Origin of the sequence: Algoriphagus faecimaris, assembly GCF_900101705.1 — a bacterium.
GTDB lineage: Bacteria > Bacteroidota > Bacteroidia > Cytophagales > Cyclobacteriaceae > Algoriphagus > Algoriphagus faecimaris.
On the sequence record NZ_FNAC01000001.1, the window covers coordinates 173015 to 230161 of the forward strand.

General features: G+C 41.8%; 60 protein-coding genes and 1 tRNA gene (1 of these 61 running past the window's edge). 30 read left to right on the forward strand and 31 right to left on the reverse strand.

The annotated features are described in order from the left end of the window. The 5 genes in view from BLQ57_RS00795 to BLQ57_RS00815 are tightly spaced (at most 24 nt apart) and all read right to left on the reverse strand, a layout consistent with a single transcriptional unit that may run on beyond the window. A protein-coding gene (locus BLQ57_RS00795; protein ID WP_087937581.1) for a phosphoribosylanthranilate isomerase crosses the window boundary here: on the reverse strand, positions 1-624 show its 5' portion. 15 nt of this gene lie to the left of the window's left edge; 624 of the gene's 639 nt are visible here — the first part of the coding sequence; its start codon is at positions 622-624; its stop codon lies beyond the left edge, outside the window. After that, positions 624-1439: an indole-3-glycerol phosphate synthase TrpC gene (gene trpC / locus BLQ57_RS00800; protein ID WP_087937580.1), complete on the reverse strand. Its 816-nt coding sequence runs from the start codon at positions 1437-1439 to the stop codon at positions 624-626. The genes BLQ57_RS00795 and trpC overlap by 1 nt, the downstream gene beginning before the upstream one ends. A 9-nt stretch (positions 1440-1448) precedes the next feature. Continuing rightward, the gene (gene trpD / locus BLQ57_RS00805; RefSeq protein ID WP_087937579.1) at positions 1449-2459 is read right to left on the reverse strand and encodes an anthranilate phosphoribosyltransferase; all 1011 of its coding nucleotides are present in this window, start codon (positions 2457-2459) and stop codon (positions 1449-1451) included. A gap of 24 nt (positions 2460-2483) precedes the next feature. Continuing rightward, complete coding sequence (locus tag BLQ57_RS00810) at positions 2484-3050, reverse strand: anthranilate synthase component II (protein WP_087937578.1); 567 nt, start codon at positions 3048-3050, stop codon at positions 2484-2486. 12 nt (positions 3051-3062) lie between these two features. Continuing rightward, positions 3063-4475 carry an anthranilate synthase component I family protein gene (locus BLQ57_RS00815; protein WP_087937577.1) on the reverse strand — a complete coding sequence of 471 codons (1413 nt, stop codon included), beginning with the start codon at positions 4473-4475 and terminating at the stop codon, positions 3063-3065. A gap of 321 nt (positions 4476-4796) precedes the next feature. Between BLQ57_RS00815 and BLQ57_RS00820 the strand changes: the two genes are divergently transcribed. The 4 genes from BLQ57_RS00820 (at position 4797) to BLQ57_RS00835 (ending at position 6237) form a co-directional block, all read left to right on the forward strand. Then, complete coding sequence (locus BLQ57_RS00820) at positions 4797-5345, forward strand: hypothetical protein (RefSeq protein WP_087937576.1); 549 nt, start codon at positions 4797-4799, stop codon at positions 5343-5345. Positions 5346-5367: 22 nt separating this feature from the next. Beyond that, complete coding sequence (locus BLQ57_RS00825) at positions 5368-5595, forward strand: hypothetical protein (protein WP_087937575.1); 228 nt, start codon at positions 5368-5370, stop codon at positions 5593-5595. 104 nt (positions 5596-5699) lie between these two features. Further along, positions 5700-5906 carry a hypothetical protein gene (locus BLQ57_RS00830; RefSeq protein WP_087937574.1) on the forward strand — a complete coding sequence of 69 codons (207 nt, stop codon included), beginning with the start codon at positions 5700-5702 and terminating at the stop codon, positions 5904-5906. After that, positions 5896-6237 (forward strand): type II toxin-antitoxin system RelE family toxin, encoded by a 342-nt coding sequence (locus tag BLQ57_RS00835; protein ID WP_087937573.1) that lies wholly within the window; start codon positions 5896-5898, stop codon positions 6235-6237. Before BLQ57_RS00830 ends, BLQ57_RS00835 begins: the two co-directional genes overlap by 11 nt. Positions 6238-6294: 57 nt before the next feature. Here BLQ57_RS00835 and BLQ57_RS00840 read toward each other — a convergent pair whose 3' ends face one another. Beyond that, the gene (locus BLQ57_RS00840) at positions 6295-7929 is read right to left on the reverse strand and encodes a M28 family metallopeptidase (RefSeq protein ID WP_087937572.1); all 1635 of its coding nucleotides are present in this window, start codon (positions 7927-7929) and stop codon (positions 6295-6297) included. 188 nt (positions 7930-8117) lie between these two features. Here BLQ57_RS00840 and BLQ57_RS00845 point away from each other — a divergent pair, with 188 nt between their 5' ends. The 4 genes from BLQ57_RS00845 to BLQ57_RS00860 are packed head-to-tail and all read left to right on the forward strand — an operon-like array spanning position 8118 to position 11719. Then, positions 8118-9218 carry a DUF6544 family protein gene (locus BLQ57_RS00845; RefSeq protein WP_139162633.1) on the forward strand — a complete coding sequence of 367 codons (1101 nt, stop codon included), beginning with the start codon at positions 8118-8120 and terminating at the stop codon, positions 9216-9218. Positions 9219-9269: 51 nt separating this feature from the next. Next, the gene (locus tag BLQ57_RS00850) at positions 9270-10325 is read left to right on the forward strand and encodes a Gfo/Idh/MocA family protein (RefSeq protein ID WP_240507723.1); all 1056 of its coding nucleotides are present in this window, start codon (positions 9270-9272) and stop codon (positions 10323-10325) included. A gap of 36 nt (positions 10326-10361) precedes the next feature. Further along, entirely contained in the window at positions 10362-10733 is a 372-nt protein-coding gene (locus tag BLQ57_RS00855) for a VOC family protein (RefSeq protein WP_087937569.1), read from the forward strand. A 17-nt stretch (positions 10734-10750) separates the two neighbouring features. Further along, positions 10751-11719, forward strand: coding sequence for an NAD(P)-dependent alcohol dehydrogenase (locus BLQ57_RS00860; RefSeq protein ID WP_087937568.1), 969 nt, complete (start codon positions 10751-10753; stop codon positions 11717-11719). 2 nt (positions 11720-11721) lie between these two features. Here the strand turns inward: BLQ57_RS00860 and BLQ57_RS00865 are convergent, their stop codons facing one another. Both BLQ57_RS00865 and BLQ57_RS00870 read right to left on the reverse strand, forming a co-directional pair. Beyond that, a complete protein-coding gene (locus BLQ57_RS00865; RefSeq protein WP_087937567.1) occupies positions 11722-12828 on the reverse strand; it encodes a Gfo/Idh/MocA family protein in 1107 nt (368 codons plus the stop codon). A gap of 112 nt (positions 12829-12940) precedes the next feature. Then, positions 12941-14365, reverse strand: a complete 1425-nt coding sequence (locus BLQ57_RS00870; RefSeq protein ID WP_087937566.1) for an SLC13 family permease — start codon at positions 14363-14365, stop codon at positions 12941-12943. Between the two features lie 170 nt (positions 14366-14535). On the opposite strand from BLQ57_RS00870, the gene BLQ57_RS00875 reads away from it, so the two are divergent. Further along, positions 14536-14982 carry an Hsp20/alpha crystallin family protein gene (locus BLQ57_RS00875; RefSeq protein WP_087937565.1) on the forward strand — a complete coding sequence of 149 codons (447 nt, stop codon included), beginning with the start codon at positions 14536-14538 and terminating at the stop codon, positions 14980-14982. 163 nt (positions 14983-15145) lie between these two features. Beyond that, positions 15146-17569, forward strand: a complete 2424-nt coding sequence (locus BLQ57_RS00880) for a penicillin acylase family protein (RefSeq protein WP_087937564.1) — start codon at positions 15146-15148, stop codon at positions 17567-17569. Between the two features lie 78 nt (positions 17570-17647). Here BLQ57_RS00880 and BLQ57_RS00885 read toward each other — a convergent pair whose 3' ends face one another. The 5 genes from BLQ57_RS00885 to BLQ57_RS00905 are packed head-to-tail and all read right to left on the reverse strand — an operon-like array spanning position 17648 to position 21942. Then, positions 17648-18379, reverse strand: coding sequence for a hypothetical protein (locus tag BLQ57_RS00885; RefSeq protein WP_087937563.1), 732 nt, complete (start codon positions 18377-18379; stop codon positions 17648-17650). Beyond that, positions 18380-19108 carry a hypothetical protein gene (locus BLQ57_RS00890; RefSeq protein ID WP_139162634.1) on the reverse strand — a complete coding sequence of 243 codons (729 nt, stop codon included), beginning with the start codon at positions 19106-19108 and terminating at the stop codon, positions 18380-18382. It lies immediately after the preceding gene. A gap of 4 nt (positions 19109-19112) precedes the next feature. Then, positions 19113-20072 carry a hypothetical protein gene (locus tag BLQ57_RS00895; RefSeq protein WP_087937561.1) on the reverse strand — a complete coding sequence of 320 codons (960 nt, stop codon included), beginning with the start codon at positions 20070-20072 and terminating at the stop codon, positions 19113-19115. Next, a complete protein-coding gene (locus BLQ57_RS00900) occupies positions 20073-20801 on the reverse strand; it encodes a hypothetical protein (RefSeq protein WP_139162635.1) in 729 nt (242 codons plus the stop codon). 4 nt (positions 20802-20805) lie between these two features. Further along, positions 20806-21942 (reverse strand): hypothetical protein, encoded by a 1137-nt coding sequence (locus tag BLQ57_RS00905; RefSeq protein ID WP_140166760.1) that lies wholly within the window; start codon positions 21940-21942, stop codon positions 20806-20808. A gap of 503 nt (positions 21943-22445) precedes the next feature. On the opposite strand from BLQ57_RS00905, the gene BLQ57_RS00910 reads away from it, so the two are divergent. Further along, a complete protein-coding gene (locus BLQ57_RS00910; protein WP_087937558.1) occupies positions 22446-22628 on the forward strand; it encodes a type II toxin-antitoxin system HicA family toxin in 183 nt (60 codons plus the stop codon). Positions 22629-22656: 28 nt separating this feature from the next. Beyond that, entirely contained in the window at positions 22657-23043 is a 387-nt protein-coding gene (locus BLQ57_RS00915) for a helix-turn-helix domain-containing protein (protein WP_087937557.1), read from the forward strand. Between the two features lie 14 nt (positions 23044-23057). Here BLQ57_RS00915 and BLQ57_RS00920 read toward each other — a convergent pair whose 3' ends face one another. The 4 genes from BLQ57_RS00920 to BLQ57_RS00935 form a co-directional block, all read right to left on the reverse strand. After that, the gene (locus tag BLQ57_RS00920) at positions 23058-23252 is read right to left on the reverse strand and encodes a hypothetical protein (RefSeq protein ID WP_139162637.1); all 195 of its coding nucleotides are present in this window, start codon (positions 23250-23252) and stop codon (positions 23058-23060) included. 56 nt (positions 23253-23308) lie between these two features. Further along, on the reverse strand, positions 23309-24034 hold the full coding sequence (locus BLQ57_RS00925; protein WP_087937555.1) for a glycosyltransferase family 2 protein: 726 nt from the start codon (positions 24032-24034) through the stop codon (positions 23309-23311). After that, on the reverse strand, positions 24035-25396 hold the full coding sequence (locus BLQ57_RS00930; RefSeq protein WP_087937696.1) for a M28 family peptidase: 1362 nt from the start codon (positions 25394-25396) through the stop codon (positions 24035-24037). It lies immediately after the preceding gene. Between the two features lie 79 nt (positions 25397-25475). Beyond that, positions 25476-26582 carry an App1 family protein gene (locus BLQ57_RS00935; protein WP_087937554.1) on the reverse strand — a complete coding sequence of 369 codons (1107 nt, stop codon included), beginning with the start codon at positions 26580-26582 and terminating at the stop codon, positions 25476-25478. Positions 26583-26856: 274 nt separating this feature from the next. On the opposite strand from BLQ57_RS00935, the gene BLQ57_RS00940 reads away from it, so the two are divergent. Further along, entirely contained in the window at positions 26857-27441 is a 585-nt protein-coding gene (locus BLQ57_RS00940) for a YceI family protein (RefSeq protein WP_087937553.1), read from the forward strand. A 222-nt stretch (positions 27442-27663) separates the two neighbouring features. Here the strand turns inward: BLQ57_RS00940 and BLQ57_RS00945 are convergent, their stop codons facing one another. The 3 genes from BLQ57_RS00945 to BLQ57_RS00955 form a co-directional block, all read right to left on the reverse strand. Then, positions 27664-28530 carry a sugar phosphate isomerase/epimerase family protein gene (locus BLQ57_RS00945; protein ID WP_087937552.1) on the reverse strand — a complete coding sequence of 289 codons (867 nt, stop codon included), beginning with the start codon at positions 28528-28530 and terminating at the stop codon, positions 27664-27666. Between the two features lie 110 nt (positions 28531-28640). Beyond that, positions 28641-30344 carry a GMC oxidoreductase gene (locus tag BLQ57_RS00950; RefSeq protein WP_087937551.1) on the reverse strand — a complete coding sequence of 568 codons (1704 nt, stop codon included), beginning with the start codon at positions 30342-30344 and terminating at the stop codon, positions 28641-28643. Between the two features lie 675 nt (positions 30345-31019). Beyond that, positions 31020-32468, reverse strand: a complete 1449-nt coding sequence (locus tag BLQ57_RS00955) for an arylsulfatase (RefSeq protein WP_087937695.1) — start codon at positions 32466-32468, stop codon at positions 31020-31022. A gap of 356 nt (positions 32469-32824) precedes the next feature. On the opposite strand from BLQ57_RS00955, the gene BLQ57_RS00960 reads away from it, so the two are divergent. Genes BLQ57_RS00960 through BLQ57_RS00970 form a run of 3 tightly spaced genes read left to right on the forward strand, consistent with a single transcriptional unit; the run spans position 32825 to position 35495 of the window. Next, positions 32825-33577 carry a (Fe-S)-binding protein gene (locus tag BLQ57_RS00960; protein ID WP_087937550.1) on the forward strand — a complete coding sequence of 251 codons (753 nt, stop codon included), beginning with the start codon at positions 32825-32827 and terminating at the stop codon, positions 33575-33577. Beyond that, complete coding sequence (locus tag BLQ57_RS00965) at positions 33574-34929, forward strand: lactate utilization protein B (protein ID WP_087937549.1); 1356 nt, start codon at positions 33574-33576, stop codon at positions 34927-34929. The genes BLQ57_RS00960 and BLQ57_RS00965 overlap by 4 nt, the downstream gene beginning before the upstream one ends. Next, positions 34926-35495: a LutC/YkgG family protein gene (locus tag BLQ57_RS00970; RefSeq protein ID WP_240507722.1), complete on the forward strand. Its 570-nt coding sequence runs from the start codon at positions 34926-34928 to the stop codon at positions 35493-35495. The genes BLQ57_RS00965 and BLQ57_RS00970 overlap by 4 nt, the downstream gene beginning before the upstream one ends. Before the next feature lie 4 nt (positions 35496-35499). On the opposite strand, the gene BLQ57_RS00975 is transcribed toward BLQ57_RS00970, so the two are convergent. Together BLQ57_RS00975 and BLQ57_RS00980 are read right to left on the reverse strand one after the other, a co-directional pair. Then, the gene (locus tag BLQ57_RS00975; RefSeq protein ID WP_087937548.1) at positions 35500-36795 is read right to left on the reverse strand and encodes a sensor histidine kinase; all 1296 of its coding nucleotides are present in this window, start codon (positions 36793-36795) and stop codon (positions 35500-35502) included. A gap of 63 nt (positions 36796-36858) precedes the next feature. Next, positions 36859-37845, reverse strand: coding sequence for an NHL repeat-containing protein (locus BLQ57_RS00980; protein ID WP_240507721.1), 987 nt, complete (start codon positions 37843-37845; stop codon positions 36859-36861). A gap of 206 nt (positions 37846-38051) precedes the next feature. On the opposite strand from BLQ57_RS00980, the gene BLQ57_RS00985 reads away from it, so the two are divergent. Continuing rightward, positions 38052-38339 carry a hypothetical protein gene (locus tag BLQ57_RS00985; RefSeq protein WP_087937693.1) on the forward strand — a complete coding sequence of 96 codons (288 nt, stop codon included), beginning with the start codon at positions 38052-38054 and terminating at the stop codon, positions 38337-38339. Between the two features lie 176 nt (positions 38340-38515). Here the strand turns inward: BLQ57_RS00985 and BLQ57_RS00990 are convergent, their stop codons facing one another. From BLQ57_RS00990 to BLQ57_RS01010, 5 genes are all read right to left on the reverse strand, one after another. Further along, entirely contained in the window at positions 38516-39442 is a 927-nt protein-coding gene (locus BLQ57_RS00990; RefSeq protein WP_087937546.1) for an IS1595 family transposase, read from the reverse strand. A 124-nt stretch (positions 39443-39566) separates the two neighbouring features. Further along, positions 39567-42101, reverse strand: a complete 2535-nt coding sequence (locus tag BLQ57_RS00995; protein ID WP_087937545.1) for an ATP-dependent Clp protease ATP-binding subunit — start codon at positions 42099-42101, stop codon at positions 39567-39569. A gap of 80 nt (positions 42102-42181) precedes the next feature. Then, complete coding sequence (locus tag BLQ57_RS01000) at positions 42182-42805, reverse strand: WbqC family protein (protein ID WP_087937544.1); 624 nt, start codon at positions 42803-42805, stop codon at positions 42182-42184. Between the two features lie 177 nt (positions 42806-42982). Next, on the reverse strand, positions 42983-43612 hold the full coding sequence (locus tag BLQ57_RS01005; RefSeq protein WP_087937543.1) for an L-threonylcarbamoyladenylate synthase: 630 nt from the start codon (positions 43610-43612) through the stop codon (positions 42983-42985). 1 nt (position 43613) lies between these two features. Then, positions 43614-44141, reverse strand: coding sequence for a (deoxy)nucleoside triphosphate pyrophosphohydrolase (locus BLQ57_RS01010; protein WP_240507720.1), 528 nt, complete (start codon positions 44139-44141; stop codon positions 43614-43616). A gap of 69 nt (positions 44142-44210) precedes the next feature. Here BLQ57_RS01010 and mltG point away from each other — a divergent pair, with 69 nt between their 5' ends. The 11 genes from mltG to BLQ57_RS01065 all read left to right on the forward strand — a co-directional run bounded on the left by mltG (position 44211) and on the right by BLQ57_RS01065 (position 50582). Further along, complete coding sequence (mltG, locus tag BLQ57_RS01015) at positions 44211-45254, forward strand: endolytic transglycosylase MltG (protein ID WP_087937542.1); 1044 nt, start codon at positions 44211-44213, stop codon at positions 45252-45254. A gap of 2 nt (positions 45255-45256) precedes the next feature. After that, positions 45257-45661 carry an acyl-CoA thioesterase gene (locus BLQ57_RS01020; protein WP_087937541.1) on the forward strand — a complete coding sequence of 135 codons (405 nt, stop codon included), beginning with the start codon at positions 45257-45259 and terminating at the stop codon, positions 45659-45661. A 12-nt stretch (positions 45662-45673) separates the two neighbouring features. Further along, complete coding sequence (locus BLQ57_RS01025; protein ID WP_087937540.1) at positions 45674-46639, forward strand: YihY/virulence factor BrkB family protein; 966 nt, start codon at positions 45674-45676, stop codon at positions 46637-46639. Positions 46640-46854: 215 nt separating this feature from the next. Continuing rightward, positions 46855-46939 (forward strand) — tRNA-Ser (locus BLQ57_RS01030). 222 nt (positions 46940-47161) lie between these two features. Beyond that, positions 47162-47365: an Arm DNA-binding domain-containing protein gene (locus BLQ57_RS01035; RefSeq protein ID WP_169712688.1), complete on the forward strand. Its 204-nt coding sequence runs from the start codon at positions 47162-47164 to the stop codon at positions 47363-47365. Between the two features lie 249 nt (positions 47366-47614). Then, positions 47615-47827 carry a helix-turn-helix domain-containing protein gene (locus tag BLQ57_RS01040; protein WP_217639522.1) on the forward strand — a complete coding sequence of 71 codons (213 nt, stop codon included), beginning with the start codon at positions 47615-47617 and terminating at the stop codon, positions 47825-47827. Then, positions 47824-48144, forward strand: a complete 321-nt coding sequence (locus BLQ57_RS01045) for a HipA N-terminal domain-containing protein (RefSeq protein ID WP_087937538.1) — start codon at positions 47824-47826, stop codon at positions 48142-48144. The genes BLQ57_RS01040 and BLQ57_RS01045 overlap by 4 nt, the downstream gene beginning before the upstream one ends. Positions 48145-48147: 3 nt before the next feature. Next, positions 48148-49173, forward strand: a complete 1026-nt coding sequence (locus BLQ57_RS01050) for a type II toxin-antitoxin system HipA family toxin (protein ID WP_087937537.1) — start codon at positions 48148-48150, stop codon at positions 49171-49173. A gap of 284 nt (positions 49174-49457) precedes the next feature. After that, positions 49458-49760 (forward strand): DUF6922 domain-containing protein, encoded by a 303-nt coding sequence (locus BLQ57_RS01055; RefSeq protein ID WP_205635603.1) that lies wholly within the window; start codon positions 49458-49460, stop codon positions 49758-49760. Beyond that, complete coding sequence (locus tag BLQ57_RS20825) at positions 49757-49966, forward strand: nucleotidyl transferase AbiEii/AbiGii toxin family protein (RefSeq protein WP_205635602.1); 210 nt, start codon at positions 49757-49759, stop codon at positions 49964-49966. Before BLQ57_RS01055 ends, BLQ57_RS20825 begins: the two co-directional genes overlap by 4 nt. Before the next feature lie 349 nt (positions 49967-50315). Continuing rightward, entirely contained in the window at positions 50316-50582 is a 267-nt protein-coding gene (locus BLQ57_RS01065; RefSeq protein ID WP_087937690.1) for a hypothetical protein, read from the forward strand. A 164-nt stretch (positions 50583-50746) separates the two neighbouring features. On the opposite strand, the gene BLQ57_RS01070 is transcribed toward BLQ57_RS01065, so the two are convergent. From BLQ57_RS01070 to BLQ57_RS01080, 3 genes are all read right to left on the reverse strand, one after another. Continuing rightward, entirely contained in the window at positions 50747-51424 is a 678-nt protein-coding gene (locus tag BLQ57_RS01070) for a C40 family peptidase (protein ID WP_087937536.1), read from the reverse strand. Between the two features lie 160 nt (positions 51425-51584). Beyond that, entirely contained in the window at positions 51585-52697 is a 1113-nt protein-coding gene (locus BLQ57_RS01075) for a sensor histidine kinase (protein ID WP_240507719.1), read from the reverse strand. Between the two features lie 4 nt (positions 52698-52701). Beyond that, complete coding sequence (locus BLQ57_RS01080; RefSeq protein WP_087937535.1) at positions 52702-53502, reverse strand: alpha/beta fold hydrolase; 801 nt, start codon at positions 53500-53502, stop codon at positions 52702-52704. Between the two features lie 526 nt (positions 53503-54028). Here BLQ57_RS01080 and BLQ57_RS01085 point away from each other — a divergent pair. Beyond that, the gene (locus BLQ57_RS01085) at positions 54029-55243 is read left to right on the forward strand and encodes a 6-bladed beta-propeller (RefSeq protein WP_169712687.1); all 1215 of its coding nucleotides are present in this window, start codon (positions 54029-54031) and stop codon (positions 55241-55243) included. Positions 55244-55386: 143 nt separating this feature from the next. Further along, positions 55387-55866 (forward strand): thermonuclease family protein, encoded by a 480-nt coding sequence (locus BLQ57_RS01090; protein WP_087937533.1) that lies wholly within the window; start codon positions 55387-55389, stop codon positions 55864-55866. Between the two features lie 32 nt (positions 55867-55898). On the opposite strand, the gene BLQ57_RS01095 is transcribed toward BLQ57_RS01090, so the two are convergent. After that, positions 55899-56870, reverse strand: coding sequence for a PorP/SprF family type IX secretion system membrane protein (locus BLQ57_RS01095; RefSeq protein WP_087941511.1), 972 nt, complete (start codon positions 56868-56870; stop codon positions 55899-55901). Between the last annotated feature and the right edge of the window lie 277 nt (positions 56871-57147).

Genomic DNA, 57147 nt, shown 5'->3' on the forward strand with positions numbered 1-57147 from the left:
AGAAAGAAGCTTTTGTTTAAATTTTTTCAGTTTTTCAATATTTTTCAAACCCGGTGCATCTTCAAATCTCGAGTTCAAATCTACTCCCTCAAGCTTCGAGATTCGCTTGCGCAAAGCTGCAATTTCCTCTACACTCTCCTCATCCACCCCCCCACTTAAGAGAAAGCCTTTGTCGAAGGGATAAGTTTCCAAAACAGACCAATCAAATTTCTGCCCTGATCCTCCGTGCGCTTTAGTCGCAGTATCGAAAAGAAATTTACTCACAAAAGGCAGGTAAGCTTCCAGACTTTTCCAATCAATTTTCTCCGAAACAGAAACTACTTTCCAAAGCTCACAGGGTGTCCGTTCCGAAAGTTTTTTGACAAATTCTGCGGATTCATTTCCATGAAGCTGAATGGCCGAAAGCTGAAATAAACCTACTTTCCTGAGAATTTCCACCTCGGATTCATTGACAAAAACCCCGACTTTTTTCACTGCAATTCCTTTCAACTCTACCGCTCGATCTTCGGTGACAAAGCGCGGTGACTTGGGATAAAAGATCAATCCCATCCAATCCGGCTTGACCTCAGCGATCAAGCTTTGGATATTTCCCAATTCACGCATGCCACAGACTTTGATTTCCATCAGGCTTTGGAGAGTTCGCTAGCTGTCAATCGTTTGAATTCCTTGATAAAGTTGTAAGCGGCCTGCTCCGGACGACTGGATTTCATGAAATTCTCGCCGATCAAAAACCCGTCAAAACCCGCTTTTTTCAACTCAATCAGTGTCTTAGGATCAGAAATTCCGCTTTCAGAGATTTTTACAAAGGTATCTGGAATCGTAGTCACGAGCTCCAAAGAAGTATCAATGGATACCTCGAAAGTCTTCAAGTTTCGATTATTCACCCCCACCAAGTCCACGCCATCATTCAGGCTTTTTTCCAATTCTTCTCCATCGTGTACCTCGAGCAAAACCTCCATGCCTAGGTTTTTGGCAAAGTAGGCCAAGGACTTCAGTTTTTCTGGTTCCAAAGCTGCTGCGATCAACAGGACGCAGTCCGCACCAATGGATTTGGCTTCGATAATTTGATATTCGTCCACGACAAAGTCTTTTCGGAGAATCGGACAGAAATTGAATTTTCGAGCGATCTTCAAATCCTCATTATTTCCTCCGAAATACTCCTGATCGGTCAGAATTGACAGTGCCGAAGCGCCAGCCTGCATGTAACCAATACTGACCTGCTCCACGGAAGCGGCGCCATTGATCAATCCTTTGGAAGGGGATTTCCGCTTGAATTCTGCAATGATCCCAGACTTATCCGGATCGGTCACATATTTTTTCATGGAGACCACCTTACCGTCAAAAAAGGGACTTTTTTCCAGAAGTTTGACGGGAATCAAGCTTTTCCGCTCTTCGACTTCTTGGTACTTGTCTGCAATTATTTTTTCTAAAATATTCATAATCAATGGTTAAGCGAATGAAACAGAAGTTTTTGGATTGACCAGCCCGTTAAACACTTCGAGGGCCTTTCCACTCATCAATACTTCTCTTGCCTGAGCTACTGCTTCGGTAAATGATAATGTTGGATTTGCTGTGACCAAAGCCGCAGCGGAATTGGCCAAAACGACCTCATTTTGGGGATTAGTTCCTTTTCCTTTCAGAATGTTCTCAAAGATTTTGGCTGATTCTTGGACCGTTTCTCCTCCTTTGATTTCTGCTGCCTTTAGCTTTGAAAGACCGATTTGCTCCGGGCTAAAGAGCTTTTCACCGGTATTGGATATCATTTTAAAATCCCCTGTCAAGGAAATCTCATCATAGCCATCTAACGCATGAAGGATGGAAAACTGCGCATCACTTTCCTGATAGAGGTAGGCATACAATCGTGCCAGTTCCAAACTGAATACCCCGACCAATTGCTTCTTGGGAAAGCTCGGATTCACCATAGGACCGAGCATATTGAAGAAGGTTTTGACACCCAACTCCTTTCGGATAGGAGCCACATTTTTCATCGCAGGGTGAAAAAGCGGTGCATGCAGAAAGCAAATCCCTGCCTCGTCCAAGGAACGCCTGATTTCACTGATATCATTGGTAAACTCATAGCCAAAATAAGCTAGCAAATTAGATGAACCGCAAATCGAGGAAACTCCCGTGTTACCATGCTTGGCCACATTTTGCCCAGCTCCAGCCACGATAAAGGAAGAAAGGGTGGAAATATTGAAGGTGTCTTTTCCGTCGCCTCCTGTACCACATAGATCCATGGCGTCGTATTCAGAAATCTCCACAGGCACACAAAGCTCGAGCATGGCTTCTCTGAATCCGCGTAACTCCTCGACAGTGATTGAACGCATCAAATAAACCGTCATAAATGCCGCCACTTGAGAGGAATTGTAAGCTCCCGTAGCCAGATTTTTAAGCACTTCTCTCGCTTGGGCTTGACTCAGTGTTTTATGCTCGATCAGTTGATTTAAAATTTCTTTCATTTTAAGGTTGATTTTGGGCAGAAATCAGGATTCCAACCAGTTTTGAATGATTTTGACTCCATTTTCGGTGAGGATACTTTCCGGATGAAACTGAACTCCACGAACCGCAAACTGTTTGTGGCGAACGGCCATGATTTGACCATCGGGAGTTTTAGCGATCATTTCCAAGTCTGACGAAAGGGTGGATTCATCAATGACCCAAGAGTGATATCTTCCAATAGGAAAAGTATCGGGGATTCCTTCGAAAAGCAAATCTCTTTCCACTTTCACCTGAGAAGCCACCCCGTGCAAAACCTCGGAAAGATTGATCAGGCTACCGCCGAATGCCTCGCCAATCGCCTGATGTCCAAGACAAACTCCTAAAATGGATTTTTCGGCAGCATATCGCTTGAGCAATTCAGGCATGATCCCCGCTTCCGAGGGAATTCCCGGACCGGGAGAAAGCAGGATTTTATCGTATTGAGCGACATCTTCAAGCGAAATTTTATCATTTCGGAAGACGTCCATACGATCTCCATAGCCTAGCTGTCGGATGATGTACACCAGGTTGTAAGTAAAGGAGTCGTAATTATCAAGTACCAGTATTTTCATGGTTTAATAGGTTCAAATAGTTTCAGCAGCACGAAGGGCCACTCTTAGTGCTTCCAGTTTATTGGCTACTTCCTGCAGCTCGGAGGGGATGGAAGATTTAGCCACCACACCAGCACCCGCTTGGAATCGCAATTGGTTATTTTCGGACACAAAAGACCGGATCAAAATAGCATGATTAAAATCCCCATTGAAACCCAAGTACCCAATGGCCCCACCATAAAACTGTCGGCTGATATTTTCTAATTCATCGATGAGTTCCATCGCTCGATACTTGGGCGCGCCGGAGAGCGTTCCTGCCGGAAAAGTATCCGCTACCAGCTGAAGAGGATTGGTGCCTTCAGGCAATTCACCCGTCACTTTTGAAACCAAATGAATGACATGAGAATAATATTGGATTTCTTTAAATACATCCACATTTACTAAGTCCGAGGATCGGGAAAGATCATTTCGGGCCAAATCCACTAGCATCACATGCTCTGAATTTTCCTTGGGATCATCGAAGAGCTTTTTGGCTAATTCTGCATCGTCAACGTCATTTCCTGTTCGTCGGAAAGTCCCCGCAATGGGAAAAATTGTCGCTTTTCGGTTTTTGACCACAATCTGTGCCTCGGGAGAACTCCCAAAAACCTTGAACGAACCATAATCAAAATAGAACAAATAGGGAGAGGGATTAACGGAACGCAAGGCGCGGTAGACGTTGAATTCGTCCCCTTTGAATTCGGTGGTAAATCGTCTGGAGAGTACAATCTGAAATACATCCCCTCGGAAACAATGTTCCCGACCTTGATTGAGTATTTTCAGAAATTCTTCGTCCGTATAGTTCGAAACCTCCTCTCCTACTTTTTTGAAGGAATAGGCAGGTATATTTTTATTGTTGAGCAATTGCTCGATTTCGGGCATGTATTCTGGGTTTTCAGCCCCTGCCACCCGATGCTCAAATAGGTGCAATTCATTCTTATAATGATCCACCACGATGATGTTTTGATACATGGAGTAGTGCATCATCGGGATGTCATTGGCTTGAGTCTTACTTAGCTTGATGTCTTCAAACCAGCCCACCGTATCGTATTGAATGTAGCCAAAAAGTCCATTGGTACTAAACTTAAATTTGTCTGGAGTAGGATCAAATTTATTTCCAAAAGCTCTTAAATGATCCATCAGAGACTTTTCGGCAGTCACCTCATAATTCAACTCTTCACCATTGGGCAACTTTTCCGAGACCTTTCCTTCATTGAAAGAAAAGGTCGCAAGCGGATTAAAGCAGATATAGGAATAGCTGTTTTCCTGCCCGTGGTAATCGGAGCTTTCCAGTAGGATGGGATTGGCAAATCGATCCCTGATTTGAAGGTAAATACTCACAGGAGTGATCGTATCAGCTAATCGCTTCTTGTAGGTGGTTAGAATCGGAAATTTGACGTGGTTCATGGGTGGTTAATTTTTGACATAAAAAAAGGCTTACCGGGGGAAACCAGTAAGCCGTTTATATAGTTCTTGCATTCAAATTTAGGCAAGGGCTTTCTGTGCTTTCCCAGGGAAAGTTGAAGGATGCCACCACCAATATTTGTTTGTAGTTGTTTTCATAAGACTTTGGCAAATTTAGGAAGGGAACCGAAAAGAAAAAGTAAATTCAATATATTTTGATCATTTTTTTTCAATCCACATTCATGGATTGGAAATCCTCATTTCGGTACTGAAAACTTACTTATCTGCTCCTGCGTAAAAACTTTGAATTCAAACTCTTTAACTATGAAATCCAAAACCATCCTATCGACGGCTATCCTCCTCTTTTCTTTTTATTCGGTAAAAGCACAAAGTTCCTCTCCTTGGGAAATCCCAATGATTGAAGTTAATTATCAAGGTCCTAATGGTGACCAGGCTATTTTAAAAGTTGATCAGGGATTTCGCTATGCCGAATTGGAGTCAGAAGAAAGGAATTATCGTCTTTTCTTTCATCGAAATAGACCCTTCATAAAAGATATCCGCATGGTGGATCAAGATTCAGATTTGCAAATCGCAAGAGGACGAGGCAGTTTTTTCTTTGGAAATGCCCGAATTGAATTTGTAGACGGTTCCGAGATCAGATTGAAGCGAACAAAATCAGCTAATGGGTATGAAATAACAGGAACTTACGGACCGGTTTTCTTGGTCAAAAACCATGCTTTTACTCCTACAAAAACTTATGAGGAAAGTGATTTTTTGGCTCAGGCTATGTTTTTATTTCGAAGAATCCAAGAAACCCAAAAGCCCCCTACAGAAATCATTTATCAAAATAATGCGATCACATCCAACCGCTAAATTGTAGTTTTACAAGAAAATCATGGCAAAAACAATTTCACAGTATTTCAAACGAATTTTTGACGATTATCAGGTTTTGGTGATGGTAAACCCGGAGGATTTTTCCGGAACCGAACTCATAGTCCATCCGGATGGGAAGATCGAAAAAACTGAAATGGAATTTGATGAAGAGATTTTTGAAGATTTGGCGGAAGATGAATTTCAGCCGTGCAGTCCTTTAGAGTTTCAATTGCTCTTGGCGAAAAGTTGATTGGATGGATTGAATTTTAAATTAGATAAATAACTTAATTTCTTGCCTGATTTTGTTAAATTAAGCTTATCAAAAGGAAAAAGCCTAACCTACAAACTAATACGATGAAGTTATTATTAGAAATCGAAGACGAAAAAGCGGATTTCATTTTGGAACTTTTAAAAAATTTCAAATTTGTAAAAGCCAAAACCCTAAGCCCCTATAAGGCGGATATTTTCAGCAACCTGAAGCAATCTATTGAAGAATACAATCAAGTTAAGGAAGGTAAAACAAAATTAATTTCAGTCAAAGAACTATTGGATGAATTATGAAATAGTTGCTATTCCGAATTTTAGGAAGGAGTTAAAAAAGCTTTCAAAAAAATATGCTTCCTTAAAGGAAGATTTTTCAGATCTAATCCATAGTCTTCAAGAGACTCCAATCCAAGGGATTTCTCTAGGTAAAAATTGTTTTAAAATCCGAATGTCAATCAAATCCAAGGGGAAGGGAAAATCAGGTGGCGCTAGGGTTATTTCATTAGTAAAAATTAATAAAAATACCGTTTTCTTACTTTCAGTTTACGACAAAGCCGAGAAAGAAAATATTTCAAACACAGAGTTAAAAGCACTTATAGAGCTGATCGAAGGAGAGGAGCAAGAATAAAATACAAGGAATTAGGGTGACGCTTTTCTCAAAGCAAGCTCTTAATTCCTTTCCCAATCACTTCTTCATATACCCATCTCTAACTGCCTTAAACTCAGAACTAGCCTTCCAGTTAGGCCAATTGCTACTATTAGAAAGGTTTTGACCGATATTGAAGAGTAGCTGCACATCATCCACTGCACCGTCGAGATTCCATCGTCCCGCATCGTACTCATCGGAAGGCTTATGATAATATTCGGCAGTATAATTTGCCTGTAAATTTTTCCCATACTCTTTTCCTTTTTCCACATGATCGATGCCCGTATGGAAGTAAAGCGCAGGAACACCTACTTTTGCAAAGTTGAAATGGTCTGAGCGGAAATAGTAGCCTGCCACAGGATTAGGTTCAGGAGCCGAATATCTTCCCAGTTTTTCCAGTTCCACATCCAATAAATCTTCCATCTCAGACTGCCCCACACCGATAACCGATACATCCTTCATTTTTCCATAAGGATTAATCCCGTCCATATTGATGTTGGTGATGGTCTTTTCCAGTGGATAGATGGGATTTTGAGCATAATGAGCAGAACCCAAAAGCCCCTGTTCCTCTGCGGTAACTGCCAGAAAAACCACCGAACGTTTGGGTTGCGTACTTTTTTGGAAGGCTTTCGCGATAGCAAGAAGAGCAGCCGTTCCAGATGCATTATCCAGCGCACCATTGTAAATACTATCCCCTTTCTCATCAGGCTTTCCAATCCCCAAGTGATCCCAATGGGCGGTGTAGATGACATACTCATCCGGCTTCTCCGAACCTGTGATTTTGGCAACTACATTCTGAGAAGTATTGTAATTCGCCTGCACTTCCATCCTTGTACTCGCTTTCAAATTCATTGGGATCGCTTCAAAATCTACTTTTCTAGCTTTGGCCAAAAGCTCCCGCTCATTTAACCCAGCCACTTCAAATAGTTGATTCGCAACAGGCAAAGTCAACCATCCCTCAAAAGCCAATTTATAATCCGCCTTTCCCCGATCATCTAAATACAGCTTGGACGAATTCCAGGAATTCTGCACCACATTGAATCCATAACCTGCCGGAATGGTATTGTGTACAATCAGGCAGCCCAGAGCTCCCTGACGGATGGCCTCTTCATATTTATAGGTCCATCGACCATAGTAAGTCATTGTATTTCCTTTGAAAAAATCAACATCCTCTGTTCCAAAACCGGGATCATTGACCAAAACCACCACGATTTTATCTGTCACATCAATATTCTTATAATCATCCCATCCGTACTCAGGCGCCACGATACCAAAGCCAGCAAAGATCAATTCGGCCTCATCCACAACTATTTCCGAATCGGTCCGCTGTGTCCACAGCACATAGTCTTTAAGCCCTTCCAAGGTGATGGCTTCCCGCTCAGAACGGATCTCCATCGTAGTCGCAGCTTGGGTTGTAATAGACACCAAAGGCACCTCTTGGATAAAAGAATCTCCATTTCCGGGCTCAACTCCTATTTTTTGAAATTCCTGAAGAAGGTAATCTACCGTCTTTTGCTCTCCCGCCGAGAATGGCATCCGTCCTTCGAAATAATCAGAAGCCAGGGTATCAATATGAGGTTCCAAATCGGAGACTTGAAACTGATAAGTTTTTTCTGGGCTACAGGACCAAGTGAAAATTGCGACAGCGAGTAGGGTAAAGAAAAGGTTTTTCATGCGTCTATAATTGTATTTTAAAGGTCACCCCGAATAGTCGGGGCAGGCTATGGAATCTCGCATGGTTGATAGTCATACCAGTGTGTGACGGCTACGTCATGCTCGATTTCATAAGAACAAAAAGGGATGATTTTTCTCAGGAAAGCTACACAAAATTTGATAATGAAAATAAATTTCCAAACTTAGGTATGCGTTTATTTCTCTTTTTATCAATGAAAACGGCCTTACTTCTATTCGTGTGCCTCCACGGACTTATCCATTTGATGGGATTTGTAAAGGCATTTAAACTCGCAGAAATCACTGCGCTCTCCCAACCTATTTCCACTTCTTCAGGCTTGCTTTGGTTACTGAGTGCCTTGCTGTTTTTGGGTTTTGCTGTTGGGGCATTTTTTGAAAAACCCTATGCCAGCTACCTTGGAATTTCGGCAGTGCTACTTTCCCAAATTCTCATTTTCACAGTCTGGCAAGATGCCAAATTCGGAAGTATCGCTAATCTAATTCTCCTACTAGCAGCGATTCAAATGATTTTTCTTGCCAATTGGGAAAAGAAAGTGAGCGCAGAAAAGCTCATGTTTCAAAATTCAAGGGAAATTCCAGAATTAAAGAAATTAGAAGAACTACCCTCTGTCATTCAAAATTGGCTCAAAAACTCAGGGTTTGAAGAGAGTCGGCCTCCGGTTTCTGCTCAAATCCACCAAACCGCTCAGATAAAAATGAAGCCTGATCAAGCTGAATGGAAAGAAGCCAAAGCATTTCAAATCAGCAGCTTGAATCCTCCGGGATTTCACTGGCAAGTAGAGATGACTATGGCTCCAGGGATAAAAATTTATGGCCGAGATCAATTTATGAGCGGGAATGGAGAAATGCTCATTCGTCTCGCTGGCATTTTTCCAATTGTCAATGAAATTGGTGAAAAAATAGATGAGGGAAGCCTACAGCGATTTTTAGGAGAACTTGTATGGATGCCTAGCTTGGCGCTTCATCCAGAAATCAGCTGGAAGGAATTAGGTGAAAACGCGGCTGAAGCCACGCTGAAGATAAATCAAATTACAGGCAAAGGAAGCTTTTACTTCGATGATTCAGGAAACTTTGTTCGGTTTGAAGCCTTGCGATTTTATGAAAATAAACCTGATTCGAAGCGCTTTCCATGGATTCTAACTGTGGAAGCATACCAAGAATTTGAAGGTGTTAGGATTCCCAGTAAAATGAAGGCAACCTGGAGACTTCCTGAAGGAGACTGGACTTGGCTTCAACTTCAGATTGATTCCTTATCTTACCAGTACAATTAGCCTCTTATGCTACGATTTATTTGTTTTCTATTGCTTCTTTTTGGATCAATCATGACCGCATCAGCCCAAGCAAAAAAACTCAAGCTAGCAGTGGCAGGTCTGACACACGGCCATGTAGGCTGGGTCCTTTCTGCTATTGATCGGGGCGATTTTGAGTTGGTGGGAATTGCTGAGCCGGATCGAGACCTGGCAAGTAAGTATGCCATCCAATACGGGTTTTCAATGGATTTGATCTTTGCGGATTTGGACAACATGCTGGAGGAAACAGAGCCTGAGGCTGTGGCTGCTTTTGGAAACACCTTTGATCATTTAAGGATCGTCCAAGCCGCTGCTCCAAGAGGAATTCACGTAATGGTCGAAAAGCCACTTGCTGTAAGCCTCAAACATGCCCAAGAAATGGCAAATTTGGCCCAAAAACATCAGATTCACCTTTTGACCAACTACGAAACAAGCTGGTACCCCACCAATCACAAGGCCAAAGAGATCTTGATGTCGGGCGAATATGGTAATGCAATAAAAGTAATCGTCAGAGACGGTCATCGAGGTCCAAAGAAAATCGGGGTCGGCCCGGAGTTTTTGGAATGGCTGACCGATCCCCAACTCAACGGTGGTGGGGCTTTGATGGATTTTGGCTGCTATGGAGCAAACCTCATGACCTGGCTTGCCAATGGGGAGCGCCCCCTTTCTGTTACCGCCATCACTCAGCAGCTTCAACCTGAAAATAATCCCAAGGTAGAGGATGATGCTACCATCATCGTCAATTACCCAGATAAGCAATTGATCATCCAAGCTTCATGGAACTGGCCCATTGGCAGAAAAGACATGGAAATCTATGCTGAAAAAGGAGCCATCTATGCCGATAACCGCAACCAACTCCGAACTCGATGGGCGGAGGGATATGATGGGTTTCAGGAAAAAATCTATGAGCTTCCCGAGCTTGATCTGCCTTATCCCGATCCCTTTCTATTACTGAAAGCCGTTATCCAAAATGAAATTCAACTCCCACCGTTTGATCTCTATTCATTGGAAAACAACTTGATTGTGATGGAAATATTGGAAGCTGCCAAGAAAAGTGCTGAGCAGGGGAAAACGATTTATTTTAATTGAATAAGCTTAAATTCAGAACCCAAACTCCCAACAAATATGAAACTCGGTGCCTTTTCCATTAGCCTATCTGTCAAAAACCTCCAAGCCTCCAAGGAATTTTATGAACATCTTGGATTTAGTGTTTTTGCTGGCAGCGAAAAACAAAACTACCTAATCATGAAAAATGAGCAGACTTTGATCGGCCTTTTTCATGAAATGTTCGAAAAAAACATCCTCACTTTCAACCCCGGCTGGGATCAAGAGGCCGGACTAGTCGAAGACTTCGAGGATGTCAGAAATATCCAAAAAGAACTCCTATCCAAAGGAATCAAACTCGCCCAAGAAACAGACCCCTCTGCCAGTGGACCCGGCAGTATTTTATTCTTTGATCCAGATGGAAATGCCATATTGATCGATCAGCACGTTTAAACCCACTCTTTTTTCACATGAAAGCTGTCTATCGCACCACTTACACCGATTCCTCAAGAATCGAGCTGAAAGAACTCCCAATACCGGAGCCTCAAACCGATGAGATTCAAATCAAAGTCAGCACCACTTCTGTCAACCGAACAGACTTGGCGGTTTTGACAGGATGGCCATGGATCATGAGGCTTTTTGTAGGCTGGCCAAAACCGAGGAATCCCATCCCTGGCGTAGATTTCGTTGGCAAAGTCACTAAGGTTGGAGACAAAATTCGGGATTTTTCGGTTGGAGATTTGGTCTGGGGGATGAAAGACAATGGGTTCGGAAGCCATGCAGAGTATTTTTGTACCCATGCGTTCAAACTAATCCAAAAACTGCCGCAAGGCATCGATCCCATTATTGCCGCCGCAAGTATAGAGGGTGCGCATTACGCTCTTAATTTTTTGAATAAACTTAAGCTAAACCCCAAAGACAGGGTTTTGGTCATCGGAGGGACTGGGGCCATTGGATCTGCAGCGATTCAATTGCTCAAAAATCAAAAAATAGAAGTTACTGCTGTCACTTTAGGAAATGTCGATCGCGTCAAGGACTTAGGTGCCGATAAGGTAATAGATGGATTGGAGGAAAACTTTTTAGACTGTGGGGAGCGGTTTCATGCTATTTTAGATGCTGTGGGAAAAAGTAGATTTTCCATTTGTAAGCCTCTACTACTTCCCAAAGGATCCTATCTTTCTTCAGAATTGGGACCCAAATGGGAAAATATTTTCCTCGCTTTGACTACTCCGATTTGGAGCAATAAAAAAGTGATTTTCCCTTTACCACAAGATATTCAAGGTTCACTTTCACAAATGAGTGAATTGCTCCTGAAAAAACAATTTAATCCCCTGATTGATCGGGTGATTAGGTTAGCTGAAATCAAAGAAGCTTATTCCTATGTTTCTCAGGGAAAGAAAATCGGAAATGTAATCGTAAAAATGGACATTGAATCCTGATCCTAGATCACAACCCGTTTTCCTGTCTCCGCTGATTCCAGAATCGCCTCCACTATTCGAATATCCCGTTTCCCTTCTTCTCCAGGCACCTTCATGCGTTGATTATTCATGATGGCCAACGCATCCTGATCCATCTGATTGGCTTGCTGCCAAGGTACCTCATAGGGGAAATTGATTTCTCCGAGCGGACTTTTCCCTTTGATTCCGGCATAAGCTTGAAAAGGAGCTATTTCTACAGTTCCTTTTTCACAGTGGATATTCAAAAAGTTGATGTTTTCTGCAAAGCTTGTTTTGATCCAGGCGCTCACTCCATCCGGAAATTCCAATTCGGCCTCCACAATTTCACCTAAGCCATTTTGGTAAATTTCAGGCCGCTCCGTCCAAATTTTAGCAGATTTGACCGCAATGGGCTCCATATTACTGCCCAGACGAGCTCCTTGAATGGAATATACCCCCATGTCATAAATGACACCTCCTCCCATTTCACGTTTTTGTTTCCAGTGATTGGTGCGGTTCTCCCGATAGCCCGCGGCACATTCTACACGCTCTACCGAGCCAAGTAACCCTTCCTTGATAATTCGCTGAAATTCCAATGTATTCGGTTCATGCTGACATCGATACCCTATGGATAAACTCACTCCATTCGCTTTACAAGCATCGATCATAGATTGGCATTCCTTGGCCGTAACCGCCATGGGTTTTTCGCACCATACCTGCTTTTTGGCAGCAGCGGCCCGCTCCACATACTCTCGGTGCATAGAAGGTGGCAAAACAATATAGATGACATCGATGTCAGGATTATCCTTGATGGAGTCAAAATTTTCATAGTTGTAAACATTCTTGTCCGGAATGTCATATTTATCCATCCAGATTTTTTCCTTTTCCGGAGTACCTGTCACTATTCCCGCGAGATAGCAATGCTTTGTGATTTGTAAAGCAGGAGCTAAAAGGTCCGTACTGTAATACCCTAAACCAACCAAGGCTACTCCTAACCTATCTTTTTTTGTCCCCGATTGACTACAAGCCATCAAATTCAATGGAGCCAAATATGAAAGCCCGGAAAGTAGACCCAAGCGCTTGATCGATTCTCTTCTTGAAAAATTATCCATAGGTATATATCCTCTTTGTTTTCAATTCAAAATACAGCCTTTTTATCGCGAGTCAAAATTTACCGTCTCAAGTAGAAGTCTGACTTTTTAGTCAGTATCTGTCTTATTCCCATTAAAAGAAAAAGAAACCGTAAATCAAGACGGTGAAAAATGCTAAAATTGGCCCTACCACCATCATTATCAATCCTCCGGGTCTAAAACTCTTTTGTTCGACCATTCCTGTCGAAAAAGCAATGGCATTGGAAGGAGTAGAGACAGGAAGTAGCAGTGCACAGGAGCAACTCAAAGCGACAATTAAAGGGACTGAAAAACCCCAGATTCCTGGAAGAGAAAGCGCCAAAGGCACGAGAATGGATGAGGCAGCCGTATTGCTCATAATATTGGAAATCAAGACACCGATGATGGCAAAAATAATCGCAAGACCAATAGTAGGGATGGACAAGGAATAAATCCCTTCCATCACAATATCAGTCAAGCCTACCTCCACCATGGCTATTCCCAGTGCCAATCCTCCTGCTACCAGCATCAAGGTATCCCAAGGAAGCCTTCGTACATCTTCGGCTTTGATCACCTGAAAAATGGTCAGCAGCACAATAGGAATCGCCGATGTCGCTGCGATTGGAATACCATGTAGCGGTTCTGTCAACCACGTGCCGACCGTCAGAACCAAGGTAAAAATTACAGCGCCCCGCTCAAATCTTCCCTTGGAACTAGAGTTGGAGCCCAAAAACTCATTCAAATCTACACCTAGTGCCTCCAGCTGAAGATTGCGCTTCAGAAAATACCAAAAGAAATAAATCGAAATAATAGCTGCAGGAATTCCAAATATCATCCACTCCACAAAGGTGATATTTACTCCTTTTTCCTGAAGCGCTCCCACCGCTATCGCATTGGGTGTACTACCAATAATCGTCCCCATACCACCCAAAGTAGCCGCTGCCGGAATTCCAACTAGTAAAGCCTTAGTAAAAGGAGAATCCTTGCCCATGAGTCTAGCCAAGGGCAGAACCGAGGAAACCATCATCGCGGTGGTGGCAGTATTAGACATGACCATACTTCCCAAAGCAGTGGTCAGCATAAGACCCAGAAGCAAGCGATCCGGTTTTGAGCCAAATCGCTGTAAAGTGAATCGAAACAAAGCCTTATCCAAAGCAACCATACTCATGCCTTCTGCGAGAAAAAAACCACCCAAAAGCAACCAAATGACATTACTGGTCCATGTTCCCAAGTACATTTCGACAGGGGTTTCGATCTCGGTTTTAATAAAATCCGTACCAAAGCCCAGTAAAAGCCCAGCAATAGTAAATATGGCTACCGCAAATGGAGGAATGGCCTCTGTAACCCATAAACCAATAGCCAGTATAGTCAGAAAAAAAACATAATTGACATCCACTCCATAGCCCAGTGGTCTGAATAAGGAGGTCATAAATAGAGCCATTCCAAAATTCCCGATAAAAGTTGAAGAAGCATAAACCCAACCAGTTTTAATCTTCCGGTAAAGTCTCACTGCTGCGAGTCGAGAATCACTGTATGCCATGTTTTAAGAAAAAATTTTTGTGATAAAGATTTTTAAATCGTGGAAGTCAAAGATACCTTCCTATTTTAAATTGTCCAGATTTTTGACCTCAATCAGTTCTAAATGTGACTTTTATCATAGCTCATCCAGCATAAATAACTGAAATTAGATTAACGAAAAAAAGAAAAGCTATGGGCACTTTAGCAAAAAGAAACGGAGGTTTCTGGCCCAAGATGGTTCAGGACTTCTTTGGAGCAGAAAATCCCTTCGATTGGGAGGAGAAGTTTTGGTTCCCGGATAAAACCGTGGAGGTTCCCTCTGCCAATGTGATCGAGAATGAAAAAGAATTCAAACTCGAACTATCGGCACCGGGATTTGACAAGAAGGACTTTAAAGTAGAAGTCAACGAGGGTGTACTGAGTATTTCAGCCGAAAAGGAGCACAAAAAAGAAGAGGAAAAGGAAAACTATCGAAAGAAAGAATTCTCCTACTCCAGCATCCGACGTGCATTTGCGCTACCTGAAAATATCCGGCAAGAAGCTATCGACGCCAAGTATGAAAACGGACTCTTAAAAATCGTCCTTCCAAAAAATGCACTGAAAGCCAGTGACAACAAAAAAGCAATAGAGGTCGGCTGAAAGGATCTCAGAATTTCTCATACATAGCTATTTTTTATGGTTTGATTAAGCCCCGGTTGGATAGCCGGGGTTTTTTCTTTTTTTCCAGAATGAATCCCATCCATCACATTTTCATTGGAAAGCATCTTGATAAATCAAATATTCCTTGACAAATTGATCTCCCATGAACACAAAAACGCTGCTATCCACTCCTTTTCTAATGCTTTCAATTCTGCTTTTTTCCTGTCAGGAACAAGGAAATAAAAACAGCATCCAAGGACTAAAAGAAGAAGTCGAGGTCATCAGAGACGTGAATGGAATCAATCATATTTTTGCCCAAAACGAGGAAGACCTCTTCTTTGCCCAAGGGTACTTGGCCGCTAAGGACCGCCTATTTCAATTTGAACTTTGGCGAAGGCAAGCTACTGGAACGCTGGCTGAGATTCTCGGCGAGCGGGAACTGGAACGAGATCGTGGAGTGAGACTTTTTAAATTTCGAGGGGATAAAGAAACCGAACTCAGACATTATCATCCCCGTGGTGTAGAAATCGTAGATTCCTTCGTCGCTGGAATCAATACCTACATCGAGGAAGCGCGACAAAATCCAGAAAGTCTTCCGATCGAGTTTCAAATGCTGGGAATCCAACCCGAACCTTGGACTTGGGAAGTGGTGATTTCCCGTCATCAAGGCTTGCTCGAAAATGTCAGCGACGAACTCAACATCAGCCGCGTAGTCAGTCAAATTGGTACCGAAAAAGCCAAACAACTTTACTATTTCCACCCCAATGAACCCGTCTTAGAATTGGATCCGGGAATCCCAGAGGAATTGCTGATGAAGGATATTTTGGCACCTTATCGGGCTTTTAGACGGGGAGTTCGTTTCCAGCCTGAAGATATTCGGGAAGAATTCCGAAGAGAAGCCGAAGAATTTGAAGAAGCCACAGCTATTTTAGAAGAGGAATTAAACTTCACTTTGGAATCAGATGCTTTCGCTCAGGGCAGTAATAATTTCGTGGTTGCCGGGGAAAAGTCTGCAAGCGGATTTCCCATGATGGCCAATGATCCGCATCGCCTGCAAGCCATTCCTTCCTTGCGCTATTGGGTGCATCTGAATGCTCCGGGCTGGAATGTCATCGGTGCTGGTGAACCCGTTATCCCAGGAGTTTCCATCGGCCACAATGAGCATGGAGCTTGGGGACTGACCATTTTTTCTACTGACAATGAAGATTTGCGGGTCTATGATCTAAATCCCGACAACCCATCCCAGTACCGATACAGGGATGAATGGCTGGAAATGGAAAGCATCCAAGATACGATCCGGGTAAAAGGTCGGGAAGACGAGGTAGTTACACATCACTATACCATCCATGGTCCGGTGACCTTTATCGATGAAGAGCTGGATAAAGCCGTTGCCGTGGAATGCGCTTGGTTGGAAACGGGTTCAGCGCCTTATCTGGCAAGTCTGCGAATGGATCAGTCCACGACTTGGGAGGATTTCAGAGATGCCTGTACCTACAATAATATTCCAGCCGAAAATATGGTTTGGGCAGATAAAAACGGAACGATCGGCTGGCAGGCAACAGGAATCGCACCGATCCGAAAAGGCTTTTCCGGATTGGTCGCTACTATGGGCGATGGTCGATTCGAATGGGAGGATTATTTGCCCATCGCCGACCGACCACATGCTGTCAATCCCGAATCCGGCTTCATCGCTACAGCCAATCAAAATGTAGCACCGGATGATTATGCTTACCCTGAAGCTTTAGGCTTTGAATGGGCAGATGATTTCCGGGGAGAGCGGATCAAAGAGGTATTGGGTCAGGATAAGAAATTCACGGTCGAGGAATTGGGAGCTCTGCAAAACGATTACTTGGCTTTGCCCGCAAGAAAATTGGTACCCTTTCTTAAGAATGTATCCTTGGAAACTGAACGAGCAGATTCCTTAAATCAAGTGCTGCAGTCTTGGGATTTTGTGTTGGACAAAAACTCAGTAGCAGCTGGAGTTTATGTGATGTGGGAGCGAATATTGCGAAGAACCATTTCCGAATTGATGATTCCTGATGAAGCCAAACCCTGGTTGGGAAGTATTCAATTGACTCGGGTTTTGGAATGGATGGACAAACCCGAAATGCTGTATGACCGCAACCCTGTCGAAAACCGGGATCAGCTCCTGGCAGAAAGCTTTGAACAAGCCATCGAAGCCTTGGAAGAAAAGCTGGGCGAAAACCCATCTGATTGGCAATACGGACAAGCGGATTACAAACATGCCAAAATCCGTCATCCTCTGGGCGAAGTGGTCAATGGCGAATGGCAAACCAAACTCAATACCGAAACCTTACCACGAGGAGGATACAGTTTCACTCCAGGAGCCAATGCCTACGGAGACAATAACACTTCGGGGGCTTCTTTCCGCATCGTTGTGGATACCCAAGACTGGGAAAAAACCATTGGCATCAACAACCCTGGTCAGTCCGGAAATCCGGAAAGTCCGTTCTACAAAAATCTCTTCCCTAAATGGGCCAATGATGAATTTGTGGGTATTCCCTTTGCTAAAGATCATATTTTGAAGCAACAGGTGGAGCGGAGGATATTGAAGACTGATAAGTAAAAAAAGCACCGAGCCGAAACTCGATGCTGTTTAAATTTATCCTTAAAAACTGTAACGCATATTCAGGACTAGTCAGTATTATTCCTTTTCCTTCCTAAATTCAAATCTATAATACAAACCCAATCTTGTTGACTGGGTCCTTCGCTGATATGTATAGTCTTGCCCATAAAGATTGTATCCATTGCTAATTGACCGATTGATATTATTCGTTCGGAAAAGAGTCAGCCCAAAGCGCTTGTATTCCAGAGAAAGTCCATATTGAAAATTCATATAGAAGGATTTCGGGATAGTCTCCGAGGCATTCAGTACGTCGATCACCTCCTGAGTCCAATCAATTCCTTGAGGCTCTATCTTCAATTTTTCAAAATCTTGAATTGCAAAAACAGGAACAGCGGAAAGGTTAAGTAATAATTTCACCTTCTCTGAACCAATGAGCTGATAACTTCCACCTAAGGGAATCTCAATATTTCGAGTGGCAGTACCCCAGCCTTTACCTATTGAAGGGATATGATCCGGCCAAGAATCTGATGTATATTCTACTGCAAAGGCAATTCTGGATACATGGTATTGGATACCAATGTTAAGTTGAATCTTTTCAGAAACCGGGTATTGGTAACTTATAAAAGGCATGGGATAATCTGTAGATCCGTTTGTTTGTTCATATCCAATTAAAGTATCCAAAGAGATTTGGGAAGCGAACCTCCTTTGCTCATCAATTAACCCAAAACCCACTTTTAAACTCTGGGAAAAAACGGCCTGCCCCACTATCAGAAATAGGCAGGCAGTCAATATGACTTTGATTTTATTCATTTATTCCCTGTCTTTCTTTTTCAGACCAAAAGAATAGTATAATCCTATTCTTGTCGAACGGATTCTTCTTTGGAAATTATAACTCTGACCATATAGCTCATAATCCGTACTGATGGATCGACTCATATTTGCCGCACGGAAGAATGTCAATCCAAAGCGTTTATATTCCACCGATATTCCATACTGATAGTTCATATAGAAAGGGTCTGGAATTGTTTCAACCGCATTAATTACATCCAGTATTTCCTGTGTCCAGTCTATTCCCTGTGGTACTTCGAGATCGAAGGGCTCAAAATCCTGAATAGACCAGACCGGAACTGCAGATAACTCTAAGAATAATTTGAATTTTTTCTTCTTAATAAGTAAATAGCTTACTCCAACAGGAAATTCGAAATTGTTTGTGGTTGTAAGCCCACCTTTTGAAATAAAGGGGGAGTGTTCTGGAAATAATTCCGAGGTATAGCTCGCAGTCAAGGTAACGAAAGACCTATAAAATTGAATCCCGAAGCTCGAATAAAATCGCTCTGAAAGCGTCCAATCTACTTTGACAAAAGGCATTAAATAGGAAGCTCCATTTTGAGTCTGTTCAAAAACATTGACAGAATCTAACCGAACTAAGGAATTGCTAAATGAGCGTTCTTCCACTGTGGTAAGCCCTATCCTCAGGTCTTGTCCAATGGACTTTATGCTTAGACACAGTAAGACAGCTATTAATAATGAAATTCTCATATGATTAATCTACTCGAAGAACAAAGTCTATTTGACCTGTTGTGAACATTTTAGCATCTGTACCTGTAGCATCATTACAATATTCTACAGGAGTCTTTCCTAAATAGTCATCATTGTTTGAGATAGTTACTGTTTGCTTCTCTGTAAAGGTGATCCCCGTTATTGGATCTTTAAAGGACAGTTCTGTTTCTGTAGTTTTGGTACCACCACCATCGTACTCATACCAATAATAGGCGATAGTCTGCGAATAAGCCATTTTTTCCCAATTAAAAACTTCTAAATTATTTGGAAAAACCCATTCAGTTTTACATTCACTAAAAAGACCACAATCTTTCCACTTACTTCTATCTAATAAAGGCATAGATTTTTGTATTTGAGCCAAATGTGGTTCTTTTGATCCAGTAAAGGCGATAAAATAAACTTCCGGCGCACCATCCCGCCAACCTGTAGCTTCGCTCAACCATCCCATATCAGTAAACCTCACCCGATCTATTCTATCCCAATTGGAATTCATATCTCGGTCACATCCCGTACTACCCCCAGTTCCGCTTCCTCCTGAACCTCCTGTTCCGCTTCCACCTCCGGAAGTCCCTCCACACATGTAATCATCGATAAAATAATAATCATTCATCCCATCACTAAAATAGGGATCAGAAGCATCCAAACAGGTAGAAAGAGCAATTCGCCGATTAGCTCCTCGCTCTACTTTGATCAGGCGTTCGTTAAGTCCTATAACCAATACAGGCTCATCCGGCACTTGATTGATATCCCATTCACCTACTTCTCCATCTGAATAGAAGACCGGTACGATACGGTTCTGATCCAAATCCTGATCAGGTGAAATATAAAACACAGGCACATCATCACTCAAAGACTGTATGGAATACAGATCCTCCTCCTCGCCCCGCAAGGCCACCTGCATCAACGGATCAAAATCCAAATCTGAATTATTGACTTTAACCATCTAGTTCTTTTCTTTCTTTTGCATTCCAAAAGAATAATATAAGCCGATTCTCGTCGATCGGATTCTTCTTTGGAAATTATAACTCTGACCATAAAGCTCATAATCCGTACTGATCGATCGACTCATATTTGCCGTACGGAAGAGTGTCAATCCAAAGCGTTTATATTCCACCGATATTCCATACTGATAGTTCATATAGAAAGGGTCTGGAATTGTTTCAACCGCATTAATTACATCCAGTATTTCCTGTGTCCAGTCTATTCCCTGTGGTACTTCGAGATCGAAGGGCTCAAAATCCTGAATCGACCAGACCGGAACTGCAGATAACTCTAAGAATAATTTGAATTGATTCTTCTGTACAAGTAAATAACTTATTCCAACAGGAAATTCGAAATTATTGACTGGACCAAGCCAACCTTTTGAACTATATGGGATATGTTCGGGGAATGATTTTGAAGTATATTTTGCCCTAAGGTCAACCCAAGATTGATAAAACTGAACACCAATACTCGAATAAAACCGTTTAGAAAATGGCAATTCTATTTTGATAAAAGGCATCAAATCAGAAGACCCTTGACGAGGATCTTCAAAGACAGTTACAGAATCGATCTGAACGACAGAATTGCTAAACGAAGTTTCATCGACAAGACCAAAGCCTATCCTTAGGTTTTGCCCAAAGGATTCAAAGCTCAAGCCCAGACAGAAAACCATTATCAGTATATGTCTCATGTCATTAATCTACCCGAAGAACAAATTCAATTTTCCCTGTAGTGTGAACCCTTGCGTCAGATCCTGTGGCATCATGACAATATTCCACAAAAGTCATATCTAAATCTTCATCATTGTTAGAGATAGTTACTGTTTCCTTCTCTGTATAGGTTATTCCAGTTATAGGGTCTTTATAAGAAATTTCCGTTTGTCTTGTTTCGGAGTCACCGGGATCACGTTCGTACCATTGAATTGTGATAATCTGTGAATAAGCCATTTTTTCCCAGTTAAAAACTTCCAAATTACTTGGAAAGACCCATTCAGTGTTACAACTAAAGATACCACAATCTTTCCACTTACTTCGATCTACCTCTGGAATAGATTTTCTAATCTGGGCCAGATGTGATTGACTTGATCCAGTAAAGATGATAAAATAAACTTCCGGTGCACCATGAACCCATTCTTCTGCATCTTTCAAGTTCTTCATAGTAATAAACCTTACTCGATCTATTCTATCCCAATTAGAATTCATATCCCGATCGCAGCCAGAATTACCGCCAGTTCCACCTGTATCTCCACTTCCTCCACCTCCAGAAGTACTTCCACAATAATAATCATCATAAAAGTAATAATCATCGGTCTCATCACTGAAGTATGGATCAGACTCACCGATACAATCGTTTAAAGCAATTTTTAAATTTTGTCCTCGACTGACTTTAACAAGTCGCTCATTCAAACTAACAACTAATACCGGATTATCTGGAACATTTTGGATATTCCACTCCCCAATTTCGCCTGAGGCATAAAAAACAGGAACAATTGGATTTTCTTCAAGATCTTGATTTGGAGAGATATAAAAGACAGGAATACCCTCTCCAACTTCATTCATTGCAACAAGATCTTCATCTGCTCCCCGCAAAGCCACCTGCATCAGCGGATCAAAATCCAAATTTGAATTATTGACCTTAAAATTGTTTTGATTTCCAAATAACGCCTCTTCAAAAGTAATGGACTTCGAATTTGGACCTCCGATGGGGCTGGTTTTTTCTGTGTAATACAAAAAATTAAAATCCCCATCGAATTGTTCTTGGATTTTATCATAAACAAAAGTCCTTAGATTTTCACTCTTTAATCCATTCGCCAAAGAAGCCGCAAAATTCAACCCGGGTTCATTAAGATTGATATTGGATTTTTTTGCAATCTTTTCCAATTCTTTTATCTGTTGCGGTGGTTCCTCTAATTCACTACAAGAGAAATAAATTAAGGAAATTGTGATCAACGCTAAAAATCGAAGACCAAAAGAGAACAAGCCCCCATTCCAGAAGCTTTTGGGAAAACTAAGTTTACCCGCTGTGTGTGTGTGTGTGTGTGTGTGTGTAATTGTTCATAAGATTAAAATTTGATTAAATAATGGCAGTAATCTAAGTTTCATAATTTAAACGAACAAGAATTTATTCAAATATTTATAAATCTTTATTAGCTATTCGATGACGATTGAATAGTTTGCTGTAAATAATAATTTAAAATAAAAGTTACTATCATTCAATAGCCTCCTTCCACCAAAAACCCTATTCTTACTTCGTTTTTTAGACTGAGGATGACCTGAACTCATTGATTTTCTCTTTGAATCTTTTTAATATGTAGCAAATTCGCTACTTTTAGCAAATGAAAGTAAAAGACTTGCTCAAATTACTTCATCAAAAAGGTTGGGTCATCAAAGCTCAAAAAGGCAGTCATCTCCAACTTATCCATTCCGAAAAGAAAGGAAAAATAACTGTTCCAGTTCATGGCGGAGATATCCCGATTGGGACATTAAACTCAATTTTGAAGCAAGCAGGACTCAAATAATAAACAGCCAAATCAGAAAGTATAAAAAATGAAAATTGTAAAAATCCCGCTTATTATTGAAAGAGGCAAAGACAAATTACTCTGGGGCCGAGTAGTGTTTGAAGAAAATCTGATTACCGATTTTGGAAGTACCATTTCAGAACTCGAACAAAAAATCAAAAATTTGCTGCTGGAAATTGAAAACTTAAATCCAAATGCCGTCAAATTTGAGCACCATTTTGATATTTCAGCTTTATTTCAACGCTTTAATTTTTTAAAAATTTCTAATGTGGCTCAACAAGCAGGAATGAATCCTGGACTTTTGAGGCAGTATGTATCTGGAATTAAAAATCCTTCACTCGAACAGGCTAAAAAAATCGAACAGACATTGCACAAATTAGCCACTGAACTCAAAGAAGCAAGTATTTTTGTTTAAAGAAATTAGTTGAATCAAACCCACCACCAATCGGTCCCTTCCTTCATCCCGATCAGCATCAGGTATTTCTGGATTTCGATTCGTTCCTTTTCAGGCGGATACACCGCTACCAAAAGCTGAGGATTCTCCAGTTTTTCTATGCTTTCATAGTCTTCCAAATCCTGGATTTCAAATGCTATTCCCTTTCTTTTGAGAAGTTTGGAAATCAACTTGGATTTGGGATTTTTCCCCCAAATAGCCAAAGGCCCTCCACGATAGTCCAGTTTTAAAAAGCATTGATTTTTAGCTCAAAAAAGGCTTTTTGACTATAGGAATTGGAATTCCGAGATATTCGACCTGGATGCTCCCTCCAATAAAGCGTCAAGTCTTGAATGGCCTCAAACTTCACCCCTTTTTCATACCACTTGATCGCCAGATCGTAATCTTCAGGATAACTCAAACTCCCAAAGCCGCCCACCAACTCGATATTCTCCCGATAAGTCAGCCAATTGGGCGAAGCAATCACGCATTCCCGGTAGATATTGGCGTATTGATCCCCGTGCATGTTGATGTCATTGAGCCAACTCTGATAGTCCAGATATCCCGGACTTACTTCATGTTCGGAGAAATAAAGCACCTTCCCAGTGACCACAGTCCGCAAATCACATCGCTTCAAGCGATTGTTCATCAGCTCCAGTCGCCGCTCCGGCATGGTGTCATCCGCATCCATACGAGTGATCATTTTTCCTTTGGAACGAGAAAAAGCAAATTCCAGCGCGGGAATAATTCCATTTCCGGGATTTTGGAAGAGAAAAAAGCGAGCATCCTTTTTTATATAGTGCTCAAAGATTTCCCTACTTTGATCTGTAGAATGATCGTCTATTCCTATGACTTCAAAATCCGCAAAGGTCTGATCCAAAATAGAGTCTAGGCATTCCTCCAGCCAATCTGCAGCATCCTTAAATGGAATCAATACACTGATCTCAGGAAATGAATTGGGGGAATTACTCACTTAAATCCCCTCCTGTTCGATCAAATATACCAATGCAGCCATCGCTGCTGCTCCCAACTCCAATTCCCGCTGATCCACTACCTCAAAAACATCCGCAGGAGTATGATGATAGATAAAATATCGCTGGGAATCCGGATGCAAACCGATCAATATCGGGCCTTGATCCCGAAGTGGTCCAATATCAGCACCACCTCCGGGCACATCCAGTTTCCAAATATTATAGGGCGTAAAATACTCTCGCCATGAGGCCAATTTCCCACGCTGATTTTCCGTACCTGTGGAGGAAAACCCAATAGGTAAAAATCCTCCTGAGTCAGATTCGATGGCTGCAATATGCTTTTCACCTTTTTCTTTGGCTACGCGGGCATACTCTCTTCCTCCCATCAATCCATTCTCCTCATTCATCCACATAACCGCTCGTATTGTCCGCTTCGGTTTCCAAGCCAATTTCTTGTAAATCCTCAATACCTCAATAGCCTGCATACAGCCAGCACCATCATCATGAGCCCCCTCTCCTACGTCCCAAGAGTCTAAGTGGCCACCTACGGCGATAATTTCTTCCGGTTTTTCAGTTCCTCGGATTTCACCAATGACATTGTAAGACAAGACTTCCCCTTTCATCTCTCCTTCAGATTTTAAAAAAACTTTGAGATCGGATTGCTCCTTGAGCAAATCACTTAATAATTCTGCATCGGCAGTACTGATCGCTAAGGCGGGGATCTCAGGATAGTCAGGGTTATAGCGCTGATTACCGGTATGTGGAATATGATCAATTCGATTACTCATGGATCGGACGATAACTCCCTTTGCTCCATATTTAGAGGCTTCAGCTGCCCCCGAACCTCGCTGTCCCACTGCTCCACTGTAGGCTTGAAAGGTATTGACAAGTGATGGATCCATGGGTTGATTAAAAAAGACAATCTTACCACGTACACCTTCGCCTAGAGCATTTAAGCCATCCAGCCCTTTCACTTCCACTACATCTCCTAATAGTCCACTAGGCCCTGTTCCCTGCGTATTTCCAAGAGCCAAAGCGTGTAAATCAAGGGTCCCCAGTTTATTGGAATTAACGATTTTGACCTCGTCTTTGCCACCTCGGACCCAATGCGGGACCATCACGGGCTGTAAATAAACCGTATCAAATCCATAACTTTCCATCAGTTGTCGGGTATATTCTACTGCAGCGGCAGCTTGTGGTGAACCGGAAAGTCTGTGCCCGATATCCTTGCAGAGGTAGCGGAGGTTTTCGTAGGTATGACCTTCTGTGAGTTCAAGATTAAAAATGGTCTTGATATTTTCAGAATGATTCTGGGCAAAAGCCAAGGGTGAAATCAGAAATAATAGGAGAAATAGCTTTTTCATGATTTGGGAATTTTTAGGGAAATGAATAAAATCAAGGGAGATTTCAAACAAGATTATGAAGAAAGGTAATGGGCAAGGCTTAATCCTCCTCATCCTCCACTTTTTGACGCCGAATTTTATTTCGATCAGTTTCTAGGATCCATCCATTTTGAGCGGCATGTTCACTTGCTTCCATCGTGTCTTTGACCAAGATCAATGGTACTCCTATTTTTTGATATTCAACTTGAAGCTGTTTGAGTGCTTTATCCGCGACATTTCGAATATACACGGCAAGAACCCTTCCCGGAAACTCTTCGATGATTTCCTGATAAATCACCGGGTCTTCTTGCCCACTGTCTCCAATTAGAATAAAATCAAGATGATGAAAGACTCCCAAAATATGGCGAATCTGCTTGAGCTTATGATCCCGATGACTTCCCGCGATCAATTGATCCCTAGACAAACCCAAATCCCGCAGCATAAGAGGGCCAGGCGGAATCTGATGAACTTCCATCAGCTCCATTAAAAAGTCGTAGAGATTCCAAGGGCTACTTGACACATAGAATAAGGGGTTACTGTCTACTCCGTCCGAACCCTTGCGAAGAGCGGCATAAAAAGCTGAGACTCCCGGAAAAGGGATTCTGGAATGGGCATTTTTGGCAAAAGTCGTTTTCAGCATATCCCAAAGTCGCATTGCCCCTGTAGGTACAATCGTATCATCAATATCTGAAATAACTCCAAAATCAGCTTTGGAGGAAGGAATAAAAACCATAGCCTCTGCACTCACTTCCTGCTGATGAGTCAAAACTGCACGAGTTAAGGAAAGAGAAATGGACTGCCAGCCTGATTTAGGCGCAGTCTGAGGATGAATCCGAAACTCAAAGTAGCCTTCCTCGTCTGTCTGTGAAAAGAATTGCTTACCCTTCCAATTAGCCTTCACTTCCACGCCGGGAATAATGACGGTCAAAAATCGCTTGCGCATAGTGCGGAAATTTCTCCAGAAAGTATCCTCGGGAGAGGCCGGAATGATCCCCTTATCTTCCAAAACTCTTCCTGCCAAGTAAACCTCCCGCTCGTTGCCAAAACCCAAATAGGGCTGAATCATCACCGACTTGACCAAGCCCAGTCTAATCCAAAGCCAAAGTTTCGCCTGGGAGAATTTCCTTTTGAAAAAGTAAAGTAGAGGAAGTAGGCCGGATAAATTCATCCCTTAAACAGCTAAGAATTTTGGAATTGAGCAAAATAGGAAGAGAAAATAAGTGGGATTTTGAAAGTTATTTTAGAAAAAATTAAATTCGATTTCGTAGAACCCTTTTGAACGCCTTACTAAAACAGCCACATTAACGCTTGAAAAACAGGTTTTTACACCAATAATCCTGTATTCTTACCTCTTATTTATTAAATCAAACCGATAGCTTTTTCCTACGTTTTAAAAGGGATTCTGAATTAAACCTAAAACTCACAAATCAACTCTTACACCTATGAAATTATTAAGCATTTTAGTTATTGCTTTATCTATAGCTTTTACGCAAGAGACGGCCAAAATCCCTGCTACTGTCAATCTCTCCGAAAGCCAAGTTCGCTGGGAAGCCTCCAAAGTTACTGGTACACATTGGGGCTATGTCCCAATCAAAAATGCCGAATTGGACTATTCGGATGGAAAAATCACTGGCGGAGTTTTCGAAATGGATATGGTCAATCTCACAGTAGAAGACCTCACCGATCCCAAGTCCAATGGCAATCTGACCAATCACCTGAAATCAGACGATTTCTTCTCTGTGGAAAAATTCAATACTTCTACTTTTAACATCACCGAAGCAAAAACCAGTAACGGGACGGACTACACCATTTCTGGGACTTTGACGATCAAAGGAATCACTCATCCGGCTTCATTTCCTGCCAAGGTTACGGCAACTACAACTACAATCACTGCTGTAGGAGGGCTAACTTTTGACCGGACAGATTATGACATTAAGTTTCGTTCAGGGAATTTCTTTGAAAACCTAGGAGATCGAATGATCTATGATGAGGTCAAATTAGATGTGAAGTTGGTAGCTACAATTTGAGCAGACATCCGATGCCTGAGTTTTGCTTATGAATTGGATAAGATTAATTCATCTAAAATTTTAGCCAAAACCCAATTCCAGGCGTATAACTTAATGAATTTCTAATTCAGTTTGGTTTATACAATTTGATCCAAGTCAGAGGAAATCGGGGGAATTTCAAGCTTCCCCTGAGCCTCTGCACCAATTTTAAGAGTTCGCTTCTTTTTTTGGAATACTAGATTCTCAGTACCTCAAACTCTTCAGATAAGCAATACTTTTTGGCAGTGCTTCGATTTCATGTTCACTTTCATCTTCAATAAACATGTGCTTAATGCCAATTTTGTTTGCTTCTCTCAGAATAGCAGGAAAATCAAGCTCCCCCTCACCCAAAGGCACATCATTTTCAGGTCCTGTCAATCCAGTCATATCTCTGGGTGCACCCTTTTTGAAGTCTTTCAAATGCAAGGATACCCACCGGTCTCCATATTTTTTCAGCAATCCAGCGGGATCCCCTCCACCGAAATGCGTCCACATTACATCCATTTGGAGGGAAACGTATTCCGGATCAGTATTTTTGACCAAGTAATCAAATAAGGTTCCATCGCCATAAGGCTGGAATTCGTAGCCATGTACATGGTACTTGAAGATGAGACCGTTTTCTTTCAACACTTTTCCTCCTTCATTGAACGCTTTGATAGCGCGGTCCGCATCCTCCTTGGAAAATTGTCCCCGCTGATGAGGAATCCAGGCACACATGACATAGTTGGCTCCAAGTGCCTTTGCACGATCTGCTACTGCCTGCGGATCGGATTCGATCTGCTCAAATCCCGCTCCGGTCGAAGGAATAGAGATCCCTCGATCAGCCAACATTTTTTTAAATACCTCTGGCTCGACACCTTGTGGAGCTCCCCCTTCAAATTCCTTGAATCCCATCTCTTGAATAATATCGAGGGTTTTTTCCACTCCATGTTCCCAATGGTTTCTGAAGGTATAGGAGGCTATACCAAGTGGAGCCTTATATAGGGCTTCGCCCTTTTTCTGAGCCTGTGACTCGCTCGGAAAAATTAGCCAAGCAAAGGCAATTAGAATAATGATTAAATTATTTTTCATAGGTTTTTGGGTTTGATTTCGTCTAAATTTCCACAACAAAACACCGAGTTCTTAAACAGCTTCTTTATACAGTTGGAGTCAAAGGTCGGCGGGAATCGGCAGAGAATACTTCAAAGATTAAGTTTATTCAACTCGTCCACAGCATAGTTTGCAGCTCGAGCAGTGAGGGTCATAAACATCAGCGTAGGATTCTGAGTACTTGTACTCGTCATGCATGCACCATCGGTGACGAAGACATTTTTGCATTGATGGAGCTGATTGTGTTTGTTGAGCAAAGATGTCTTAGGATCATTCCCCATCCGTACTCCACCCATCTCATGAATATCCGATCCTGGAGGAGCTTGAGAGTCTGAGACGCTGATATTTTTAAAGCCCAATCGCTCGTACATTTCAGTCTGTTGCTCCAGAAAATCTCGTGTCATTTTTTCATCATTTTCTGTCCATTCGACTGACATGACGATTTTTGGGATGCCGTATTTATCTCTTTCGCTTTCACTTAATCTCATATGATTGGATTCTACGGGGATCATTTCCCCCTGCATCCAAGCTGCCATTGTCCATAGGCCGTATTCTCGGTTGAGTAGATTATCTCGCAGCTGATGACCAATCGCATCGGTGTCCGAATTGAGTTGCCTTCCTCCTGACATTCCGATAGCATAGCCTCTAAGAAAATCGGTATCCTGCTTGAATACATTTCGGAAGCGGGGAACGTAGGCATGACCGGGGTGCTGCCCTTCGGTCTTTTTATCTTCAAAGCCCTCGAAAGTAGCATATCCTTTTCCTCTATAATTATGGCAAGCCATAAATTTCCCCATTAGGCCATTGTCATTACCAAGCCCGTTGGGAAAGCGATTGGATTTGGAATTGAGCAAAATCGCATTGGAGTTGATCGTAGAGGCATTGACAAAGATGACTTTGGCATAAAACTCCATTTCCTCCTGACTTAAGCGATCAATGATACGTACACCAATAGCTTTCTCTTTCTGCTCGTCATAGATGATAGACTCTACCACAGAGTCAGGTCGAATAGTCAGATTACCGGTCTTTTGCGCCCAAGGAAGAGTTGCCGCATTAGCTGAAAAATAACCTCCATAGACACAGCCTCGATTACACATGTTTTGATGCTGACATTTATTTCTACCCTGCTCTCGATGAATATCCTGCGGGTCGGTGAGATGAGCACAGCGCCCTTGAATCAAATGTCGGTCACCGTATACTTTTTTTAACTGCTCACTGTAATGCTTCTCGATGCAACTCAATTCAAAACCTGGCTGCACAATCTGATCGGGGAGCTCGGGAAGTCCATCCCGGCTACCTGCAAAGCCTACAAAGCGCTCCACATGCTCATACCAAGGCAGCAGATCCTTGTATCGAATCGGCCAATCCACCGCAAATCCATCCCTTGCCGGCCCCTCAAAATCATAATCCGACCAGCGCTGAGTGCCTCTAGCCCAAAGCAGTGATTTTCCTCCTACATGGTAGCCTCGAAACCATCGAAATGGTTTTTCCTCAATGTAAGGCTGCTCATCTTCTGCCAAAGCCCAATGCATGGTTTCTTCTCTTCCCCATCGAGCCGCACCGATTCCGGAACGCTTTTCTATGGGGACAGTTCCTCTGAATTCAAATTCCCAGGGAGCCTTCGATGCAGTGGGGTAATCCTCGATATGACGAACCATTCTGCCTCTTTCGAGTACGAGTGTTTTAAGGCCCTTTTCGCAGAGTTCTTTGGCCGCCCATCCTCCACTTGCGCCGGAACCGATCACTATGGCATCGTAGGTGTTTTCTTGTTTGGCTTTTAGGTTTAGATTGGACATGGTGATTTAGGGTTTGAGAATATTTGGGAGAAGCAATCAAAAACCCGTCAATTCTCCCAGAGATTTCAATACAGAAGGTAAGAAATTGGTTTGAAAGCAGGAAGACTAAAGACCGGAGACAGAAGATTTTAAACTCCCTAAAAACAAAAACGGGAAGCAATCTTTCGATCACTTCCCGTTTCACAAATAGAAACCGTAATTTCTAATTGCGCCAAGCTACAGTTATTATGGATTTTCCCCAGTTACCCAGGTGCTTCACCTTTAGCCTGAAATCGACTCCGAGGAGTACGTCCTTTGGCAAAACAGTCAGCTATGCGTCTGTGGTTTCCCCTCTCAGACAGAATTAATCATTCTGCCCCTTTGCTCACTTTCTGCATACTTACGAGAAGTATACCGTAGGCCAGTCTGTTTTTGCATTTCTGCGGTAAACCGTCTCAAAATTTTACCCTAAAGCAAAATCTCCTTCATGCCCGACTTCTTATTTCAAACCAAGATGTAGGAGTCGTATCCCCTTCCTTTTATCTCTGACTTGGTGTTATAAAGTTGCCTATAATAATGATTCAAATCAAGTTTTTACCTAATTTTTTATTAACAATTTATCCCCATATAAAAGGTTATAAAAACACAGGTTATTAACATATTTTACCTACTTATCCACCGATTTGCCAGATATTATTATTTTTCGCTTTCGAAAAGTGGAAATACCGAGTTCGGCCTGTGAGCTTTATCAATCAAACGTGAGAGTTCCTCTACTTTTTCGGGAAATTCTTTTGAAAGATCCTTTTTTTCTCCAGGGTCAACTGCAACATCATACAGTTCTACTTTCAAACTTTCAGTTTGTTTCACATTTAGCTTTATCAGTTTCCAATCTCCTTGTCTAATCGCTTGCCTGCCTCCTAACTCATGAAATTCCCAATACATGTACTCGTGAGTATCCTGACCGGGCTCATTGAGCAGCGTAGGCAAAAAAGAAATGCCATCCGTATCCGGAACAGGCTGGCCCGTCAGTTCGGCTAAGGTGGGCATCATATCCCAAAAAGCGGAAGGATGGTCCGTTTGCCTTCCTCCATCGATCTCACCGGGCCAATTGGCTATCATGAAAGTTCGAATCCCACCCTCATACAAATCTCTTTTATAGCCTCGATACGGGCCATTACTATCAAAAAAATCCGGGTCATGTCCACCTTCTTGGTGAGGACCATTATCACTGGCAAAAAAGATTAAAGTATTATCTCTTAATCCTAACTCCTCCAATTTCCGAATGACTTCACCCACATAGCGATCAATCCGCTCTACCATGGCGGCATGGGTCGCCTTTGGATAAGGCTGAGATTGATAAGCCCCAATATTCATGTCCGGACCGTAGTCTGCGGCTTTTCCTCCCACGTGAGGCTTCTCTTCTCCTATTTTTTGGCGGTATTTTTCCAACAGCGCATCCTCAGGAGCGGCTAGTTCAGCATGAGGCATAATGATCGGAAGAAAAAGAAAGAAGGGATTTTCTCGATTTTCTTCCATAAACTCCAAGGATTGCTGATGAATCAAGTCAGGGGCGTAGGTCACTTTATTTTCCCAGCCATTTTCGGGCAATTCCACTTTCTGATCATTATCCCAAATATGACCTGGATAGTAGCGATGTGCATAGCGCTGACAGTTGTATCCATAAAACTGATCAAATCCCTGACTCATAGGGTCGCCACTTGTTCCTATAAAACCCAAGCCCCATTTTCCAAATCCACCCGTCACATAGCCTGCTTGCTTCATCAGTTTGGGGATGGTCATCAAAGTGTCCGGCATTGGATATTGGCCCTCAGGCTTTACTTCTTTATTCCCCCTGATAGGCGTATGCCCCGTATGAAGCCCGGTAATCCAAGCCGATCGCGAGGGGGCACAGACGGTGTTTCCTGAATAGTGTTGGGTAAATATCAAGCTTTCCCCTGCAAGCTGATCAATATGGGGTGTCTCTATGATCTCATTGCCCATAAATCCTACATCCGCATATCCTAAATCGTCTGCCAGAATGAAAATAATATTGGGTTTGGGTTGAATTTCAGCCTCAGAAGAAGCTTTGCGCTCACAAGAAAATAGACTTAAAAGTAACAGGACCAGAATTGATCGAATCCGCATAGGTAGTAAGTTTTTGGTTGTGCCTGTAATATAAGGCAAAAACGGCTTGACTAAAATAAAAGGGGCTGAATAGCCTGGGCTGCAATAAAATGCTACATCACAAAGTATACTTTCGACTAATAGCATTATCCAGAAAAACTATCGATTTTGGGTTCCCCTTCTTCCGAAAAAACACTTATCAAGTAGAGATAAAACCCGCCCAAAGCATGTTTTTGAGCTTTTATCCCTTTATTCTTAAATAAGATCCCGAATGGCTTTGGCTTTGAAAAATAGATAACGGATATTGATAAGTAAAGAATTGCTATTCCCTTAGTATTAGGATTTCAATTGTAAGAATAGTTTTTCAAGACCTAACCATGCCAAACAAAAAAAATATAGGATTATTTATCCCTTGTTATATTGATCAGTTTTACCCGCAGGTAGGCATAGCCTGCCTGGAACTTTTGGAAAAACTAGACTGCCAGGTCAGCTATCCGCTGAATCAGACTTGTTGTGGACAGCCATTGGCCAATTCGGGTTATGAAAGAGATACAGAAGGAAGTTCGCTGCATTTTATTCAACTTTTCAAGGATTTTGACTACATCGTAGCCCCCACAGGAAGTTGTGTATTGCATGTCAAAGAGCACTTTCCGGAGGGAATTCGGCAAAGCCGAGAATTTCAAAATATGAGGAATAAGATCTTTGAACTAAGTGAATTTCTCACCGATGTACTAAAGGCGGATATAAGAGGAAAATTCCCTTTTCGGGTGGGCTATCACTCTTCTTGTCATGGATTGAGAGGACTGAAACTGGGCAAAGCGAGTGAGCTAAATACCTCATTTTTCAGCAAACCTCAGCAACTGTTAACCCAATTGGAAGGTTTGCAATGGGTCGATCTAGAGCGGGAGGATGAATGTTGCGGATTTGGTGGCACTTTCGCTACGAGCGAGGAAGCTATTTCCGTCAGGATGGGGAAAGATCGACTCCAAGACCACATTCAAAATCAAGTGGAAATTGTCACCGGAGGCGATGTCTCCTGTTTGATGCACTTGGAAGGATTAGCCAAAAGACAAAATCAGCCCTTAAAATTCATGCATATCGCGGAAATCCTAAATCAAGCCCTGTCATGAATCATCCTCAAGAAGCGGCAGCGTTTATTCGAGATGCCGAGAAGACCCAATGGCATGATGAGACGCTATGGGCAATTCGAAAAAAGCGCGATCAGGTCAGCAAAACCATCCCCGAGTGGGAATCCCTGCGCGAAACAGCCTCTCAGATCAAAGATCATGTGTTGGATCATTTGGGGGATTATTTGGAAGAGTTTGAGCAGAAAGCAAGCGAAAATGGGATTCAAATTCATTGGGCGAAGGATGCCGAAGAGCACAATCAACTTGTCCTTCAAATTATTCAAAAAACCAACAGTTCCTACATCGTCAAAAGCAAATCCATTCTCACCGAAGAGTGTCACCTGAACCCCTATCTGGAAAAAAACGGAATAGAGGTGGTGGATACAGATTTGGGTGAGCGGATCGTCCAATTTCTCGATCAGCCTCCCAGTCATATAGTCCTGCCAGCTATTCATTTGCGAAAACGGGAAATTTCCGAACTCTTTCATGACAAACTTTTAACAGAAAAAGGAAATGAAGACCCACACTACCTAACTCAGGCGGCGAGGATTCATCTACGGGAGAAATTCCTTCAGGCTAAAGTTGCCATCACCGGAGTGAATTTTGCCGTGGCAGAAACCGGTGAATTTGTCGTTTGCACCAATGAAGGCAATGCTGATATGGGTGTGCATCTTGCTGATACCCATATCGCTTGTATGGGGATAGAAAAAATCATCCCTAGAAGAAAAGACCTAGGTGTTTTTTTACGGCTGCTAGCCCGATCGGCTACCGGCCAACCCATCACCAATTACAATTCCCACTTTCGGAGTCCTTCTCAGGGCAAAGAAATTCATCTGATCCTCCTAGACAATGGCAGAACAGCTCAATTAAAACGGGAAAAATTCAGAAATTCACTTAAATGCATCCGATGTGGAGCCTGCATGAACACTTGCCCCATTTATCGTCGCAGTGGAGGGTATAGTTATGGCAGCACAGTCCCCGGTCCGATTGGTTCTATCCTTTCTCCCGGGAAAGACCTTAAAAAGCACAGCACACTGCCTTTTGCCTCTACACTTTGCGGCTCATGCACTGATGTTTGCCCGGTGAAGATCAACATCCATGAGCAACTTTATGAATGGCGGCAAGAAATCACCAAGGCTAATCCCAAATGGGCCAAAAGCTTATCAATGAAGCTGGCCTCAGGAATTTTCAAAAGCCCACTAGCCTATAGATTTTCAGGAAGCATCATGCGAAAAGCCATTCAAACTCTCCCCAATTCACTTATTTACCATCCTTTAAACACCTGGGGAAAACAGCGAGACCTTCCTAAAGTCCCTGCGGAAAGTTTTCGGGACTGGTACAAAAAGAACCGATGATGAACAGCAAATCCAAAATTTTAGAAAGGCTAGGAAGTCAAACTAAGAGCGCAAAAAGACCCTTGCCCGAATGGGAGTCCTCCACATTTGATGGGGATTTGGAAGCTCATTTCACTACTGCCATCCAGGCAAATAAAGGTCAGGTGATGGAATTGGCAGATTTTGAAATATGGATGACCAAACAAGTATTTCAGACTATTCTCTGCCTTTCTAAGCATTTTCAGGAGGAGAAATCCATAGCCCTTCCTTCGGATGCCCATGATTTGGCTCATTTGAATCTTGCGATTTTGGATGGACAATTTGGAACAGCAGAAAATGGAGCGATTTGGCTGGAAGATGATAACCTACAGTTGAGAGCCATCCCTTTTATCACTGAGCATTTGGTTGTTTTCCTGAGTCGCAAAAATCTGGTCTCTGACATGCATGCTGCCTATGCCAAAATTCAAGAATCAAAGGCGGGGTTTGGACTATTTTTGGCCGGTCCATCGAAAACTGCCGACATTGAGCAATCCCTAGTCATCGGAGCACATGGATCAAAAAGTCTGCTTGTCGTTTGGCATGACTAGTAAATTATTGATTTTCCCGAATGAGATAAAAACGGTTTTCTCCTTTTTCAGAAAGATCAAAGCCCAACGTAATCTCAAGGCTATCGGCAATTTTTTTACATAAATGAAGGCCTAGACCTGTACCCTTTTCCCGCTTGGTACCAAAAGAAGATTTAACTTGAAATTCGAATAAGTTTTTCTGAATTTCTTGGGGAATAGGTGCTCCAAAATTACAAACATCCCATCGGACTTCCTCTTTGCTGATACTGAGTTGAAATAAAATCTCTGTATTTTCAGGGGAGAACTTGATGGCATTATCTAATAGGTTTTTTAGAATAATCCGAATTTCATTGGCCTCTATCTCTTGAGTTTGATCTTCCCCAAACAGCTCCAATTTAATCAGTTGATTTTTTCTGTTTGCTTGAACCTGCATAGTCTGCATCAGTTCGGTACTAAACTCTAGCAAACTGCACGCGGTTAACTCTGCGCGCTGATCAGAAAGCTCTGTTTTTACCCAGCTGAGAGTGTTATTCAGTACATTATTCAAATGAAAACTTTGATGCTTAAGGTCTTTAAAAATGATGTCCAATTCGTCCTTTTCCATTCCTAAGGTATCCATTAGCTCTAGGGTGGAGCTAAGTGTACCTATGGGGTTTTTAAGGTCATGTGAAAGCATGGCTAAGAGCTGATTCTTTTTCAAATTGACCTCTGAAAGCTCCTTTAATGTTTCTTCATTCGCTTTTCGAAGGTACTCAAGGGTTAGATTCTGCTTTTGGTAATTGCTCACAAACACAAAGACACCAAAGAACACAAAAAGCCCGCACCATATCAGGGTCACGATATGGTCCCAAAACAAATTTTCTAAATCGGTGTAATGCTGATCTACAGCAATTAATTCCTTGACCTCCAAATAAAAAAAGGAGGAATACAACAGGATGGTGAAAGTAAGCCAAATAAACTGCTGTGTCTTTCGTTTGATAAAAATTCCAATGGAGACAATAATGATAAAAATAGTGTAATTAGTAGGTCCTCTAAACCCCTCATTATTAAAGTAATTCAAAGAAATAGTAAGCAAACCAAGCCCCAATAAAAGCTGCATGATCAGAAAATGATCTCCCTTTTTTCTCATCCAGAAAAAACTAAAGAGAAAGGGAATTGCAAGGATTAATTTTACCGATATAATAAAGTCACCCAAGCCCAAGAAATAATCAGATATTCCCAAAAACACCAACAGTATTGCCGCCAAAATGGCTAGTGTTTCTGAGATTTTAGCCTGTAAATCATTGAGCGAATCCGGCCAGTCAATTCTCGACAAGTTCATATTAAAAATTTTTGAAAGACTAAAACTAAGATATAAAAATCAAAAACGATAATACAAACGAAATTAAACTCTTATCAGTTTGATGGGGTAGGATTTTCCGGCATTCCATTGACATACATAAATATTTTTATCCTGATCAATGCAGACATCATGACAATGCTTAAATACGGGGGTATTTTGGACCATGAGTTGCAGTTCTCCATCGATATACGTAGGCGCTGTTCCTCCTGGATTAGAGACCACCTTGTTTTCAGCATTGAGAATGGTAACGAAGCCAGAATTATCCATTTGCTCTAGGTATTTCAAACGTGACCAGCATACTCCTGCGTATAATTCGTCCCCATCAATCACAGGGCGGCAGACGAAGGCCCCGGGCAGGAAAATTGTTTCTATATACTTGCCATCCAAGGTGAATCTCTTAAAAGAATTGTGACCTCTAGAAGTACAAATCAAAGTCGGCTCCTTTCCCCTCCGTTGATCTACAGTAATGCCATGAGCGGTTTTAAACTGCTGATCTTCATGTCCATCTCCTCCAAATTTCCGGGTAAAATTACCCGCTGAATCGTAATGTAAAAAGTACTGGGATCCATAGCCATCTGCAATATATAAGTCCCCGTTTGGAGCTACAGCTGTCTCTGTAGGAACATAGCGCATTCCCTCCGAATAAATACCCTCTTGTTGCGGCGAAGCTATTTCTGTGACTATTTGGCCACCAAGAGTGGTCTTAAGGACTCTACCCCCATTATCTACAATCCACAAATACTCAGCATCACCCTCATCTACCAAAGTAAGCCCATGGGCGGCGGGTAAATTCAAAGTCCAAGAGTCCAGATACTTCCCGGATTGGTCGTAAATGATCACATTATTTTTCGGTTCGTCAGTGAGGAGAATCATCCTTTTTTTTCTATCCATTACCATTTCATGGCAATTGTTCACTGGGAATTTAGAAGGGTCAAGCATACCCCATTTTTCATCTACCCGATAGGTAAAGTCTCCATGACCTAAAATCGTGGATGGAATGGAAAAAATTGATTGGGGTTTGATACTCATAGCTATTCCGATTAGAGAGGAGGTTTGAAGAAATTTTCTACGACTAGACATAAAGAAAGTGTTTTTTGAAGTTAAGCTATTGATGAAAAATTAACAAATTCAAGTTATACCTTAAATATGAGCCCTTTTTGATCAGAAATTTCTTTTCAAAATCTACTTTTGAAGTTGGCTTCCTTATCTTCGAAGCAAAATCTAAGTCAAGTAAAATGAAATGGACCAATCAGCCTGAAGGTGTTTTATTACAGCGCTCATTTTTATTCGGAATTACCGGTATTGTGCTAGGAACTTTATCTCTTCTGAATTCCCATCTTCTGCTTTATCAAGCCCCTATGGGACCACTTAACGGGGTTGCCATTTTGCTCCAACTCATTGGTTTGAGTCTTTCTGTGTTGGTCCTTCGAAAGCGAAAAATCAGTAAAGAAACGGTAGAAAAAGCCAAAGTTATGACCCTGATTTTGGCAGTTTCTTTGTTATTTTTTATTCTTTCGATTTAAGGCAAAAATAGACTATACGATGAGTCTGCCTACGGCAGATAAACCTGAAGAGCACAAGAACACTTCTGAATACTTTGCGATAGAGAAAGAGGTAGACTTGAAGACCTTGCGCCATTAGGACATAAAAAAATCCCTAGACTTTCTCCGTCTAGGGATTTTCTAATTTATCATTATGACTATTCGTAATGTTGCACGTATGGATAGACGGCCGCAATAACGAGTCTGTTAAATAATTTTTCTCCAAAGTATCTTCTGTTGAGCTTGTAAGCAAATTCATCCAGATAGTTTTGCAGGTATTTTTCTGAAACCATGTGATAAATACCCAGGAGGTTTTTCTTCAGGTTACTGATCGCCGTGTGAACCCAATTGAGCGTTCCATTTGCTGAATCCTTAGAGGATTTCACTTTGATGTGCTCTTCTATCATTTTTTCCAGATCGACATAGGCGGTGTTTTTGTCGGTAAATAACACCGAGGAAGAATCAATGTTGTTTTCCACAAACTGTTCCACCGAATCACTGGTTGAATCCTTAAGCACTTTCAATTTGAAAAAGCCACAATGGCTTCCTTTTTTACCGGATTCAGGATCTTCCAAAGGGGTGGATTCGGAAGCCACTGCGACAATCGCCTGTTTCTGACTGCCTTTTCCTCGCTTTAGCTGCTCCTGAACCCTTTTACGGGTTGCCTTTTCAACATAAGCCTCATCATATTCCACCATCCCCTTGAGCAAATAAAGACTGTCCCGCTTTCCCATGACAGCCCTGATCTTATGCATCAGACTGAAAGCTGTTTGGTATCGCTTGAGCCCCAGCTGTCTTTGGAACTCTAAACAGGAGAAGCCTTTTTTGGTAGCTGACATCAACAGAAATGCAATAAACCAAGTATGCAGCGATAGATTGCTGGATTCCATTACTGTTCCGGCTTTTAAAGATGTCCTCCTTCGGCATACGCTGCATTCAAAGAACTTCCTGCCCGAAAACCAGTAGTGCTTTGGAAAGCCTTTGCATGTTTTGCAGTAAATCCCTGCTTTTTGCCGATAGTCTTTCAGAAAGATCTCACAGCTTTCCTCGTTTGGAAAATGGTGGATAAAATCTATGATATTCATGCGCTTGTGTATTTTTACACAAGTACCGCTTATCTTCACGACTACGGAAACTATTGTCACTAGCTGTCGAAGAATATTTGGCTACGTGTAGAATTCCGAAGAGTCATATTTATCATTAAGACCCTTATTCTTCAGCCTTCTCTTTCTTTTTAACTGCAATGGTCAATTCTGAACCTTCCCCAGGATAATCAGCGGTAATCACATCTCCTTCAGACAAGTCGCCCTTTAGGATTTCCTCTGCCACTGCATCCTCTAGGTACTTTTGAATCGCTCGGTTAAGCGGCCTTGCACCGTACTGTTGATCGTAGCCCTTCTCTGCCAAGAAAGTTTTGGCTTTTTCGGTAAGTTCAATATTGTAACCCAAATCAGTAATTCTGTGGAATAACTTCTTCAAAGAGATATCTATAATCTTGAAAATGTGATCTTGTGTCAAGGAATTAAACACAACCACATCATCCAATCTATTGAGGAACTCAGGGCTAAAGGCTTTTTTCAAGGCAGACTGAATCGTGGATTTCATGATATCATCCTGATTGTCCTGCTTTGCTTTGCTTGCAAAACCGATACCCGCACCAAAATCCTTTAAATCTCTAACTCCAATATTGGAAGTCATAATGATAATGGTATTTCGGAAATCCACTCTTCGTCCCAATCCATCAGTCAAAATCCCATCGTCCAATACTTGAAGTAGTATATTAAACACGTCCGGGTGAGCTTTTTCGATTTCGTCTAGTAAGACCACAGAATACGGCTTTCTTCTGACTTTCTCAGTCAGCTGTCCACCCTCTTCATAGCCCACATAGCCCGGAGGCGCTCCCACCAGTCGGGAAACGGAGAATTTCTCCATGTATTCGGACATATCGATTCTGATCAAAGAATCATCCTTGTCGAATAGGTAAGTGGCAAGCATTTTTGCCAACTCCGTTTTACCTACACCAGTTGGTCCTAGGAATATAAAGGAACCGATCGGTTTCTTAGGGTCCTTCAGACCTACGCGAGTTCTTTGTATAGCTTTGGTTAATTTCTTGATCGCCTCATCCTGACCTATCACCTTTCCAGAAAGTTCGGTATTCATGTTCAGCAACTTCGCTCCTTCATTCTGAGCAATTCGCTTGGCCGGAATACCAGTCATCATTGCAATCACTTCTGCAACGCTGTCTTCGTCTACGGTGAAACGCTTGGATTTGCTTTCCTCTTCCCATCTGATCTTAGCTTGATCCAGCTGCTCGAGAAGTTTCTTTTCTTTATCCCTCAGCTGTGCGGCTTCCTCATATTTTTGAGATTTCACCACCCGATTTTTCTCGGTTTTGATGTTTTCTACCTCTTCTTCCAGTTTTAAGATATCTTCAGGGACGTGGATGTTGTTGATATGAACTCTTGCCCCAGCTTCATCTAAAATATCGATGGCCTTATCAGGTAAGAATCGATCTGAAATGTATCGGTCGGATAACTTCACACAAGCTTCAATGGCTTCTTGTGTGTAATTGACATTATGGTGATCCTCGTATTTATCTTTGATATTATTCAATATCTGAATAGTCTCCTCCGGAGTGGTAGCATCTACCATTACCATTTGGAATCGACGAGCTAAAGCACCATCTTTTTCGATGTATTGTCTGTATTCGTCAAGCGTAGTAGCGCCTATACATTGAATCTCTCCCCTAGCTAAGGCTGGCTTAAACATATTGGAGGCATCTAGAGAACCTGAAGCTCCTCCCGCTCCTACTATGGTATGTAATTCATCAATAAAGAGAATCACATTGGGAGACTTTTCCAACTCATTCATGACTGCCTTCATTCGCTCCTCAAATTGCCCCCTGTATTTAGTACCTGCGACAAGAGAAGCCAAATCTAAGGTCACAACACGCTTGTTGAACAGCACTCTAGAAACCTTTTTCTGAATAATTCTTAATGCCAGTCCTTCGGCAATTGCTGTCTTACCTACACCAGGCTCACCGATTAGAATAGGGTTGTTTTTCTTTCTTCGAGAGAGAATCTGTGCTACTCGCTCGATTTCTTTTTCCCTCCCAATAATCGGATCCAATTTGTCATCTTCTGCCATTTTGGTCAGATCCCGGCCAAAATTATCAAGCACTGGAGTTCTGGATTTTTCAGCTCCAGATTTAGAAGAACCTGATCCGCTTCCGGGATTTCCAAATAGTTTGGAGCCGTCATCGTCTGAATCTTCCGCCTCTGCACGAGAGCGCGGAGTCATTCCAGGGTCAGATTGCATTTCCAGCATTTCTTTCACCGACTCATAGTTGATATCAAATTTGTTGAGAATCTGCGTCGCAATATTTTCTTCGTCTCTTAGAATAGAAAGGAGTAAATGTTCCGTTCCTATCAATTGACTTTTAAATATTTTTGCTTCCAAGTAGGTTATTTTCAACACCTTCTCCGACTGTCTAGTCAGAGGGATATTTGCCATATTCTTTACATTATGGCTTGCAGTTCCTTTTACCGCTCTCTCGATAGAAGATCGCAATTCGTCCAAGGGCACCCCAAGCTTTTTAAGAATGGAAACAGCCACACCTTCTCCTTCACGAATCATCCCCAGCAAGAGGTGCTCTGTACCGATGTAATCATGCCCTAGACGAAGGGCTTCTTCGCGGCTTAGGGAGATCACCTCTTTGACTCTGTTCGAAAATTTTGCTTCCATTTAAATCCTTTCTGATTGTTATTAATCCTGTACGTATGTTACCGAATTTGTTTTAAAAACACAATCCTTTTAACGATTGTTCATTCTTTTTTTATTGACTTCCTTATTATACTACCAGCAGAAGGTCCTTCACAAAAGAGCAAATCCAGCACGGATAGATTGGGCTCAAAGTCTAAGCCAAAAAGCTGCTGATACGGAACTGCCTGATAGATACTCCGCTCCAAAAAAGGCTCTCCGGGCTTAAGCAGGCCTCTCAGGTCTGTATCTACCCCCTCAATTTCGGAATTTTCTACCACTCGCAATTTGACAGGCCGCTGCAGAAGTTTCAGACAGATTGTCAGAAATTCCAGATTGAGCTCCCATAAATGGCTCGTCTGTTTTTGAAAAACACCTTCTATTTCAGGAAAAAAATATTCAAAGAAAGGAGCCTTTCCATAGCCACTTTGGATTCCTCTCAGGTGATTTTTTTGCCATTTCTGCTGGTAATCTACCTTAATTGAACCCAAGGAAACCCTAGGCCTCCTTCCGACAATCGGAACGGAAAGCATTTCTACTTTATTTGAAAGCCTTATTTGAGTTCGATTAAACCAAGACTTTCTCTGATAAGTATCACCTGCACAAAGCCATAGCTCCTCGGCTTCCCAAATGGCACAAAAAAACTCAAGATTGGGCAGGTACTGAAGATCAATAGCGATTTTGGACATGGATGATTTTTGATTCGGCTAGAAAAGTAATGACAAAAATAAAGAGCGAAATTTAGAACATCGAGAAAGAGGTGATAAAGTAGATAGTCTCGGAAATCAATAACCAAGGAAAATCTAAATGCTCAATTTAAAATCCTGAAATTCCCTGAGGCTTCTAGGATTTTCAGATAATATAACTCAGAGAATATCCTCCAATAGTCCCAAACCTTGACGAACCACTTCCACTTCTTCACCTGTACAATCCAAAATGGTGGAACCTACATTTTGGCCGTATCCCCCGTCAATGACCACATCGACTAAGTTCTGGTACTTTTCAAAAATCAATTCTGGATCAGTACTGTACTCCACTACCTCGTCCTCATCATGAATGGAAGTTGTGAGAATAGGTTGACCTAGCTCCTTCACCAACATCCTCGGCACATTATGATCAGGTACTCGTATTCCGACGGTCTTTTTATTGATCTGCATGATTTTGGGAACTTGGGAGCTGGCTTCAAGGATAAAGGTAAAAGGACCTGGAAAAGCCTTTTTCATCATTTTAAAAACCGGTTTGCCCACTACTCTGGTGTACTGTGCCAGATCACTCAAATCCGCGCAAATGAAGGAAAAATTATGCTTTTTGGGATTGATTCCTTTGATTTTGGCTATCCGCTCTACCGCTCGCTGATTGGTAATATCACAACCAATCCCGTAGACTGTATCCGTAGGATAAATCACCACTGCCCCGTCTCTAAGGAGACTTGCAATGTGTCTAATTCTTTTCGGATCTGGATTCTCTTCGTATAATCTGATAAATTCGGCAGTCATTTTAAAATCCTTTTTGGGAGGTGAAAAACTCATTCCACCGTCGCTCCAGCTCTTTCACTATTGGAACATCGGCGGGAGCCCAATTTACTTCAAAAAGTTCATTTTCCCCGAGCCAAACTGCCTTTTCGTGTTCGATAAGCCTCAATACTCCGGACTGAACCCACGCTAGGAAAGGAATCAATCGGATAAGTTTATCCCCGTAATCAAATACCACAGGAGATAGCTTTTGTCCGACGCTCACCTTGACTTCCAGTTCCTCAAACAACTCCCTTATTAGAGCGTCCTGAGGAAGCTCCCCTTGCTCCATCTTTCCTCCAGGAAATTCCCAAAATCCTGCTAAATCCATGTCTAAAGACCTTTTGACTGCTAAAATACGGTCATCTTGTATGATGACTGCGCAGACTACATTCACAGGCTTATGTGAGTTGATTTCCATAAAGGCAAGGTCCAAAACCCGAATTAATTTTGCAAATAGGACTAGTTGGATTTTGTCATTGTACGAACAACAAAAAAGTAACAAAAAGTGCATTTCAGAATTTAAACTATCAAAACACCTTTTTAGCCGTTCTATTAAAGAGGATTACTTAATTTTGCCCCTATGCTTGAGGATAAAAAGAAAAAACTACTGCTCATCCTGATAATCACCTTCTCAGTTTTGGGAATCTCCATGTCCTTTTACTTCTATCAGGTCTTTTACAACCCCAATGTCCTGATAAGGTCTGATCAACCCATTGCGCTGAGGATTCCGAGCAATGCCAATTATAAATTTGTCTCAGACAAACTCTATGACGATCAGATTATTGACGATCCCGTAAGTTTTGCCTTTGTTTCCAAGATATTGGGCTACCAGGAACTAGTCAAGCCAGGATTATACACCATCATGCCGAAAATGACCAATTTAGAATTGGTACGGCTTCTTCGCTCAGGCAACCAAACTCCCGTACGTATCACATTTAATAATGTAAGAACCAAAGAGGATTTGGCTGAAAAAATCACAGCGAATCTTGAGGTTTCTAAAGATCAATTCTTAGAACTGCTTCAAGACTCGGTCAACATCCGAAAGTTTGGTTTTGAAGAAGAGTCCATCATGAGCATGTTTATCCCAAACACCTATGAAGTCTGGTGGAATACCAGCACCGAAGCGCTATTTGATAGGATGTACAGGGAGTACAATGATTTCTGGACGGAAAATAGAAAAGCCCAAGCTCAAAGATTAGGGCTTAGTCCTTTGGAAGTTTCTACCCTTGCCAGCATAGTACAGGCAGAAAGTCAAAAATCAGATGAAAGGCCAAAGATTGCAGGCGTTTACCTGAACAGACTTAGGCTCAATATGCCACTTCAGGCTGATCCCACCTTGGTTTTTGCGATGGGGGATTTCAGTATCAAGAGAGTGCTAAATATTCATAAAGAGACCGAGAGTCCCTACAACACATATAAATATTCCGGCCTTCCTCCAGGCCCTATTAACTTGCCTGATATCAACTCCCTAGATGCGGTCTTGAATGCAGAAGACCATAAGTATCTTTATTTTTGTGCTAAAGAGGACTTTTCGGGCTATCATTCATTTGCCACCAATTTGGCACAGCATAATGCCAATGCACGGCGCTATCAAGCGGCCTTAAATGCTGCTAAAATATTTTAATGATGTATCAAGCAGAAACACAACTCAGAGTAAGGTATGCCGAGACCGATCAAATGAGTTACGTTTACTATGGTAATTATGCCATGTATTTTGAAGTAGCTCGGGTAGAGGCAATGCGAAGCATAGGTTTCTCCTATAAACAGATGGAAGAGGAGGGAGTCATGATGCCTGTGCTGGAAAGTCACTTTCGCTACATCAAACCCGGAAAGTACGATGAACTCTTGCGAATAAAGACAAGTATCCCTCAACTCCCTGGTGTAAGGATTCGCTTTGAATATGAGGTTTTTAACGAGCAGGAAGAGCTCATCACAGAAGGATGGACTACTTTGGCATTTCTGAAAAAAGAAAGTCATCAACCCACAAGACCTCCACAAAATTTATTAGATTTAATGAAACCCTACTTTTAGACGATTTACCCCGTGGTAAAACAAAAAATTCAAGACATCCAAGACCGCTTATTGACTTGGGCCCAAAGTCTACGACATATTCACTTTGGCGATCCGGATAAGAATGTCTACGATGTCGGGGAGCTTTTTCTTCGGCAATTGTACAAAGACGATATTGCAGAAAGAGCAGGTTCGATGGCCTTTAGTTTTACAGTGGCCTTATTCCCACTGCTGCTATTTCTTTTGAACCTTATCCCCTACTTACAGGATTTGATTCCTTATGTGACTACCGAAAACATTCTGCTTTTTGTACAAGAGATTTTACCAGGCAATATCTACATCGAACTGGAGAGTACCATTATGGATATTGTCTCAAAGCCTAGGCAAAGTTTGCTCTCTATTGGTTTCTTTTTTGCGCTTTTTGCTTCCACCCAGGGAGTCATGTCAATGATGGGTTCTTTTAATTCGGTCTACAAGACCAAAGAGAGTCGAGGCTTTATCAGGAGTAGATTGATCGCAGTCAGTATAGTATTCAGTTTGGCCATGGCAGTAGTTTTGGCCAGTAGTATTATGATTTTGGGGAGTATATTGATTTCTAGAATAGAGGAGATGCAGCTATTCAATTCTGAATTTCTAATTTTTCTATTCAACTTTCTCAAATTCTTGGTCCTGCTCATGGTCTTTTATTTCACCACGGCATTTATTTTCAGACATGCACCTGCAGTGCATGATAAGTGGCATTTCTTTTCCGTTGGAGCCAATTTAGCAGGTCTCCTTATCACCTCTGCATTTTATGGATTTACATTTTATCTAAACAACTTTGCAAGCTACAACAAACTGTACGGCTCGATCGGTACATTGATTGGTTTGATGCTATGGCTGTATATCACTTCCCTAATCATCTTGATTGCTTTTGAGGTCAATGTTACCTTGGATTTGATCGAAGAGCGCAACAGTCAGGAAGATGAAAAGCATCCGGCTGATGTAGCGGTGGACTGATAGAAAGAGGCTTAATCTTGCTAAGGATTTCTCTTTTTTGAAAAATTAAGTCAAAATGAATCAAAGACTTAAAAATATTTGCTGAAAATTACTTTGCAAAAGTAGAGTTTCATACTAGTTTTGCATTCCCAAATGGATGAATGATCCATTAGTAAAAGCGAGTAAGAGAACAAGCTTGCTGGGAATTTGAGGATTCAAAAATCTTCAGAAATCATAGAGGAGTGGCAGAGTGGTCGAATGCGGCGGTCTTGAAAACCGTTGTACCGCAAGGTACCGGGGGTTCGAATCCCTCCTCCTCTGCTTTTAGTTATTTAAATCTTTCGAAAAGCCCCAAATTTTAATGGTTTGGGGCTTTTTTATTTTTCGCTTGACTTATTTTTAATCATATTATTCGGATTTCTTGCGGAAAAATCGAGACTTATTCCAATTCCAATCGAGACCTATTTTTTGGTGACCTTTTTGGTGATTATGGAAATTCGCTGGGCTCAGTGGATTTACTCAAATAGCTTTGTCATAAATCAAATGATTAGCTATGAACATACCAACACTGACATTCCTCCTTCAGGAAAAAAAATTAAAAAGGATGGAAAGGCACCGGTCTATCTTCGAATCACTATCAATGGTACCCGATCCGAAGTATCTACCAAGGTAGCGATTTCGCCCACCAAATGGGAATATAAGAAGGAATTGATCAGAGGGAAAGAGCAAAACGAGGTCAGCAACTGATTGTATAGGGTATTATTTTTTCAGGGCATTTTTACGGACAACTTGAAACCTAAATCGTCCTTATATCCGCAAAATCTGCGGAGATTATCTTCATCTATCTCCACTTAGCACACAAAACCACATTATATTGTGATATTAAGGGTGTTTTAATCAATTCAATCCCTTATTCCATCATATTTCACACTATAATGTGATTTATGTTTGATTTTAAATAAATGAACAATATTTTAGCATAAAAATCACATTATAATGACAATTGAGGAAATTGGAACTGTTATTCGGGAGCGGAGAAAGCTGCTTGGAATTAACCAGCCGAACTTAGCGGAAATGGCACAAGTCAGTATAAACACGCTCTACAAATTGGAACGGGGTGAGTTTAATCCCTCGGTGAAAATCCTTAACCAACTGGCAGAAGTATTGGGGTTGGAGCTCAGTCTTGGTCTTAAAAAAACTGACCGATGAGAAGAGCCGCAGTCTTACGAAATGGAGAACTGGTTGGACTTTTGATAAAAGAAAGTCCAAAACAATATCGATTTGTCTATGACGAAGCTTGGCTTAATGATCCTACCAAGCCCTCGATCAGTCTTACTCTTCCCAAAGTCCAAAAGGAATTTGTTTCGGATCATTTATTTCCATTCTTCTTCAATATGCTCTCAGAAGGTGTAAACCTGAAACTCCAGGCCAGAAGGCTACAGATTGATGAAAACGATTTTTTCTCCCTGTTACTCCAAACTTCCACCACGGACACCATCGGGGCTGTTACTCTAAAAGAACTCTGAACTATGGAATTAAAACTGACCTCTTGCCCGATTACCCTTGCCAAAGGTTTTGACCAATACAGTCCTTTAGGACTACGGCAACTTTTCGGTGGACGCAAGACTTCCTGTTTTCTTCCATACGAAAGTCACCAGCCAACCAACGAATCCGAAATGGAAGAAATGCTGGAAAACAGAAAACGAATATCTATTTCCGGAGCACAGGAAAAGCTTTCTGCGATTTGGGAAAAAGGAAACATTCGCTTGACAAAGGAAGGAGAAAAAGGAACCTACATCCTCAAACCGATTCCCCGTGATATGGATCGGATCGAAATGGTCCCTGCTAATGAACACTTGACCATGCAGATTGCAAAGCAAGTATATAGATTGAAGACTGCAGAAAATGGTCTGATATTCTACAGTAATGGAGAACCAGCTTATTTGACCAAGCGATTTGACATTGATTCACAAACCGGCAAAAAGCTCGGCGTAGAAGACTTTGCCACACTTGCAGGCAAAACCAAGGAAACAGATGGCGAAGAATTCAAGTACAATTCCAGCTACGAAGCGATTGCCGATTTGATCAAAAAGTACGTTGGAGCTTATCCAGTGGCTTTGGAAGAATTCTACAAACTGGTTGTTTTCAATTTCCTGTTTTCAAACGGAGACGCACATTTGAAGAATTTTAGTTTACTGGAGACTGCCCAAGGCGACTATGTGCTAAGCCCGGCGTATGATTTGATCAATACGCGGCTTCATGTCAAGGATCCTGAATTGGCGCTGAAAGATGGCATGTTCAAAGATGACTACTACACCCCAAGCTACGAAGCCAATGGGTTTTTAGCCTATGACGATTTTTGGGAATTTGGTCTGAAAATTGGCCTGATTAAATCCAGGCTTGCAAAGATTTTGTATGAATTCCGAACCCCAAAATCAGAAGTTGGAGATTTGACCGAAAGGAGCTATCTGGACGAAACCTGCAAGAAACTTTACTTGGACACGTATCAGACCAGACTGAAGGCTTTAAATAATTCCTTTTCGAAGTTGATTTGAGTACTGGAAAAAATTTAAAGTGTAGACTGGCTCTAAGTGTAGAACACAAACCTCTGATTTACAAGACTTCAATTTAAAACTTCTTTAAGTTTAAAATATTATCATGTAAACATTTTTGTTTATTTTTTTTCAATGAATCCAATCATACAGCAAATCAAAGGTATCCATCCTGGACTTTACCTTGAGCGAGAACTCAAAAAAACGCGGCATAGCTAAAGGGCCATTTGCTTTGTCTATTGGTGAATACCCTCACCCTTAGTGCAATTACTCATGGGAAAAGAGGTATGAATCCTTCTTTAGCCATTAGGATTGAGGAGGCCTTGGGTATGGAGGAAGGTACGCTAATGGTTTTACAAGCATTTCATGACATCAAGCTTGAGAAAGCAAAAATGCATTCCAAGCAAACCCCAGATTTGAGCAAACTCAGGCCTGCACTTTTCTGGGACACCGACATCACCAAGATTGATTGGATAAAGAACCAGAGATTTATCATTGAACGGATTGAGGAAAGAGGCAACGAAATAGAAAAGGAAGAAATCAAAAAATTTTATAACCAGAGGCTTTTGACAAAATCCGATCATCTATGACCTCCGGCCTATATTGGAATACCGTAAACGAGATCTTGAAGGAGAGTTTAATCCTGCTGTTATCAAGTCCTCAATTTGCCGAATTCCGCCTTGTAGGTGGGACATCTTTGAGTTTGCAAATTGGTCATCGACTCTCCGTTGACATTGACTTATTCTCAGATCTTCCATATGGGAAGTTGACTTCGATCAAATTGATCAATTTCTAAACCGGAATTCCCCTTACGTTTCCCCTCCTACCAAGGTCCCCATTGGATCAGGCAAATCCTATTTGATAGGACAGGATCCAATCAAAAGCATTATGTTCTTAACCGCTTAAATAACTAAACCAGTTTTGTTGCCTAAACTAGGAACAAAATGATCGAAGACTTAATCAAAAACGCACGACTCTCTTCCAGTGGCAGTACGCTACTCACCTCGCAACAAAAAGCAAAAAAAAAAAAAAAATAGTTCAAGTTAACTGAAGGACTTTGGTTAATGAATTCTACCTAAACTTTCTTTTACGAGAGAATTTCATTAGTTTAAGAAATGATTGAATTAATTAATCTGAGCAATCTCATGAAATCTATAAAATTGGCATCACTTATTTTTGGGACGATCTTTTTCCTCCCCCTACTTTCTTTTTCCCAAAAGCAACCGGGAATCCCCGGCCCTAGCGAGCCTTTAAATCTATCTGATAAAAGTGATTTAGTCATCTTCATCATCATTCCTGTGATCATCCTAATTCTCTTTTTAATTTTTAGAAAAAGAATCTTTCGAATCAAGGAAGAGAAAAGGGAGCGGATGCGTAAGGAAATGGAAGAAAAAAGAAAAAAGACCGATTAATGAAATATTGTAATTTTATACCACTACTTATAGGCTAGAGATCAGTGCACACCTAATTTGAAAAGTAGTTTTCCATCGGCCCTTTAAATCAAAACAGAGCTTAGTACATTTCCACTTTTTAAGTCAAAATCAGAAGAAATGAAATTTTTCCTGTTCTATCTTTCCTAATTAAAACTTTGACGGTTGAGCAGTTCGGTCAGAAATTCCCTCGTCGCTTTATCGAAAACTCCCAATCTGGTCAATTCGGAGTTAGTAGACTGAAAATCGATCAAGGCCTCGTGGGTTTTTGGCCCAAAAAATCCATCTGAAGTACCTGGATCAAAGCCCAATTGCTTTAATGCATCTTGCAGATAAATTACTTCCTGCCCTGCATCCCCTTGTTTTAGGTTTCGCTGCGAAAACACCACCTCCGAGACGGGTCTTAATCTCCGAAAGCCAAGAAGCATTTCAGCACTATAGGCGGTCACAAATACTTGATTACCCTGATTCCCACCTAGGCAATAAATCCGCTTGAGATCAGCCGAAAACCCCATAAAAACCCCTACATGTCCCATCCAAGAATCTCTACTCACTCTCCAAAAAACGACCACATCTCCGGGTTCGGGATTATGAATGGGTATACCGAAATTCAACCATGATCGCGCAGCCAAACTTCGGGTTCGCTCCAAACCGGACTTGAGCGCCACCCAATTCATAAATAAACTGCACCATGCCATTTCATCAGATACATATTCGGGGAAACCTGCCTCCTCGGCATATCTCATGATTTGGGGATTACTTTGTCCCCCTGGGATCTCTCTGACACCAATCTGATTAATGGCAGTTTGAAGTAAATTTTCCATAATAAAAGAATTTAACACTGTGGAATAAAACTCCCCTTAAAGTACAACTATTTGATTTAGAACCCTATAAACATCCCAAGTAATTCAAATCAGAAAGTCGCTACTGTGCCCTGAAGCGATTGAGGCAGGATAAATTCCAGAAAAAATTAAATCTCAGGAATCAGGTAAGTGGGAATGTGAAAAAAAAGGTGCTTCCTTTGCCTTTTTCCGAACGAACGGAAATTTCACCTCCATGAGCCTGTACTATTTTTTTACAGGAAGCTAGGCCGATGCCTGTTCCGGGAATCTCGTCATGGCGATGAAGTCTTTGCATAAATTCGAAAATCTTCTCCGCATATTCCTGCTCAAAACCCAATCCATTGTCTTGGACGTAGACCGTGACAATCGAGGGACTCCTTTCTGACCAAACTTTAATTTTTGGATCCTCATCAGACCGGTATTTTAAGGCATTGGAAAATAGATTTTCAAACAGGCGAAGTAACTGAATTTTATTCCCCATTATTGAAGGAAGCTCCCCCAATTCGAAAACAGCATTGTTTTCTCTGATCGAATGACTAAGTAATTCCTGCGCCTCCTCACAAATTTCTTTAAGAGCAACTTTCTCCATTTCTGCAGAATCATTGTCAATTTTAGAATAAGCCAAAAGATCAGAAATCATCAATTTCATTCTGTGAAGATTTTTATTGATAAGGTTAAAATAAGTTGCCTCTTCACTTTCTTCAGGTATAAATCCCCTTTTATTTAAAATGCCTAATAGTCCGGTAATGGTAGTTAAAGGAGCTTGTAAATCATGTGAGGCCGTATAAGCAAACTGCTCCAAAGCGGTATTAAATTCCTGAAGGATGTTAGACTTTTCTTCTGCTCTTTTTTTAGCTTGAATCAATTCCATTTCAAAGCGTTTACGCTGGGAAATATCCAAAACTGAAAAGCGGTAGCGCGCTTCCTTTCTTTTTTCTGACTTCACCAGCTTACCGTTGACCAAAACGGGGATACGCTTTCCCTCTTTTGTAAAAAGTTCCAGGTTCACCTCTGAAAACGCCTCTTCTACCTCCAATAAGGGCACGAGATGCGTCTCAAGGTAGATTCTTGCAGCTACAGGAAAAATATCCTGAATACTTTTTACTCCGATAACTTCAGATTTCTCAAGCGCTAGCCAGTTGAGTAAGGTAGTATTCATCGCGACAATTTGCCTATCCATATTAATAGAAAAATAGCCGAAAGGGGCATTTTCGTAGAGGTCCAGGTACTCTTCCTTGCTGATTACTCTTTTCACTTTGCTAGGTTTTAAGAAAATTTCTAATGGCCTCAATCACCAAATCAGGAGCTGTAAGATGGGGGCAATGCCCCGAGCAATCCAACTGAACTAGTTCACTATTTGAGATTTGGCTGTGGACGTAATTTCCAACCTCTTTTGGCGCAATGACATCAGGGTGGGTTTGTATAATCAAGGTAGGGGTTTTTAGCTTTTGAAGATCTTGCCTGTTATCCCCTGTAAAGGTCACCTTGGCAAAATGCTTGGCAATAGCAGGGTCCATACTGCAGAAACTGGTGTGCAACTCATTTGAATATTCCTCTTTCTCTGGATTACCAACGATGACTGGAGTGATAAAGCTAGACCAACCCAAATAATTACTTTCTAAAGTCTCTATCAATTCATCGATATCCTGCTGATCAAAGCCCCCAAAATACTCTCCCTCATTGATGTATCGCGGAGATGGTCCGATCATTATCAACTTATCAAAAAGGTCCGGTCTTGAAACAGCAGCTAGAGTCGCAATCATACTACTGACCGAATGGGCTACTAAAACAGATCGCTTAAGTGATAGGGAATCGCAGATATCGATGAGGTCATCTGCATATCCTTGGAGACTTTTATATTTGGAAAAATCATACTTTCCTACTTGAGACTCCCCGGAGCCCACATGATCAAACAAATGAATTTGATAGTCTTCCTCGAATGCCGGTGTCACCAATCGCCACATCTCCTGATTACATCCGTAGCCATGGGCAAATAGCATGGGTTGGGTACCTTTACCAAAAATGTTAATGTTGTTTTTCTTGAAAACCGGATTATTCATCTAAAATTCTTCTTCTTTGATCCTTACGGTAAACGAATCATTTCCAACTAGGGATAGAGTACTTGTTATTATCTTACTCAAATTTAGGGAAAAGAATAATATGAGAAGTTTTAGGTGCTGTCGGAAGTATGCGCTTTTACTCTCCACTTAGAAAGATTATTATTTTGAATACCTGATTTTTTATCCCCAATCAATTTTTCCTTCGATTACTCGCTAGGACCATACTATTAGATATAGGTTAGTGAAGTAGATCTCATTTCTGAAATATTGGCAAATACACGAGTTTAACTATCATCGCTTTTATTTTTATCAATTAAAAAAGTGAAGATTTTAAACAAACCTTTTGACCATTAAAATCGATTATAGAACTTAGTAGTCCTGATTTTTCATTTGTCTATAATTGAATTTTAAAGGTCATAACTTGCCCCGAGTATCGGGATGGAATCTCGCATGGTTGCCCCGATAGATCGGGGCATACTAGTGTGTGAAGGCCATGTCATGCTCGATTTCATTAAAAAATATAATTATGCTCATTCGATTTAGTACCATTTTAATGGTGGTTTTCAGCTTTATTTCTTGTTCGAGTCCCTCTGATTCCACCGTAGAAAATGAATTCCCTTCCTTTCAACTCAATGAATCCATTGTTCAAAAGCCTGAGGAAGTTTTAAAAGACGTGGAATTCATCCCCTTAAAATTCCCTGAAGGTACTCCCGTTCAGTTTTTCGGCTTTGATCCCCATATTTCTTTTGCTGAGGACAAAATTTTTCTCAATACCGATCCTTACATGAAACCCACTATTCATGCATTTGATTACCAAGGGAATCATCTTGAAACTATCGCACGTCAAGGAGGAGGACCCAATGAGTATGGGAGTATCAGCAAAATGGGCGTCACAAAAGAAGGTCAATTGGCGATGGTATCACAAAATGCCCTTTTGGAGTTTGACGAAAAGATGGACATCAAAAATCGGCTAAGCCTCACTTCAGACGGAAGCTACTACGCCCCGATAAGTCTGCACCCTTGGGATGAAAATCATTGGTTTTTCGCCTTGAGAGGGCCTGCCCCTGATGAAGAGGGATACTTCCAAACCTTCGCTCTATTCAACAAGGATTCTCTTAGTTATGAATTCCTCCCTTTAAAAACTTTTCCCGCATCAGGAAGCGGAGAATCTGGAGCCATTGCACCCTATAAATCCGGGTATTTGCTGAATTTTGGGTTATCTGACACCATTTTCTATTACTCCGAAGGGAAAATTAGGCCCCTGGCAAGCATCAATTCGGGAGATCGAAGCTTGCCTATGGAAAAGCGGATACAAACTGAGGACAAAATGGATGAAGAGCTAGAGCAGATGATCGCCACACAGCCCTATGATGTCAACATGGGGAGCATTGCGGTGGCTGGAGAGACCATTGGAACTCACGTTTTCGGTATTAAACCCATGCCATTGGACTTGGCCGCCATACAGGAAATGGATGAAGCTCCTGACGATTTCCCAATGTATGAAGTCTACATTAATCCAGAAAAGCGCGCTATAAAAGCAAGTAAGATTGTCCCGGGTTTGTCTGGTTTCGCATTTTCTGATGGAGAGTATTTCTATCGCTTACTATACACAGAAGTTTGGAATCGACTGCTGGAGAACAAACAATTGGGTGAGAAGCATACGCAATCTCTTCAAGCCGCTTCAAATGAATTATTTGATGAAGAAGACCCTATTATTATCCGTTATAAAATACAATGGTAATCGCACCTGATTGAATTCAAATAGGCGGGTGGAAATCACATTTTACCCGCCTATTATTTTTAGGTTCTCTGCAAACCTTTGTATTTATGATTTTCGTTTGGATTTATTTGACTACTTTTTAAGTCTCCTATCCTTCTAGTATCATGAATAAAACTGCAATTCCTCTTCTCATTTTGCTTCTATTCTTTTATTTACCTGAGGCTAAAGCCCAAAAACCTACCGGTTTCTTTCCGGTAAGCAAAGTAGTGGATGGGGATACCTTTTGGGTTCTTAAACCTGAGGGAAAAGAAGAAAAAATCCGCTTGATCGGGGTAGATACCCCTGAGGTAAGAAATACAGGTAGAACCCGAGTTGAATATTTTGGAAAGGAAAGTTCGGATTTTGCCAAGAAAGTACTGACAGGGCGAAAAGTACGATTGGAATACGATGTACAGCGCAAAGATCGGTATCAGCGTACACTAGCTTATGTTTACTTGGAGAATGGGACTTTTTTCAATGCACTACTAGTCAAGGAAGGCTATGCCACTGTAGCCACCTTCCCACCAAATGTAAAATACGAAAGCCTTTTTGTCCGGCTTCAGAAAGAGGCTCGAGAAAAAAGGAAGGGGCTTTGGGGGAAGTAGGCATTTCCAATTTATCCCCACCTTTTTTTATCCTACCAAATCGGTAAAATATCCCGCTTGTCTCTGTCATCCTTGGGGAAGAGGTTAAACACAGCCGTAAACTCATGGATTCTTCCCGGCAATTGGTAGGAGCGGGCCACAGGAAACTCAAACACATAGCCCAGTCTCAGCCGATCGGTCACTATCCCAAACTGTACATTGCTCGCATAGTCCAGCCGGTGACCGCCGCCAACCCAGATTCTGTCCATCAGCAGTACTTTTAGATTCATATCCAACTGGTCAGGCAGGTTCTTCTGGGTTCTGTAGAAAGCATTGGCCATCACAGCCATGTTCGGACTCAAGCGCTCCCTGTAGCCCGCCTGAAGCATCTTGCTCGCCGGGTAGCCGTCCATAAACACATCCCCCGAGGTGATTCTACCCCCGTTTACCCGGTGCATCCCATAACTCACATAGTACTTCGCATGGGTCAATGCCAAGCCCAGGTTGAAGTCCAGTACCTGCATGTCGGTAAACTGCCCCAGGTACTGTCCCAAAGTCGGGTCGTTCTGCTCTTCCGGACTCAGCACATTACCGTCCAATCTCACCTGCTGATAGTTGATCCCCGCTCCCAGTCTCAGGCTGTGGGTTTCGCTGATCCGTACTCTTGAGGCATAACCCAGCATCAACTCGGTCTCACGGAAGGCTCCGTAGGTGTCATGCAGCAGGTTCACCGACACCGCATTCTTTCCCATCAGATCCGGATCCTCTTCTCCGGCCAACTGCCCGAAGTCGAGTTCGGTGCTGAAAAAGTAGGTTCTCGGGGAGCCTTCCATCCCTGCCCACTGATTCCGCACAAAGCCTCTCACCGTACTCCCCTCATAACCCGTCAGACCCGGATTGAAGTAGCTCTGAAAATGAGAAAACTGACTGATGTATTTCCGCGATTGGGTATAACCCTCTCCCGACCACAGCAAAGCAGCCGAAAGCAAAAGGGAGGCACTGATATTTTTGAGGATATGATTCATTACTTTCTGTGTTTTACTGCTTATTCTTTATACCTTTTTCTTTTGTTCTCTTTACCCTTATGGAGCTAATGATCGCGCCTTCAGCGCTCTGATTTATTTTTCCGAACTCAGTTCCCCAAATTGCATTTGGGGCTGTCAACGGTTGCGCCTTCAGCGCATTTCGCTACTTCGATATTCGGGATTCGACATTCATTATTTTACTTTTAATAGGCTATAGGAATGAACCAAACTTTCAACTTTCTCACTTCCTTTCGGCTGCTGCAAACTGCCACTGCCT

Coding starts and splice junctions, on each gene's coding strand:
- BLQ57_RS00935 (WP_087937554.1), bottom strand. CDS start 26,582: ATGAATTTATCCGGCCTACTTCCTCTACTTTACTTTTTCAAAAGGAAA.
- BLQ57_RS00880 (WP_087937564.1), top strand. CDS start 15,146: ATGAACACAAAAACGCTGCTATCCACTCCTTTTCTAATGCTTTCAATT.
- BLQ57_RS00855 (WP_087937569.1), top strand. CDS start 10,362: ATGAAACTCGGTGCCTTTTCCATTAGCCTATCTGTCAAAAACCTCCAA.
- BLQ57_RS00845 (WP_139162633.1), top strand. CDS start 8,118: ATGCGTTTATTTCTCTTTTTATCAATGAAAACGGCCTTACTTCTATTC.
- BLQ57_RS01095 (WP_087941511.1), bottom strand. CDS start 56,870: ATGAATCATATCCTCAAAAATATCAGTGCCTCCCTTTTGCTTTCGGCT.
- BLQ57_RS01065 (WP_087937690.1), top strand. CDS start 50,316: ATGAAATCTATAAAATTGGCATCACTTATTTTTGGGACGATCTTTTTC.
- BLQ57_RS00960 (WP_087937550.1), top strand. CDS start 32,825: ATGCCAAACAAAAAAAATATAGGATTATTTATCCCTTGTTATATTGAT.
- BLQ57_RS00875 (WP_087937565.1), top strand. CDS start 14,536: ATGGGCACTTTAGCAAAAAGAAACGGAGGTTTCTGGCCCAAGATGGTT.
- BLQ57_RS00965 (WP_087937549.1), top strand. CDS start 33,574: ATGAATCATCCTCAAGAAGCGGCAGCGTTTATTCGAGATGCCGAGAAG.
- BLQ57_RS00885 (WP_087937563.1), bottom strand. CDS start 18,379: ATGAATAAAATCAAAGTCATATTGACTGCCTGCCTATTTCTGATAGTG.
- BLQ57_RS00850 (WP_240507723.1), top strand. CDS start 9,270: ATGACCGCATCAGCCCAAGCAAAAAAACTCAAGCTAGCAGTGGCAGGT.
- BLQ57_RS20825 (WP_205635602.1), top strand. CDS start 49,757: ATGACCTCCGGCCTATATTGGAATACCGTAAACGAGATCTTGAAGGAG.
- BLQ57_RS00985 (WP_087937693.1), top strand. CDS start 38,052: ATGAAATGGACCAATCAGCCTGAAGGTGTTTTATTACAGCGCTCATTT.
- BLQ57_RS01020 (WP_087937541.1), top strand. CDS start 45,257: ATGTATCAAGCAGAAACACAACTCAGAGTAAGGTATGCCGAGACCGAT.
- BLQ57_RS00860 (WP_087937568.1), top strand. CDS start 10,751: ATGAAAGCTGTCTATCGCACCACTTACACCGATTCCTCAAGAATCGAG.
- BLQ57_RS01035 (WP_169712688.1), top strand. CDS start 47,162: ATGATTAGCTATGAACATACCAACACTGACATTCCTCCTTCAGGAAAA.
- trpC (WP_087937580.1), bottom strand. CDS start 1,439: ATGAATATTTTAGAAAAAATAATTGCAGACAAGTACCAAGAAGTCGAA.
- BLQ57_RS01080 (WP_087937535.1), bottom strand. CDS start 53,502: ATGAATAATCCGGTTTTCAAGAAAAACAACATTAACATTTTTGGTAAA.
- BLQ57_RS01090 (WP_087937533.1), top strand. CDS start 55,387: ATGAATAAAACTGCAATTCCTCTTCTCATTTTGCTTCTATTCTTTTAT.
- BLQ57_RS01040 (WP_217639522.1), top strand. CDS start 47,615: ATGACAATTGAGGAAATTGGAACTGTTATTCGGGAGCGGAGAAAGCTG.
- BLQ57_RS00930 (WP_087937696.1), bottom strand. CDS start 25,396: ATGAAAAAGCTATTTCTCCTATTATTTCTGATTTCACCCTTGGCTTTT.
- BLQ57_RS01010 (WP_240507720.1), bottom strand. CDS start 44,141: ATGCACTTTTTGTTACTTTTTTGTTGTTCGTACAATGACAAAATCCAA.
- BLQ57_RS00970 (WP_240507722.1), top strand. CDS start 34,926: ATGATGAACAGCAAATCCAAAATTTTAGAAAGGCTAGGAAGTCAAACT.
- BLQ57_RS00910 (WP_087937558.1), top strand. CDS start 22,446: ATGAAAGTAAAAGACTTGCTCAAATTACTTCATCAAAAAGGTTGGGTC.
- BLQ57_RS00815 (WP_087937577.1), bottom strand. CDS start 4,475: ATGAACCACGTCAAATTTCCGATTCTAACCACCTACAAGAAGCGATTA.
- BLQ57_RS00950 (WP_087937551.1), bottom strand. CDS start 30,344: ATGTCCAATCTAAACCTAAAAGCCAAACAAGAAAACACCTACGATGCC.
- BLQ57_RS01050 (WP_087937537.1), top strand. CDS start 48,148: ATGGAATTAAAACTGACCTCTTGCCCGATTACCCTTGCCAAAGGTTTT.
- mltG (WP_087937542.1), top strand. CDS start 44,211: ATGCTTGAGGATAAAAAGAAAAAACTACTGCTCATCCTGATAATCACC.
- BLQ57_RS00840 (WP_087937572.1), bottom strand. CDS start 7,929: ATGAAAAACCTTTTCTTTACCCTACTCGCTGTCGCAATTTTCACTTGG.
- BLQ57_RS01055 (WP_205635603.1), top strand. CDS start 49,458: ATGAATCCTTCTTTAGCCATTAGGATTGAGGAGGCCTTGGGTATGGAG.
- BLQ57_RS00915 (WP_087937557.1), top strand. CDS start 22,657: ATGAAAATTGTAAAAATCCCGCTTATTATTGAAAGAGGCAAAGACAAA.
- BLQ57_RS00990 (WP_087937546.1), bottom strand. CDS start 39,442: ATGAATATCATAGATTTTATCCACCATTTTCCAAACGAGGAAAGCTGT.
- BLQ57_RS00945 (WP_087937552.1), bottom strand. CDS start 28,530: ATGAAAAATAATTTAATCATTATTCTAATTGCCTTTGCTTGGCTAATT.
- BLQ57_RS00820 (WP_087937576.1), top strand. CDS start 4,797: ATGAAATCCAAAACCATCCTATCGACGGCTATCCTCCTCTTTTCTTTT.
- BLQ57_RS00940 (WP_087937553.1), top strand. CDS start 26,857: ATGAAATTATTAAGCATTTTAGTTATTGCTTTATCTATAGCTTTTACG.
- BLQ57_RS00810 (WP_087937578.1), bottom strand. CDS start 3,050: ATGAAAATACTGGTACTTGATAATTACGACTCCTTTACTTACAACCTG.
- BLQ57_RS00895 (WP_087937561.1), bottom strand. CDS start 20,072: ATGGTTAAAGTCAATAATTCAGATTTGGATTTTGATCCGTTGATGCAG.
- BLQ57_RS00995 (WP_087937545.1), bottom strand. CDS start 42,101: ATGGAAGCAAAATTTTCGAACAGAGTCAAAGAGGTGATCTCCCTAAGC.
- BLQ57_RS01000 (WP_087937544.1), bottom strand. CDS start 42,805: ATGTCCAAAATCGCTATTGATCTTCAGTACCTGCCCAATCTTGAGTTT.
- BLQ57_RS00870 (WP_087937566.1), bottom strand. CDS start 14,365: ATGGCATACAGTGATTCTCGACTCGCAGCAGTGAGACTTTACCGGAAG.
- BLQ57_RS00975 (WP_087937548.1), bottom strand. CDS start 36,795: ATGAACTTGTCGAGAATTGACTGGCCGGATTCGCTCAATGATTTACAG.
- trpD (WP_087937579.1), bottom strand. CDS start 2,459: ATGAAAGAAATTTTAAATCAACTGATCGAGCATAAAACACTGAGTCAA.
- BLQ57_RS01005 (WP_087937543.1), bottom strand. CDS start 43,612: ATGACTGCCGAATTTATCAGATTATACGAAGAGAATCCAGATCCGAAA.
- BLQ57_RS00900 (WP_139162635.1), bottom strand. CDS start 20,801: ATGAGACATATACTGATAATGGTTTTCTGTCTGGGCTTGAGCTTTGAA.
- BLQ57_RS00865 (WP_087937567.1), bottom strand. CDS start 12,828: ATGGATAATTTTTCAAGAAGAGAATCGATCAAGCGCTTGGGTCTACTT.
- BLQ57_RS01085 (WP_169712687.1), top strand. CDS start 54,029: ATGCTCATTCGATTTAGTACCATTTTAATGGTGGTTTTCAGCTTTATT.
- BLQ57_RS00890 (WP_139162634.1), bottom strand. CDS start 19,108: ATGAGAATTTCATTATTAATAGCTGTCTTACTGTGTCTAAGCATAAAG.
- BLQ57_RS00980 (WP_240507721.1), bottom strand. CDS start 37,845: ATGAGTATCAAACCCCAATCAATTTTTTCCATTCCATCCACGATTTTA.
- BLQ57_RS01045 (WP_087937538.1), top strand. CDS start 47,824: ATGAGAAGAGCCGCAGTCTTACGAAATGGAGAACTGGTTGGACTTTTG.
- BLQ57_RS00830 (WP_087937574.1), top strand. CDS start 5,700: ATGAAGTTATTATTAGAAATCGAAGACGAAAAAGCGGATTTCATTTTG.
- BLQ57_RS00825 (WP_087937575.1), top strand. CDS start 5,368: ATGGCAAAAACAATTTCACAGTATTTCAAACGAATTTTTGACGATTAT.
- BLQ57_RS00835 (WP_087937573.1), top strand. CDS start 5,896: ATGAATTATGAAATAGTTGCTATTCCGAATTTTAGGAAGGAGTTAAAA.
- BLQ57_RS01070 (WP_087937536.1), bottom strand. CDS start 51,424: ATGGAAAATTTACTTCAAACTGCCATTAATCAGATTGGTGTCAGAGAG.
- BLQ57_RS00955 (WP_087937695.1), bottom strand. CDS start 32,468: ATGCGGATTCGATCAATTCTGGTCCTGTTACTTTTAAGTCTATTTTCT.